Annotated in this window: 50 protein-coding genes and 2 pseudogenes (2 of these 52 cut by a window edge); 22 read left to right on the top strand and 30 right to left on the bottom strand. The window is 61.0% G+C overall.

Annotated features, from left to right (window positions below; genetic code table 11):
* Positions 1 to 564 carry the 3' portion of a Gfo/Idh/MocA family oxidoreductase gene (locus FHT29_RS15220; RefSeq protein ID WP_168599817.1) on the top strand. Its footprint begins 483 nt before the window's first position, so the window shows 564 of its 1047 coding nt (coding positions 484-1047); its start codon lies off the left edge, out of view; its stop codon occupies positions 562 to 564.
* A gap of 87 nt (positions 565 to 651) precedes the next feature.
* On the opposite strand, the gene FHT29_RS15215 is transcribed toward FHT29_RS15220, so the two are convergent.
* Positions 652 to 1794 (bottom strand): ROK family transcriptional regulator, encoded by a 1143-nt coding sequence (locus FHT29_RS15215; RefSeq protein WP_047553762.1) that lies wholly within the window; start codon positions 1792 to 1794, stop codon positions 652 to 654.
* Positions 1795 to 1992: 198 nt separating this feature from the next.
* A pseudogene (locus FHT29_RS15210) lies at positions 1993 to 2145 on the bottom strand (cupin domain-containing protein); the annotation flags it as partial.
* Between the two features lie 165 nt (positions 2146 to 2310).
* Between FHT29_RS15210 and FHT29_RS15205 the strand changes: the two are divergent.
* Positions 2311 to 3204: a LysR family transcriptional regulator gene (locus tag FHT29_RS15205; RefSeq protein ID WP_047553765.1), complete on the top strand. Its 894-nt coding sequence runs from the start codon at positions 2311 to 2313 to the stop codon at positions 3202 to 3204.
* A 72-nt stretch (positions 3205 to 3276) separates the two neighbouring features.
* Here FHT29_RS15205 and FHT29_RS15200 read toward each other — a convergent pair whose 3' ends face one another.
* The 3 genes from FHT29_RS15200 to FHT29_RS15190 all read right to left on the bottom strand — a co-directional run bounded on the left by FHT29_RS15200 (position 3277) and on the right by FHT29_RS15190 (position 5623).
* Positions 3277 to 4062, bottom strand: coding sequence for a carboxymuconolactone decarboxylase family protein (locus FHT29_RS15200; protein WP_047554378.1), 786 nt, complete (start codon positions 4060 to 4062; stop codon positions 3277 to 3279).
* A 191-nt stretch (positions 4063 to 4253) separates the two neighbouring features.
* Positions 4254 to 5237, bottom strand: coding sequence for an aldo/keto reductase (locus tag FHT29_RS15195; RefSeq protein WP_168599815.1), 984 nt, complete (start codon positions 5235 to 5237; stop codon positions 4254 to 4256).
* Between the two features lie 14 nt (positions 5238 to 5251).
* The gene (locus tag FHT29_RS15190) at positions 5252 to 5623 is read right to left on the bottom strand and encodes a DUF2255 family protein (RefSeq protein WP_168599814.1); all 372 of its coding nucleotides are present in this window, start codon (positions 5621 to 5623) and stop codon (positions 5252 to 5254) included.
* 464 nt (positions 5624 to 6087) lie between these two features.
* Between FHT29_RS15190 and FHT29_RS15185 the strand changes: the two genes are divergently transcribed.
* Positions 6088 to 6729 (top strand): DUF1007 family protein, encoded by a 642-nt coding sequence (locus FHT29_RS15185; RefSeq protein WP_037196108.1) that lies wholly within the window; start codon positions 6088 to 6090, stop codon positions 6727 to 6729.
* A gap of 39 nt (positions 6730 to 6768) precedes the next feature.
* On the opposite strand, the gene FHT29_RS15180 is transcribed toward FHT29_RS15185, so the two are convergent.
* Positions 6769 to 7515 (bottom strand): phosphatase PAP2 family protein, encoded by a 747-nt coding sequence (locus FHT29_RS15180; protein ID WP_168599813.1) that lies wholly within the window; start codon positions 7513 to 7515, stop codon positions 6769 to 6771.
* A 684-nt stretch (positions 7516 to 8199) separates the two neighbouring features.
* Here FHT29_RS15180 and FHT29_RS15175 point away from each other — a divergent pair.
* Entirely contained in the window at positions 8200 to 8949 is a 750-nt protein-coding gene (locus FHT29_RS15175) for a MipA/OmpV family protein (protein WP_168599857.1), read from the top strand.
* Here FHT29_RS15175 and FHT29_RS15170 read toward each other — a convergent pair.
* The 12 genes from FHT29_RS15170 to FHT29_RS15115 all read right to left on the bottom strand — a co-directional run bounded on the left by FHT29_RS15170 (position 8890) and on the right by FHT29_RS15115 (position 20055).
* On the bottom strand, positions 8890 to 10230 hold the full coding sequence (locus FHT29_RS15170; RefSeq protein ID WP_051963419.1) for a cyclopropane-fatty-acyl-phospholipid synthase family protein: 1341 nt from the start codon (positions 10228 to 10230) through the stop codon (positions 8890 to 8892). The two genes, FHT29_RS15175 and FHT29_RS15170, sit on opposite strands and share 60 nt — an antisense overlap.
* Positions 10230 to 10655, bottom strand: a complete 426-nt coding sequence (locus FHT29_RS15165; protein ID WP_210166055.1) for an EamA family transporter — start codon at positions 10653 to 10655, stop codon at positions 10230 to 10232. Before FHT29_RS15165 ends, FHT29_RS15170 begins: the two co-directional genes overlap by 1 nt.
* Positions 10655 to 11803: a GNAT family N-acetyltransferase gene (locus FHT29_RS15160; RefSeq protein ID WP_168599812.1), complete on the bottom strand. Its 1149-nt coding sequence runs from the start codon at positions 11801 to 11803 to the stop codon at positions 10655 to 10657. The genes FHT29_RS15165 and FHT29_RS15160 overlap by 1 nt, the downstream gene beginning before the upstream one ends.
* On the bottom strand, positions 11784 to 12599 hold the full coding sequence (locus FHT29_RS15155; RefSeq protein ID WP_037196105.1) for an alpha/beta fold hydrolase: 816 nt from the start codon (positions 12597 to 12599) through the stop codon (positions 11784 to 11786). Before FHT29_RS15155 ends, FHT29_RS15160 begins: the two co-directional genes overlap by 20 nt.
* Positions 12589 to 13461 (bottom strand): fatty acid desaturase, encoded by an 873-nt coding sequence (locus FHT29_RS15150; protein WP_168599811.1) that lies wholly within the window; start codon positions 13459 to 13461, stop codon positions 12589 to 12591. The genes FHT29_RS15155 and FHT29_RS15150 overlap by 11 nt, the downstream gene beginning before the upstream one ends.
* Positions 13458 to 13811, bottom strand: a complete 354-nt coding sequence (locus tag FHT29_RS15145) for a permease (protein ID WP_168599810.1) — start codon at positions 13809 to 13811, stop codon at positions 13458 to 13460. Before FHT29_RS15145 ends, FHT29_RS15150 begins: the two co-directional genes overlap by 4 nt.
* Positions 13808 to 14761 (bottom strand): arginase family protein, encoded by a 954-nt coding sequence (locus tag FHT29_RS15140; RefSeq protein WP_168599809.1) that lies wholly within the window; start codon positions 14759 to 14761, stop codon positions 13808 to 13810. The genes FHT29_RS15145 and FHT29_RS15140 overlap by 4 nt, the downstream gene beginning before the upstream one ends.
* A 4-nt stretch (positions 14762 to 14765) precedes the next feature.
* Positions 14766 to 16187 (bottom strand): aminotransferase class III-fold pyridoxal phosphate-dependent enzyme, encoded by a 1422-nt coding sequence (locus tag FHT29_RS15135; protein WP_037196099.1) that lies wholly within the window; start codon positions 16185 to 16187, stop codon positions 14766 to 14768.
* A gap of 20 nt (positions 16188 to 16207) precedes the next feature.
* A complete protein-coding gene (locus tag FHT29_RS15130) occupies positions 16208 to 16891 on the bottom strand; it encodes an MtnX-like HAD-IB family phosphatase (RefSeq protein ID WP_037196096.1) in 684 nt (227 codons plus the stop codon).
* Between the two features lie 103 nt (positions 16892 to 16994).
* Positions 16995 to 18371 (bottom strand): HAMP domain-containing sensor histidine kinase, encoded by a 1377-nt coding sequence (locus tag FHT29_RS15125; protein ID WP_168599808.1) that lies wholly within the window; start codon positions 18369 to 18371, stop codon positions 16995 to 16997.
* On the bottom strand, positions 18368 to 19024 hold the full coding sequence (locus FHT29_RS15120) for a response regulator transcription factor (protein WP_037196206.1): 657 nt from the start codon (positions 19022 to 19024) through the stop codon (positions 18368 to 18370). Before FHT29_RS15120 ends, FHT29_RS15125 begins: the two co-directional genes overlap by 4 nt.
* A gap of 164 nt (positions 19025 to 19188) precedes the next feature.
* A complete protein-coding gene (locus FHT29_RS15115) occupies positions 19189 to 20055 on the bottom strand; it encodes a LysR family transcriptional regulator (protein ID WP_047553789.1) in 867 nt (288 codons plus the stop codon).
* A 105-nt stretch (positions 20056 to 20160) separates the two neighbouring features.
* Between FHT29_RS15115 and FHT29_RS15110 the strand changes: the two genes are divergently transcribed.
* The gene (locus tag FHT29_RS15110; RefSeq protein ID WP_037196204.1) at positions 20161 to 20589 is read left to right on the top strand and encodes a VOC family protein; all 429 of its coding nucleotides are present in this window, start codon (positions 20161 to 20163) and stop codon (positions 20587 to 20589) included.
* A gap of 62 nt (positions 20590 to 20651) precedes the next feature.
* On the opposite strand, the gene FHT29_RS15105 is transcribed toward FHT29_RS15110, so the two are convergent.
* The gene (locus FHT29_RS15105; RefSeq protein WP_052211863.1) at positions 20652 to 22106 is read right to left on the bottom strand and encodes a PLP-dependent aminotransferase family protein; all 1455 of its coding nucleotides are present in this window, start codon (positions 22104 to 22106) and stop codon (positions 20652 to 20654) included.
* A 108-nt stretch (positions 22107 to 22214) separates the two neighbouring features.
* Between FHT29_RS15105 and FHT29_RS15100 the strand changes: the two genes are divergently transcribed.
* The 4 genes from FHT29_RS15100 (at position 22215) to FHT29_RS15085 (ending at position 25774) form a co-directional block, all read left to right on the top strand.
* Positions 22215 to 23078, top strand: coding sequence for a DMT family transporter (locus FHT29_RS15100; RefSeq protein WP_047553791.1), 864 nt, complete (start codon positions 22215 to 22217; stop codon positions 23076 to 23078).
* 87 nt (positions 23079 to 23165) lie between these two features.
* Positions 23166 to 23630 carry a nuclear transport factor 2 family protein gene (locus FHT29_RS15095; protein WP_037196087.1) on the top strand — a complete coding sequence of 155 codons (465 nt, stop codon included), beginning with the start codon at positions 23166 to 23168 and terminating at the stop codon, positions 23628 to 23630.
* Position 23631: 1 nt separating this feature from the next.
* Positions 23632 to 24195: a TetR/AcrR family transcriptional regulator gene (locus tag FHT29_RS15090; RefSeq protein WP_168599807.1), complete on the top strand. Its 564-nt coding sequence runs from the start codon at positions 23632 to 23634 to the stop codon at positions 24193 to 24195.
* A 253-nt stretch (positions 24196 to 24448) separates the two neighbouring features.
* On the top strand, positions 24449 to 25774 hold the full coding sequence (locus FHT29_RS15085) for a glucoamylase family protein (RefSeq protein ID WP_037196084.1): 1326 nt from the start codon (positions 24449 to 24451) through the stop codon (positions 25772 to 25774).
* 158 nt (positions 25775 to 25932) lie between these two features.
* On the opposite strand, the gene FHT29_RS15080 is transcribed toward FHT29_RS15085, so the two are convergent.
* The 3 genes from FHT29_RS15080 to FHT29_RS15070 all read right to left on the bottom strand — a co-directional run bounded on the left by FHT29_RS15080 (position 25933) and on the right by FHT29_RS15070 (position 29927).
* Positions 25933 to 26922 (bottom strand): Ldh family oxidoreductase, encoded by a 990-nt coding sequence (locus tag FHT29_RS15080; RefSeq protein ID WP_168599806.1) that lies wholly within the window; start codon positions 26920 to 26922, stop codon positions 25933 to 25935.
* A gap of 83 nt (positions 26923 to 27005) precedes the next feature.
* Positions 27006 to 28541 (bottom strand): aldehyde dehydrogenase family protein, encoded by a 1536-nt coding sequence (locus FHT29_RS15075; RefSeq protein ID WP_168599805.1) that lies wholly within the window; start codon positions 28539 to 28541, stop codon positions 27006 to 27008.
* Between the two features lie 102 nt (positions 28542 to 28643).
* Complete coding sequence (locus tag FHT29_RS15070) at positions 28644 to 29927, bottom strand: FAD-binding oxidoreductase (RefSeq protein ID WP_168599804.1); 1284 nt, start codon at positions 29925 to 29927, stop codon at positions 28644 to 28646.
* 207 nt (positions 29928 to 30134) lie between these two features.
* Between FHT29_RS15070 and FHT29_RS15065 the strand changes: the two genes are divergently transcribed.
* Both FHT29_RS15065 and FHT29_RS15060 read left to right on the top strand, forming a co-directional pair.
* Complete coding sequence (locus tag FHT29_RS15065) at positions 30135 to 30371, top strand: Lrp/AsnC ligand binding domain-containing protein (protein ID WP_034509182.1); 237 nt, start codon at positions 30135 to 30137, stop codon at positions 30369 to 30371.
* A gap of 411 nt (positions 30372 to 30782) precedes the next feature.
* Positions 30783 to 31985, top strand: coding sequence for a glycosyltransferase family 4 protein (locus tag FHT29_RS15060; protein WP_037196073.1), 1203 nt, complete (start codon positions 30783 to 30785; stop codon positions 31983 to 31985).
* Here the strand turns inward: FHT29_RS15060 and FHT29_RS15055 are convergent.
* Positions 31952 to 32806, bottom strand: a complete 855-nt coding sequence (locus FHT29_RS15055; RefSeq protein WP_047553807.1) for a glycosyltransferase family A protein — start codon at positions 32804 to 32806, stop codon at positions 31952 to 31954. The two genes, FHT29_RS15060 and FHT29_RS15055, sit on opposite strands and share 34 nt — an antisense overlap.
* Positions 32807 to 32991: 185 nt before the next feature.
* On the opposite strand from FHT29_RS15055, the gene FHT29_RS15050 reads away from it, so the two are divergent.
* The 4 genes from FHT29_RS15050 (at position 32992) to FHT29_RS15035 (ending at position 38444) form a co-directional block, all read left to right on the top strand.
* Entirely contained in the window at positions 32992 to 34506 is a 1515-nt protein-coding gene (locus FHT29_RS15050; protein ID WP_047553808.1) for a polysaccharide biosynthesis C-terminal domain-containing protein, read from the top strand.
* 10 nt (positions 34507 to 34516) lie between these two features.
* Positions 34517 to 36307 carry an alpha/beta fold hydrolase gene (locus tag FHT29_RS15045; RefSeq protein WP_047554387.1) on the top strand — a complete coding sequence of 597 codons (1791 nt, stop codon included), beginning with the start codon at positions 34517 to 34519 and terminating at the stop codon, positions 36305 to 36307.
* Between the two features lie 63 nt (positions 36308 to 36370).
* Positions 36371 to 37039 (top strand): response regulator, encoded by a 669-nt coding sequence (locus FHT29_RS15040; protein WP_047553810.1) that lies wholly within the window; start codon positions 36371 to 36373, stop codon positions 37037 to 37039.
* Positions 37029 to 38444: a sensor histidine kinase gene (locus tag FHT29_RS15035; RefSeq protein ID WP_047553812.1), complete on the top strand. Its 1416-nt coding sequence runs from the start codon at positions 37029 to 37031 to the stop codon at positions 38442 to 38444. Before FHT29_RS15040 ends, FHT29_RS15035 begins: the two co-directional genes overlap by 11 nt.
* Positions 38445 to 38619: 175 nt before the next feature.
* Here FHT29_RS15035 and FHT29_RS15030 read toward each other — a convergent pair whose 3' ends face one another.
* The 3 genes from FHT29_RS15030 to FHT29_RS15020 all read right to left on the bottom strand — a co-directional run bounded on the left by FHT29_RS15030 (position 38620) and on the right by FHT29_RS15020 (position 41439).
* On the bottom strand, positions 38620 to 39501 hold the full coding sequence (locus FHT29_RS15030; RefSeq protein WP_037196058.1) for an ABC transporter permease: 882 nt from the start codon (positions 39499 to 39501) through the stop codon (positions 38620 to 38622).
* Positions 39502 to 39515: 14 nt separating this feature from the next.
* Complete coding sequence (locus FHT29_RS15025; RefSeq protein ID WP_047554389.1) at positions 39516 to 40334, bottom strand: ABC transporter ATP-binding protein; 819 nt, start codon at positions 40332 to 40334, stop codon at positions 39516 to 39518.
* 91 nt (positions 40335 to 40425) lie between these two features.
* Complete coding sequence (locus FHT29_RS15020; protein WP_047553815.1) at positions 40426 to 41439, bottom strand: ABC transporter substrate-binding protein; 1014 nt, start codon at positions 41437 to 41439, stop codon at positions 40426 to 40428.
* 826 nt (positions 41440 to 42265) lie between these two features.
* On the opposite strand from FHT29_RS15020, the gene FHT29_RS15010 reads away from it, so the two are divergent.
* From FHT29_RS15010 to FHT29_RS15000, 3 genes are all read left to right on the top strand, one after another.
* Positions 42266 to 42724 (top strand): helix-turn-helix transcriptional regulator, encoded by a 459-nt coding sequence (locus FHT29_RS15010; RefSeq protein ID WP_037196050.1) that lies wholly within the window; start codon positions 42266 to 42268, stop codon positions 42722 to 42724.
* 185 nt (positions 42725 to 42909) lie between these two features.
* A complete protein-coding gene (locus FHT29_RS15005) occupies positions 42910 to 44163 on the top strand; it encodes a YcaO-like family protein (RefSeq protein WP_168599803.1) in 1254 nt (417 codons plus the stop codon).
* A gap of 230 nt (positions 44164 to 44393) precedes the next feature.
* Positions 44394 to 44636: a hypothetical protein gene (locus FHT29_RS15000; RefSeq protein WP_047553818.1), complete on the top strand. Its 243-nt coding sequence runs from the start codon at positions 44394 to 44396 to the stop codon at positions 44634 to 44636.
* A gap of 169 nt (positions 44637 to 44805) precedes the next feature.
* On the opposite strand, the gene FHT29_RS14995 is transcribed toward FHT29_RS15000, so the two are convergent.
* The gene (locus FHT29_RS14995; protein WP_047553822.1) at positions 44806 to 45489 is read right to left on the bottom strand and encodes a TetR/AcrR family transcriptional regulator; all 684 of its coding nucleotides are present in this window, start codon (positions 45487 to 45489) and stop codon (positions 44806 to 44808) included.
* Positions 45490 to 45663: 174 nt separating this feature from the next.
* On the opposite strand from FHT29_RS14995, the gene FHT29_RS14990 reads away from it, so the two are divergent.
* The 4 genes and pseudogenes from FHT29_RS14990 to FHT29_RS14975 all read left to right on the top strand — a co-directional run bounded on the left by FHT29_RS14990 (position 45664) and on the right by FHT29_RS14975 (position 50725).
* The gene (locus tag FHT29_RS14990; protein ID WP_037196195.1) at positions 45664 to 46890 is read left to right on the top strand and encodes an efflux RND transporter periplasmic adaptor subunit; all 1227 of its coding nucleotides are present in this window, start codon (positions 45664 to 45666) and stop codon (positions 46888 to 46890) included.
* A gap of 9 nt (positions 46891 to 46899) precedes the next feature.
* Positions 46900 to 50043 (top strand): efflux RND transporter permease subunit, encoded by a 3144-nt coding sequence (locus FHT29_RS14985; protein WP_047553827.1) that lies wholly within the window; start codon positions 46900 to 46902, stop codon positions 50041 to 50043.
* 129 nt (positions 50044 to 50172) lie between these two features.
* Positions 50173 to 50418, top strand: a complete 246-nt coding sequence (locus FHT29_RS14980) for a plasmid stabilization protein (RefSeq protein WP_047553829.1) — start codon at positions 50173 to 50175, stop codon at positions 50416 to 50418.
* Positions 50415 to 50725: pseudogene (locus tag FHT29_RS14975) on the top strand (VapC toxin family PIN domain ribonuclease). The gene FHT29_RS14980 and the pseudogene FHT29_RS14975 overlap by 4 nt, the downstream one beginning before the upstream one ends.
* Before the next feature lie 21 nt (positions 50726 to 50746).
* On the opposite strand, the gene FHT29_RS14970 reads toward FHT29_RS14975, so the two are convergent.
* The 3 genes in view from FHT29_RS14970 to FHT29_RS14960 are tightly spaced (each overlapping or abutting the next) and all read right to left on the bottom strand, a layout consistent with a single transcriptional unit that may run on beyond the window.
* Positions 50747 to 53854, bottom strand: coding sequence for an efflux RND transporter permease subunit (locus FHT29_RS14970; RefSeq protein WP_047553831.1), 3108 nt, complete (start codon positions 53852 to 53854; stop codon positions 50747 to 50749).
* A complete protein-coding gene (locus FHT29_RS14965; RefSeq protein WP_112442021.1) occupies positions 53851 to 56970 on the bottom strand; it encodes an efflux RND transporter permease subunit in 3120 nt (1039 codons plus the stop codon). The genes FHT29_RS14970 and FHT29_RS14965 overlap by 4 nt, the downstream gene beginning before the upstream one ends.
* Positions 56967 to 56982 carry the final stretch of an efflux RND transporter periplasmic adaptor subunit gene (locus tag FHT29_RS14960; RefSeq protein WP_047554393.1) on the bottom strand. The gene runs 1454 nt beyond the window's last position, so only the last 16 of its 1470 coding nucleotides appear in the window; the start codon falls outside the window, past its right edge; its stop codon occupies positions 56967 to 56969. The genes FHT29_RS14965 and FHT29_RS14960 overlap by 4 nt, the downstream gene beginning before the upstream one ends.

Below are 56982 nucleotides of genomic sequence, written 5' to 3'. Positions count from 1 at the left end.
GACTGGAAGACGGAAAGCAAATGGCTGTGGCGATTGAGCAAGAAGCATGGCTCGAACGGTGCGCTCGGCGACATCGGCATCCACATCGTCGATTTCACGTCCTACGGCTCCGGGCTCGACGTGGCGCATGTCTTCGCCCGGCTGAAGACATTCAACAAGGCCCCGGGTAACAAGATCGGTGAATATGATCTCGACGCGAACGACAGCTTCACCATGAACGTCGATTTCAGCAGCGGCGCAATCGGCACGATCCAGGCGACACGGACGGCGGCCGGCCAGATGGACCAGCTACGGCTGCGCGTCTATGGCGAGACCGGCTCGATCGAGATCATATACGATACCGGCAAGTCGACGTTGCGCGCCTGCCTTGGAGACGATGTTCACACGGCGACATGGCGCGATGTCGCGTTCGACCCGGTCGAGACCAACTATCAGCGTTTCGTCCAGGCCGTGCGCGCGGGCAAGACCCAGGAGCCGTCCTTCCGGCGCGCAGGCAATATCCAGAAGGTTCTCGACCAAGCGATCGCCTCCGATCTCAGCCATGCGGACAAGGCGCTTGCCTGACATCGCCGACCAAGCTTGTAACCACCGGAGCGTGATGGTCTTTTGTTCGAATGGTCGCCACGCTCCGGTTCTTCAATTTCGCATGCCCTAGCCTGCCGCCGGCGGCGGCAGCAATGTGTCGAGGAAGGGCAAAAGGGCGGCGCCCAGTGCAATACCGCCGCCACTGAAACTTGCGGGTTTCATCGGCGAAATCCAGGGGGTCAGAAATGGGCGGACGGTGGTATCCCGGCGTTCGATCGACAGTTGATGAATGAGGGATTCGATGAGGCCGCGCGGCAAATCCCCTCCGATCATGATCGTGCTGGGCGCAATGAAGCCGGCAATGGCGAGGATCGGGTCAAGGAGATGGCCGGCCGCGCTGCGAACCCATTTGTCGAGCGCCGGCGATCTCGGCAGTTCGCGTCCCTCGCGCATGCGTTCGAAGTCCTCTTGGCTCAACACCGCCCTCAAGGCGCCGAAACCGACAGCGCCATTGAGGGGAACGTTGTCGGCGCCGGTGTGCATTTCGCCGATGCTGCCGGCTCTGCCATGAACGCCTGAAAAGGGTATTCCGCGGATGAGGTAGCCAGCCTGGACATCTTCATCGATGATGATCATCGCCAGCGCGTCCAGCGGCACGGCATTGCCCATCGTGCGCTCCGCAAGCAGGGCGGCCGTGCATTCGTTCTCGACGAATATGCGCGGCAGCGTCACCATGGCGGCAAGCCGGTCGGTCTGCTCGTCGGTCCAGCCATTCGCGGCAATGCCGAGCCCGACGATCCGCAAGGATTTGGCTTCGCCTTGCATGAGATCGTCAACGGCGGTCTTTGCGGTATCGACGGCCGCATCCGTCACGCTGAATGTCCGGCGCTCGTGCACCTGGCCGCTAAGATCGATCAGGACGATTTCGCCGTGCGACGGGCGCAGGCGGATGCCTATCGAAAAAGCCCCTTCCGGCCGCAAGGCAAACTCGGAGGACGACGCGCCTCCAACATGATGATTGCGCCTGTTGGAGCTGATCAGGCCATCATCAGCGAGTCGGCGCAATATGTTGGTGATTCCCGGACCGCTCAGTCCGCAATGCTGCCCAAGCTCGAGCCGCGTCAGAGGACCATGACGCCTTATCGCTTCCAGGATGACGCGGATGTTTCGGTCGGCAATTTCGCCGGAACGCAGACCGACCGTCTTACCGCGTTTGATGTCCGTGAGGGGAACCTGTGCCCGCCGCGGCCCTGTCCTCAGATACCGCATAACCGCCTTCCGATAATCCTTTAACGCTTGTGGACCAAGCGGAAATCACTGGCAACTCATTTGTGTCGGAACGGCCTGTCCTATCCAGAGTTTGCATGGGCCAGACCTCAGTAAGACACGGCCCGCAATGCGCGTCACGGCCCGTATCTCACCCATTCGTCCGTCCTATTTGGCGATACGAGTCTAGCCGCGCCGTCAGGCTGTCCTGGCTCCGGGTTCGAATGTCACGGTGCCCGCCGAACCGCGCCGTGCCTCGTTGGCGGCAAACAAGAGATCGACGCGCACGGTGCCGGTGAACCAGCTCGCGGGACACTTGCCGGAGGGGCTGCTACCGTTTCTGGTGATTTCCATGGTTCATTCCTTTCGGCTTCCTATCCTGCGAGAACATAGGTGTGCCCATTCAGCAGGATTAGAGCCAAAATCCCGCAAAGACTTATGGGCTGCAGACATGAATTGCATGCCTCCGCAGCCATAATCTGTGCTAGAATACCCTCGCACTTATGCGAGAGGTCCATAATGCTTCGCGAAAACGTTAACGATCTGCTCGCCTTCCTCGTCGTCGCGCGTGAGCGAAGCTTTACGAAAGCGGCAGCAAAGCTCGGCATATCGCAGTCTGGCCTAAGCCACACCATTCGCGGCCTCGAAGAGCGCCTCGGACTTCGGCTGCTGACACGCACGACACGCAGCGTTGCGCCGACGCCCGAAGGCGAGCGTCTGCTGACGACGATCGGTCCGCGTTTCGAAGAGATCGAAGGTGAACTGATCGCGCTGACCGATCTCAGGGAGAAGCCGGCCGGCACCATTCGCATCACTGCCGAAGATTTCGCGATCGACCATGTCCTGTGGCCGAAGCTTCGCAAGGTCCTGCACAATTATCCGGATATCAAGGTCGAGTTCGTCATCGACTATGGCCTGACCGACATCGTCGCGGAACGTTTCGACGCAGGTGTACGCCTTGGCGAGATCGTGTCGCAGGGCATGATCGCCGTCCGTATCAGCCCGGAACAGCGCATGATCGTCATCGGCTCCCCGGACTACCTCGAGCGAAATCCGGCCCCAGTGACGCCACAGGAGCTGCCTAGGCATAATTGCATCAATCTCAGGCTGCCGACTCGTGGCGGTCTCTACGCCTGGGAGTTCGAGAAGGACGGCGAGGAGCTGCGGGTGCGGGTCGACGGCCAGCTGACCTGCAACGGCATCACGCAGATCCTGACGATGGCGGTTGACGGCTATGGGCTGGGATTCGTTCCGGAGGGTCTGGCAAAGCCGGAAATCGACGCCGGACGCGTGGTTCAGGTTCTGGGCGATTGGTGCCCGTACTATCCGGGATATCACCTCTATTACCCCAGCCGACGGCAGTCGTCAGCGGCATTTAATGTCGTCGTGGATGCGCTGCGGGACCGGGGGTAGCAACCCGGCTTCCTGTCTCGATCGCGCCCGCCCCAACTTGATGGAAACAGGCGCCGCGAGCCTATTGTGCCCTCAGCTTTCCCGCTTTTCGAACACGTCCCTGGCGATAGGAACGGCCGAAAAGACGTTCGGCCAACCGGCGTAGAAGGCCAGATGCGTCAGCAGCTCGGACGCCTGTTCCCTTGTCAGCCCGGCATCCATGGCCCGGTTGAGATGGTAGGTAATCTGCGCCACCTGGCCGCAGGAGATCAGCGACGTGACGGTGATGAGGCTGCGGTCGCGGGGAGCGAGGCCAGGCCGCAGCCAGACATCCTTGAACAACAGAGTGTTTGTATATTGAACGACGCCTTGCGAGACCGGCCCGACGTTCTGCTCCACGCTCGCAGCGCGTTGAGCATCCGCCACCTCGTTCAGCGGCAGAGGGGTTGGCGACACTTCGGGTAGCTGCTCCGCGCCGATGCCGCGGGCGGCAAAGACGTCCTTGGCGACGGCGACAGCCGTGATGGCATTGGCCCAGCCGGAATAGAAGGCGAGGTGCGTGATGATCTCCGAGAGTTCCGCGGGCGTCACGCCATTGTCGAGCGCCAGATTGAAGTGGTAGGGCATCTCGATCGGCTGATTTCGGGCAATCAGCGCCGCCACCGTCACGACGCTGCGATCACGAGGCGAGAGACCCGGACGCTTCCAGAGGTCGCCGAGCAGTGCGTCTTGCGTGTATTTTGCAAGCGCAGGCGAGACGGCCTGGACATCACCCATCGTGATGGGTGCGGAGGCGAGCCCTTTCCTGTCGTCCTCGGCCAAGGCTGGCGTTGATGCGGCCAGCGTCATTGACAGGGCAGTCGCGGTAAGCTTGTTCATATCCTTATCCTTTTCGACAGCGAGACTGGGCCGAAACGTTTCGGCACCCATGCTGACAGATGGGTGCCGACATCTCAGGGATTAGATGTCCGTTGCTGATAGGGCTTATGGGCCTGGCACATGAGCGGCCCCGGCATCGCAGAGGACACGATGCTCTCGCAACCGACGACGTTGATCATGAGGGCAGCGCGTCAAATCCCGACACGCTTCATATGTTCCTCCGGATACCGCGCACCTTGGATCTCGATGTTCGCGGCTTCGATCTCGTTCAAGTCTTCCATCGTCAGATGCACGTCGATTGCGCCGACGTTTTCCTCGAATCTCTCGAGCTTTCTCGTCCCGAAGAGCGGCACGATCCAGGGCTTCCGCGCAAGCAGCCAGGCAAGCGCCACCTGGGCCGGCGTGGCGCCATGGCGACCACCGATGCGCCCGATAAGATCGATAAGCTTCCGATTCGCCTCCCTTGCTTCGGGGGCGAAGCGAGGAATGCTGTTACGCATGTCCGACTTGTCGAAGGAGGTATCGACATCGATCTTGCCGGTGAGGAATCCCTTACCCAACGGGCTGAAGGGGACGAGGCCGATGCCCAACTCTTCAAGCGCTGGAAGTATCTCGGCCTCCGGCTCGCGGGTCCAAAGCGAATATTCGCTCTGCAGGGCCGCGACGGGCTGGACGGCGTGGGCACGGCGTATGGAATTCGCCCCAGCCTCGGATAGACCGAACCAACGGACCTTACCCTGCGCGATGAGATCCTTCACGACACCAGCCACATCCTCCATCGGTACGTCGGGGTCGACCCGATGCTGATAGAGAAGGTCGATATGGTCCGTTCGCAGCCGCCGGAGGCTGCCTTCGATCGCCCTTCGTATGTGATCCGGCCTGCTGTTGACATTGCCGCTATTGACGCCCGTATCCGGATCGACGTCCCAACCGAACTTCGTGGCGATCTTGACCTGATCGCGAAGAGGCTCGAGAGCCTCGCCGACCATCTCCTCATTCGTAAACGGACCGTAGACTTCGGCGGTGTCGAAGAAGTCCATGCCCCTTTCGACGGCCGTCCGCAGGAGCTTGATCATGTCGTCCCGGTCAGGCAGTTCTCGAGCCGCTCCATATCCCATGGCGCCCAGGGAAAGTGCCGAGACTTCGAGGCCCTGGCCCAGCGTGCGTTTTTGCATGTCGGTATTCTCCTTTAATCGCGCGGCGTGATCTTGATGGTCGCTGCACGCGCATGCTCCCCGATCATGGGAGCCAGATAAGTGCTCTTCGAATATTTGGTGCGATAGGCATCGTCGATCTTGTCGTTGATCTCGCCCTTTGCGGCCTCGAACAGAACCTCGATCACCATGCCGGCCGCAGTGATCCGGCCTGCCTTCTGGTGGATTGCTGCCTGATACCACCGAGATCTCGCGCCGCTATATCCGCGAACATAGAGGCCGCCCTCAACAGCGACCGACCAGATCCATGTTGGCGTGCCATAGGTCGCGCCGTCATCTCTGAACGGCGATATATGCAGATCGTCCGTTTCGGCGATTTGCTTGAGCCTTTCCTTCTCCCATGCCATACGGCATTTCTCCTGGCCTGCCGGCCTGCAATTTTGTCCGGTGACAGACATCATCTAGAGAATTGCCGTCTGCCGACTATTGGCCTATTTCTACTAGGACTTATGTGCCCGATTCATCAATGTGCTGAAGGTGAGAGAGGCATCATGCATTTCTTCACGTGCCGTCGCCGTAAAGGGATTGGAATCCCTGGCTCACTTCGATTTCGGAAGATCCCAAGCCCAGCCCGACCATCGTCCACAGCGGCGGTACCATGTCTGCGCCCGGTCCATCGCCTTTCGCCAACGGGGAACCATCGGCCGGGGATAGGAGCCAACGGCTATCTCGCCTGGTGCTGTAACCGCAGACATGCTTCGCCCCTTGCCGATCGTCCCTTGAGCCACTAGGGGATGCGGGTCTCAAATCAGTCTCAATTGACGTTCAGGTCTGCACCTCGAATTGACGGACAGAACGCGGTATTGCTCGCATGAAAAGAAAGACGCCCCTGCTGATCGCGATGCTGTCGCTTCTGCCTGTGCCCGCCCTTGCCCATCCGCATATCTTCATCGATGCCAAGTTCGAGGTCGTGGCGGCGCCCGACGGCTCCATCAGCGAGCTGCGCAACGTCTGGAGCTTCGACGAGGTGTTTTCCTCCTCGGTCCTCATGGATTACGACAAGGCTGGCAACCAGACGCTCAGCGCGAGCGAACTCAAGGCCGTCGGCAAGACGGTCCGGGATTCGCTTGCGCAGTACGGATATTATACGAACGTCACCAGCAACGGCAAAGCGGTGCCGATGGCCAAGCCCGACGCGATCCAGGCAGACTACAAGGACGGCTCGCTGACCCTTACCTTTTCATTGAAGCCCGAGCAGAAGACCTTTCTCAAGGGTACCACGATCTTCGGGATTTATGACAAGACGCTCTACACGGCGGTCGATTTCGCCACCGACAACGATATAGCGACGTCCGGAGCAGCCTTCGGCCGCTGCAAAAGCAAGGTTGTGAGGCCCAACCCCAAGGAAGTCATGGCGGAGAACCAGGCAGCCCTCACCAGCATGTTCTTCAGTGATCCGAAGGGCACGGACTACTCGCTGCTCGTGGCAACGAGGCTGGAAGTTCAGTGCTGATGCTGCGCGGGGGACTGCCCCCAGCCTGACGCCATCACCTTAATCAGGCGAGCCGGCATCGATTCGCGCCGAACCTTCGGTGCCTCGGGATAGCGAGATATAGCGGCGGGCGATGATCCAGCAGCCGAGCGCCCAGGTCGCCCCGGCACACCAGCCGCCGAGAACATCAGTCGGATAGTGCACGCCGAGATAGACCCGGCTCGCGCCGATCATCAATGTCAGCAGGATGCCGACCGCGATGGTGAAGATGCGCGTCGAGCGATAGCGTCGCGTACCGGAAATGAGCACTGCAAGCGTCAGATAGGTAACCGCCGATACCATCGCATGGCCGCTCGGGAAGCTTAGATCATGAACCTCGACCAGATGCGGCACGATATCCGGCCGCGACCGCGCAACGCCGAGCTTCAACGTCGTGCTCAGCGCCCATCCGCCAAGCACCGAGGCTAATACGAGGATGGCAACGGCGCGCTGCCGGTCGAGCAACAGATAGACCGTCACCAGGACCGTCATCATCATGAGGACAGTGATGCCGCCGAGACTTGTGATGTCCTTAACCGCATGGGTCAGCCAGCTCGGTCCTATGGGAATAGACAGGTCACCAGGCTGGCGAAGCGCCAGCAAGATCGCCTCGTCAAACCCCCTTGTACTTCCCTCGAGAACCTCGCCCGTCAGAGAGACGAACAGAAGAACTCCGCCCGAAAGGGCGGCGAACATCACGAGCAGCAGGGGCTCAAAGCGGCTCAACCATCCCATTATGCCTGGTTTGCGAGACCGTTGATCGTTCATGCCGTATCGCCTGCCTGTCGCATTTTCACGTTGCCTCTTCCATATCTGGAAAGAAATCTATCTTCGGCCCAAGCTCCGCACCAATCGAAAAGCCTCGGCTTGCACAATCGTGACGCACCGAAAGCCGGTCGTCCTGAAAACGTCCGGACCGGAGTTCTTTCCGTAACGGGACGATGGCTATCTAGGGATAAAATCGGCAGGTTCCAACCGCGGGGAAAAAACAATCACGCCACGTTTGGCGCCAGGGCGTTTCAGGTTCATGACATGTTGCGCCTCTATTCTCGTCCGCGCGCTCTACAATCGCCGACGGTAACAGGGGATTTATTCGTTCATGACGAGGTGCATCTCGATTGCCCGCAAGAGAACACGACAACAGCGCCAAGACCGGTTCGCGGCCAAGGATCGAGATTCCCGGTGGCAAGCAATGAAACCTCATGAGCGCCGCGACCCATCTTCCACAAACGATGCAAAACGTTTCGGCCGTCATCCAGGCACAATGATTGCCGCAAAAATTTTTGCTATTTTCGGAACGTTGAGCTGTGATAATAGTCCCGCAAGGGCGATCAGGGATCGGGTGTAGTCAGAGTGTTAAGTGTTGGGACATCTTTCTCCGCCCGGTTGCTGGCGATGGCCGGTTTGGGGGTGCTGATGACATCAGCCATCGGCGCGTTTCCCGCATCATCCATGGCCGAGGATGCCGCAAAGCCTTCATCAAGCACTTGGGTCGTGACGCTCGGCGCTACCGTGGAGTATGGTCCGAGCTACGAAGGATCGAAGCATTACACCTTCGGCGCCTTGCCCTCTTTCGATTTCCATCGCCTCGGCGAGGCCACGGAATACAGCGCTCCGGACGATAATTTCGACTATACTCTCTTCGACTTGCACGGCCTCGAAATCGGGCCTGTGGTCGGCTTGAGGGATGACCGTTTTGATCTCAACAATTTGCAGCTGCGGAGCCAGCGCAGGGTGCGCTGGAATTTCGATGCCGGCGGCTTCGCACAATATTGGCTGATGCAAAATCAGCTTCGGTTTCGGACGGAAGTGCGCCAGTCCCTTTGGGGCGGCGATGGCCTGGTCGGTGATCTCGCGCTCGATTGGTTTCAGCCCGTCGGCGACAAATGGCTCCTGTCCGCTGGGCCTCGCCTATCGCTGGCAAACTCCGTCTACATGCGCAGCAACTTTGGCATCTCGGCGGGTCAAGCCGCGAGGAACGGTCATGTCAGCGCCTTCGACGCCGGTGCCGGCGTGAAATCTGTCGGTTTCACGGTGGCTGCGACCTATACGATCTCGCCCGAGTGGAGCGTGCAGGTCTACGAGAAATATAACCGTCTGGTGGGCGATGCTGCCGACAGCCCGATCACCTCGAAGTTCGGCTCACCCGATCAGAATATTATCGGCTTTACCCTCAACAGAACCTTCAACGTCAATTTTTGAGGCGCTGCGCGCTTCATGATCGGCGATGTAGTTTCGCGTAAGCGGAATGACGTCGTTGCGCTTGGCTATCTGGATCTGGAAGACCACAAGATCCTCATAGCGGAAGGCAGCCTCCGCCGTCGAAAGATAATATTCCCACATGCGGCAGAAGCGCTCGTCATAGAGCTGCGCGGCCTCGGGCCAGCGCGCCATGAAACGAGCCCGCCAGCTTTCGAGCGTCTTCGCATAATGCAGCCGCAACACCTCGACATCGGTGATCGCAAGCCCCGCCGCCTCGATTTCCGGCACGATCTCAGAAAGTGCCGGAATATAGCCGCCGGGGAAGATGTATTTGTCGAGCCATGGCGTGGTGAAGCCGGGCGTCGCCGAGCAGCCGATGGTGTGAAGCACCATGATGCCATCATCCTCGAGCAGTTCGGCGCATTTGCGGAAGAACGTGCGATAGGAGGCGAGACCGACATGCTCGAACATGCCGACCGAGACGATCCTGTCGAAACGGCCGGTCAGGCTGCGATAGTCTCTGAGCGCGAATTGAACTTCCGCCGGCGTTCCGCCGGCCTTGTCGGCCACGCGCTTGGAGGCGTAGGCGTGCTGCTCTTCTGACAGCGTGACACCAAGAACGTAACCTCCAGGCGCATGTTCGGCCAGGTGCAGCGCGAGGCCGCCCCAGCCGCAGCCGATATCGAGAATGCTGTTATCGGGCTCGATCACGAGCTTGGCGGCCAGATGCCTTTTCTTGGCGATCTGCGCCTCTTCCAGAGACTGGTCGGCATGTTCGAAATAGGCGCAGGAATACTGCCGGTCGGGGTCGAGGAAGAGCTCATAAAGCCGGCCGTCGAGATCGTAATGATGCGCAACGTTGGCCCTTGAACGACCCGGAAGATTGCGATGACGGAAAATCCGCAGTTTGGTTCGGGCATGATCGATGACGCGCGCGATCAGCGGGTGAGTGCTGTTCTGCGCCTCCCGCAGCATCATGGCGACGAAGTCGTAGAGGGAGCCCTGCTCGACGATGAAGCGGCCGTCCATGTAGAGTTCGCCAAGCCTCTTATCGGCATCGATCAGGAGAGCCCATTGCGCCCGGTCATCGGTGAAACGGACACGCACCGGCTCGCCGGTGCCATCGCCGAATGTGAAGACACGACCGCTTGCGGTCGTCACGGTCAGCGCGCCGCGCGTGACGATGGACGAAAGAGCGCGTTTCAGGCACCAGTCCACAAGGCTGGAGAAAACGGCATAACCCTTGCCCCTGGGGCGATTTTCAGCTTGCGGGTTGGACATCATCTATCCTTGCCGGCAACGGTGCGCGGTGCGTCGTGCTTCGCGTTCCAGTCGCCGTGATCCTCGGCTTCCACGTTGGCGCTCGCGATCAGCCAGACGCCCGTCAGGATCAAGCCGCTGCCGATCACCTGCAGGGCAACGATCCGTTCGCCGAAGACGAACCAGCCGGTCGCGATGATCAGCACGTAGCTGATACCAGAAAGCGGAAAGGCCCGGCTGAGATCGAGCTCGGAAAGAACATTCATCCAGATGAAGAAGCAGGCTATCTCGACGGCGATCGCCGCCAATATCCAGTAGGAGGAAAGCGCCTGCCACAACCATGCCTCCGCGCCGCCATCGCCCAAGTGTTCCGCCCCATGCTTGATGAAGAACTGGAACAGCGTGTTGAGCACCGGCACGGCAAGCCAGGAAAAACGCATCGGCATCACGCACCCGCCTCATCTGTCGAGAACAGCGGCGACACCAGCCGCAGCAGTCTCTGAAGGACGGGATTGCGATGGCGAAAGAACATGGCGTTGGACGTCAGCTTGCTGCCGAGCCTGATCTTGTTTTCATAGTAGGCCTGGCCGCTTTGATAGCGGCTTATGCCATGATCCAGGCAATAGCGCAGGTTGGTGAACCAGCTCAGGAAATAGAGATTGTACGGCCGCCCTTTTTCGCCATCCATACAGAAGAACTTGTCGATGGCGACATGCTCGTCATGCACGATCAGATTGGCGGCAAGCAGCCGGTCCTCGACGAAGTAGAAGGCGCAGTAGGAACGGCCGCCCATGCGGGTGAGAATTCCCTCGAAATATTCGGGGGTGAGCTCTTCGAACTGCCAGTCGCTGCGGTTTCGCGTGTCGTGATAGAGCGTCATCACCTCGGGCAGGAACGCACCGAAATCCGTCCTGATCTCGACCCTGACCTGTTCGAAGGACTTCAGCTTGCGCCGCATGTCCTTGCGGGTGCCGGAGGAAAGCTTGGCGAGATAGTCGTCGATCGTCTTGAAATCGATGTCGAGCCACGCCGTCGGCAAAGCGCCGATCGAGGCATAGCCATGTGCGGAAAGCGGATCGCCAAGCTCGGCGGAAACCTGTTCCGGAATATCCTTTAGACCGACGAGCGCGCAATCTTCCGTGACGGCAAACTGCTCGAAGAAAGACAGCATCTCCGCAAACAGCACGGCACGGCGCTCGTCCGGCACGTCGGGGTGAAAGCCGATCGCGCCCGTCTCGGTGCAGGGTGACCCCAGGCAGGCGAGGCGCAGCTTCAGAAAATTCGGGAAATGGCGCTGCACGCGCCGCACGGACCTGCGCAGAAATCCCTCTTCCAGCGTCGTGTCCAAGGCATAGAGGCAAAGAAAAGCCGGCATGGCGGCGCTCACCCGCCCGTCCTCGACGACGGTGATATAGCGCCATTCGAAGCCCTCGATGCCGGCTTCCTCGATGGCAAGCAGGCAATCGTAATCCTCGACCTGACCCTGAAAACAGGCGTTCCAGGCATCGCGGCCGATCGCACGGATGCTGAAGTGAACCTGGGCCACCGGATTGCCCGTCGGTTTGGGCACGGTTTTAAGCAGCGGCTGCGACATGGCGCGCCTCGAAGAAATCCGCAGTGAAATCGGCCACCTGGCGATGCTGTCGGTCCACATGGATCATGTGATAGCTGTCCTTGATCCATTTCAGCTCATGCGGGCCGCCGATGTGATCGGAGATGTAGCGTGCGTGTTTCGGACTGCTGAGGTCGTCGTCCTCGGCGTGCAGGATTAGCGTCGGCGTCTGGATATTCGGCAGCATGCCGCGGAGGGTCTTGCCCAGCCGATGCATCTCGACCAGCCCCTTGCCGGGGAATTTCTCGAGAATGCCCTCGCCTGCCATGCCCTCGATCAGCCGGCGCATCCGCTGGTCCTTGATCCCGAGGGAGGCCGTCTCCTTGAAGCTCAGGCGATCGAGGAAAGGAATACGGGACAGCCAGCCGATCTGCGACGACAATAACGGATAGTAGAAGGGAACATCCCAGCCGTCATAGTGAAAGCAGGGCGAGTAGATAGCCACCGCGTCGATCGCCTTCGGCTGCTGTTCGGCGGCCAGCAGCGCCAGCTTTCCGCCGACGCAGATGCCGGCGGCAAAAACCTCCTGCGTTCGCGTGGCGAGCAACGCCGAGGCTTCGACGACGCTATCGAGCCAATCTTCCCAGCGGGTGCGCCGCAGCGTGCCGGCATCGACGCCATGGCCGGCCAGCAACGGTGCATAGATGCTGTAACCCTTGCGATTGAGTTGGCGGGCGATCAGCTTCATTTCCGCCGGTGCGCCCGTCAGTCCGTGTACAAGAAGCACGCCTTTTCCATTTGAGCCCTCCATGAAGAAGCTCAACTCATCAGCTTTCATGAGAGAGCTCCGACTGCCGGTTCTCCTTGGCCATGAAGCCGAGGGCGTGGCAGGTGCTGATGACATGCGTACCGGCTTTTTCCTGCTCTTCCTTGATCTGCTCGTGCAGTGTCGGCAGTTTCGTCCAGTGGGTGCGCGGCCGGTAATGATGTTCGGCATGATAGCCGTTGCCGAACCACAGCCAGTTGTAGAATGACTTGTGGCTGGAAACGCCCCAGGCGATCGGCTCGTCCGGATCGCCGTTCAGATGTTCGTAGTAGCCGTTCAGGGACGACAGGCAATTGCCGAGATAATAGAACGGCACGAAGAACAGCACCGCTTTCCAGTCATAGAGGAGCGCGATGGCTGCAAGGCCGAGGAAGAAAAAGAGCTCGAACCGACCCCAGGCAGCATCGAACGGACGGTTGCGGGAGATAGCCTTATGAATATCGCCGAGACTGTCGCGGAAGAAGCTCATAAATGTGTAGGACCACACATTCTCGGGCTGTCCGTTACGACCGTGGCGATAGATCGACAAGAGATCGATGGTATCGCCCTTTTCGTCCGGCCTGTCGCTGTTGCCGGAATGATGGCGCATATGCACCCAGTGATAATAGGTCTGCGAAAAGCCGATCGCGACCGACTCCAACAGGCTGAAGGCGTAGTTCATCCAGCGCGGCTTGAAATAGGGCGTGTGGATGAAATTGTGGGATATGCTGTTGATGTTCCAGGAGATCGATACGGCATACAGGCAGCCGAGGACCGCCGAGAGCCACAGGGGACGGCTTTCGAAGCCGACGATCAGATAGACATCGAAAGCAAGATGCGCGACGGCGGCCAGAACCGGCGCCACATCCCATCTGGTGTGCGCGAAAATTTTCATAGTCCGGTAACTCCCACACAGGCCACGCCGGCGGTCACGAAGAACACGCCCGTTGCATGGCGTAGGTTGATGTTTTCTTTGAAGATCACGGCACCGGCGAACACGATGACGACATAGCTCAACGCCATAAGGGGAAAGGCGATGGTGAGCGGAACCTGCTCCAGAACGGCCGTCCATGCAAAAAGCTCCACGGCCCAGAACACGATACCGAGCCAGGTAATCGGCTTCGCCATTGCCGAAATCAGCGTATGCTCGCTGGCCGATTGCTTGAAGCAAACCTCGCGGGCCGTCTCCGCCAGCACGCAGAAGAGTATGAGCCCAAGCATGGGAAGGGTCAGGATGCCACTCATTGCATGTACTCCGCCAGCACTTCCAGCAGCGCGTGATTGGCCGCGCTGTTGATGTTTCTGGTCGTTTCAGCTCCCTGCCGGACGCGCGGCTGATCGATGAAGATCTCGGCTCGCTTCATCAGCTGGGTCCTGAGGCTGCCGGCATAGCTCGGAGCGGAATAGTCACCGATGACATCCGCGCCTATGATGCGATGACGGCTGCCGATTTCGCTGATCAGTGCCAGCAGATAGGGCAGCCGCATGCGGCCCTGATCCCAGTTCGTGACGGCATCGTCGGCGGCAAGGACATCCTTGTCGATGGTAACATAGACAGCCTCGGTGCGAATACGGCTGAGCATGCGGTCGATGAAATTTTCCTCGCCGATCTCCGAGATCGATTTCCAGTGCAGCGCACCCTTTTCCTGCCGATAGCTGGCGCCGCTGCCATAATCGGCAAGCACGCGGCTCGGCGGATGTTCGTAGGGATAGAGCTCGAGCTTGCCTTCGCCGAGCCAGTGCAGGTTCGCCCCTTTGCGTTCCGGGCTGCGAAGATCGTGGCTGCAGACGCCTATCGTGATGACCTTCTGGATACTGGGATTGGCAAGGGCGGTATTGACCCAGGAGCCGCAATGCATGCCGCCGTCGAAGGTAACCCAATCCGGATGATTGTCGAAATGGATCAACGTCGCCGCGCCGGATTTCCGCTCCAACGCGCCGGCTAGCAGCATCGCCGTGATGTGATGGAAATCGCCGGATCCCATGAAACAGAGCTGCGGATCCTTGGCCGGCGCCGGCGTATTCTTGACGATTTTGCGGCCGAGCTCCGCAAGAGCATTCTGCTTGCCCCATAGCCGAATCTCTCGGCCCGTATCCTTGTCGAAATATTGGTACGCGCCCGCAAACTTGCAGGCGCGCACGAAATCCGGCTGCAACTCCAACGCATCATCGAGATGAAGAAGCAGGAGTTGCACCGTCTTATCTCCGGGCGGCGCGCGTTAGAAGCTGATCGAGCAGGGCAAGAGCCAGATCGATCTCTTCGCGGGTGATCAGCAGATTGGGCGCGAAGGTGATGACGTTCTTGTGATAGCCGCCGACGTCAAGCACCAGGCCGTACATCTTCGCGCCGACCTGCAGGTCGCCCTTCATGCCTTCATCGCAGAGCCAGTCCATCGTGGCCTTGTCGGGCGTGTAGCTGTCGTCCTTGCAGATTTCCATCCGCAGGGCCAGGCCCAGCCCGTCGACTTCGCCGACGATGGCATGGCGCTTCTGCAATTGTTTCAGCCCGTCGAGGAAATAGGCGCCCTTCGCCATGATGGCCGCGCCGAAATCCTCTTCCTCCAACATCTTCATCGTTTCGAGTGCCACGGCGGTCCCCATCGGGTTGCTGGCGAATGTCGAATGCGTCGAGCCGGGCGGGAAGATGGTCGGATTGATCATTTCCTCCCTTGCCCATACGCCGGAAAGCGGATTGAGCCCGTTGGTGATGGCCTTGCCGAAAACTAGGATATCGGGCGAGACACCGAAATGCTCGATCGACCAGAGCTTGCCGGTGCGGTAGACGCCCATCTGGATTTCGTCGACGACGAGCAGGATGCCGTGTTCGTCCAGCACCTTCTTCAGCTCGACGAAGAAGTTCATCGGCGGAATGACGTAGCCGCCCGTACCCTGGATCGGCTCGATATAGAACGCGGCATATTCCGATTTGCCCGCCTTCGGATCCCAGACACCGTTATATTCGCTCTCGAACAGACGGGCGAACTTCTGGACGCAGTAGTGCCCGTATTCTTCCTTCGACATGCCCTTCGGGCCGCGGAAGTGATAGGGAAACTCGACGAACTGCGCCCGATCTCCGAAATGACCGTAGCGGCGGCGATAGCGATAGCTCGAGGTGATCGCCGAAGCGCCGAGAGTGCGGCCGTGATAGCCGCCCTCGAAGGCGAACATCAGGCTCTTGCCGCCGGTGTAATTGCGCACCAGCTTCAGCGAATCCTCGACGGCCTGCGAACCGCCGACGTTGAAGTGAACGCGCCCCTTGTGCCCGAACTTGAGTTCGGCATCCTGGGCGATCATCGCCGCAAGCTCCACCTTTTCACGATGCAGATATTGCGATGCGACCTGCGGCAGCCGATCGAGCTGACGATGCGCAGCGTTGTTCAGGCGCTCGTTGCGATAGCCGAAATTGACAGCGGAATACCACATCTGCAGATCCAGAAACGGTGTTCCTGTGCGGTCGTAGACAAAGGAGCCTTCGCATTCTTCAAAGAATTTGGGCTTGTCCGTGTAGTGGACCGTGTCGCCGTGCGAGCAGTAGGTCTCTTCGAGGACACGCAACTCCTCCTCGGAACGGACGGGCGCTTGCGTGTCGCCACTGAAGGCTTCGGCTACATTCGTTTTCATTCAATGCCTCTCAGTCAGATTCATGCTGTCTTGGAATGCGGCAGCACACGGGGGCGCCGTACGACGCTTGGAAGAACGGCTTCCATTTTCGGAAGCAGATCGGAAAAGTCCTCGAAAGCGACATAGGGAATGCCGTTTTCGTCACAGTAGTCGGCAAGCTTGGCCTTCGCGAAAACGAGGTCCACCTTGTCGGAAACGCAAAAATCGCTTCGCCCATCGCCGATGTAGACCTGCAGATCGGCGCTATCGACAACGCGGCATTTGCAGACGCCCGACCCGGACACGCAGCCCGTTGCCGTAAACGGCGGGAACAGCGAATAGGACTCAGCGCCTTGGCCGAAGCTGCAGGTGAGCACGTTGGCAACGATCGGCAGACCTTCGATGCCATGACGCGCCAGAATGCGGCGGATGAAATAGTCGACGCCATCGCTGACGACGGTCACGGGCAATTCATCGCGGCGGCAATAGGACAGGAAGCTTTCGAAACCCGGATCGATCGACACCGTGTCGAGAAACTGATCGAGCTCCGCCCTGCTTGCCTGAATGAGAGCGATCTGCCGGCGCATGCACTCGCCGGAACCGATCTGCCCCTGCTTCCAGAGCCGCTCTATGTCTTCCCACTCGGAACCGGCGAAACGGGACAACACCATATCCGTCGCGTCTTCGATGGATATGGTTCCATCAAAATCGCAAAACACCTGCATGAAATACCCTTTCACCATATCCCTAGTTGCGTCTAACAACCGCGGATGAGCCAGGCATGAGCTGAAAATGATGCGAAAATGAAAACAGACAGGAAGTTGATTTTTAACTTGCGAGCAATCTCAGGTCGACTTGGAGACCCTTGCTCCAACGCGGCGTTGAAAGCTCGACCGTCGCCGAGAGCCGGTCTGCCGTATCCGCGACGATGGCGAGACCGAGGCCTGCGCCTTCCGTGTGAAGCGTATTGAGCCGATAGAAGCGCTGGAACACCGCCTCCCTTTCCTGGGGCGGAATACCCGGCCCGCTGTCACTGATCGAAATCCGGCCGAAACCGTCTTCCAACGTGATCGAAACCTTGATCTCCCCTCCGACGGGCGTGTATTTGATGGCATTGTCCAGGAGGTTGCTGACCATCATGCGGATCAGCGATTCGTCGGTCTGGACCTGCAGTGCTTCGTCTCCCTGCAGCACCACGTCGAGCTCGCGGCTGGTGATGATATTGCCGAATTCGGCAAGCACCGACGCCACCAGATGATAGAGCGTCACCGACGTCGGATTGAGGGGATGGTGACTGACCCTTGCCAGCCGCAGCAGCTGCTCAATCAGATGAATGGCGCGGTTGTTGCTGGCAACGAGGTCGGCGACGATCGCCTGCCGTTCATGCTCGCTGTCGCTGTTTCCAAGCATCTGCAGCAACAGTTTCACGCTGGCCTGGGGCGTGCGCAGCTGATGCGCGGCAAGATCGGAAAAGCGCCGCTCGAGCGTCAGCGACTGGCCGAGCTTCTCCAGCAGCTGGTTGATCGAGCGGCCGAGCGGCAGGAGATCTCGCGGCAAGCTTTCGACAGGAATGGCTGAGAGATCCTCGGGCGATCGGGTGCGGATTTGCCGCACCAGCCCGTGAATCGTTCGCAGGCCGCTGTTGATGCCGAGCCAGATAAGGAAGCCGATGACCGGCACGAGCATCAGCAGCGGGAAGAAGAGATTAAGGAGTATGTTGGAGACGAGCGTTTCGCGAAGCGCGATCTTCTCGCCAAGCTCGATCACGATGCTCGTGTTCGGGATTGGCAGCGAATAGACGCGCCAGTCCTCACCGCCATATGTCAGGGTCGTAAACCCAACTTTCTGTTGCGGTACGTCGGAAGGGAAGGCCGTGCTGCTGTAGAAGCGAATATTGCCGTCGACCCAGGCGCGAAACATATGCGCCTCGGCATAATCGTCGGCGTCCTCGTTGAAGGCCAGCTGATTGTCCATGTTGAAATCAATGTCGTCGATCTGCTTTGCCGCGCGGTCCGGCGCCTTTTCCAGGGGTCGGCGCAGCAGGCTCCAGATCACGTTCGCGTCATCGATAAGCTGGGCATCATAGATATTGTTGATCTCCCGGGTCGCGCTGTTGAACGCAAAAGCGGCAATCACCACGATCGTCACCACGACGACCGGGGCGATCCGGAGAAACAGCTTGCGGGTAAGCGTTGAGTTGTTCATCGCTCGATCATGTAGCCGACACCGCGGATCGACTTGATGAAGTCGGTGCCGAGCTTCTTGCGCAGATTGTAGATGGTGACTTCGATCGTATTGCTCTCGACGGTGTTTTCGGCGTCATAAAGCGCGTACTCGATATCGTTCTTCGTCACATAGCGGCCGCTACGCTCCATGAGCAGCTTCAGCAGATGGAACTCCTTGGCCGTGGTATGCACCTGCGCGCTTCCCTTTCGAGCGACCATGGCGGAAGGATCGACCTCCACATCGCCGCATCGAATGACGCTCTCGGTGCGGCCGTCGCGCCGGCGGATGAGCGCGCGCAGGCGGGCGAGCAACTCGTCGAGATCGAACGGCTTGACCAGATAGTCGTCGGCGCCCTCATCGAGCCCCTCGACCTTCTGACGCACGGAATCGAGCGCCGTCAACAGCAGCACGGGCACCGCGTTGCCACGCTGCCGGATCCGCCGCAGAACTTCCATACCGCTCAGCTGCGGCAAATTGATATCGAGAACGATCGCCGCAAAATGGGAATGCTCGGCTGCCTCGAGGCCGGATTCGCCGTCCCGCATCCAGTCGACGCCGTAGGCATGTTTTTCCAGGGCCTTCTTCAGCGATGAGCCGAGGATATTGTCGTCTTCAACAAGCAGAACGCGCACGATCGACCCCATGTAGCCGAGAAAATTTCATAGCCGATGTGAGCCGCAATTGGAGCGACCTTGTGGCAAAGCTATGACGGATCATTTCCGCTTGGCAAGAGCCGAGGGAGTGCATCACCCTCCCGAAGGTTGCGCCGCCGGTTCGGAAGGATGAAATCGCCCCGTCAGGCAACCTCAGAGCCGCACCCTATCAGGCAATCGGCAAGGTACGCGCTCGCGGGGTTGCCGTCGCGCGACCGCAATATCCCGATCTCGCGATAGAATGTCGACGCAGCGAGCGACACCGCACGCACGGACGGCATAAGGGGCGGGCCGCCATCGACGATCGGTAGAAGCGCCACCCCGAGCCCTTGCCCGACCAGAGCCAGCAACGCGGCTATGTCATCGATCTCTACGGATTCGTTGGGCGCTATCGCATGGGACCGCAGGAACCGATCAACCTGCCGGCCGCCAAACGAGCTGCGATCATAGCGGATGAATGGCTGCTCCCGCAGCAATGTCTGCCAATCATCGCCCTCCACCCGCTCGGGAACCGCCAGCACATAGGGCTCCCGCAGCAGGGGCTGCCACACAAGATCCTTGGGTATGCCGAAGGGAGGCTCGATGAGTACCGCCAGATCAAGCTCGCCGGCATCGAGCAGATCGAGCAAATGAAGGGAGACACCCGGAACGATATGAACATGATGGTTCGCAAACCGCTGCCGGAACGGCACGAGCGCACGCGCGAGCACCGTCGATTGAACAGAGGCAATGGCGCCGATGCGCAGTTGGCCGCCCGAAACCTCATCGGCCGGATCGGCGATGCGCTCGAACATCGCTATGATGCCCTTGGCACGTTCCAGCGTTCGCAAGCCCGCGGCATTCAATGTGGCGGAACGGCCGGTTCGCTCGAATAATTGGACGCCGAGCCTTTCCTCGAGACGCTTCATTTGACCGCTGACGGCCGCTTGCGTCAGTCCGATCCGATCACCAGCGGCCGCAAATGTCCCGAAGCGGGCGACAGCAACAAGCGTTTTCAGTTCGGGTATCATGATGCATAATTTTTCCTATGACTCAGCCTTATAATATACAATTTTTCATAGGAAATAATGTACCTTATTGATCGCTGCATCGAGTTCGCACATCTGGAGACGATCATGAGTGCAGCACCTCTTCACCCTTTCCATCTCGCATTTCCCGTCAACGATCTTGCGGCGGCCCGCACGTTCTATGGCGGCCTTCTTGGCTGCCCTGAAGGCCGGAGCTCCCCCGACTGGATCGATTTCAATTTCTATGGCCATCAGGTCGTCGCCCATCTGGCTCCGGGAGAAACCGGAGAAGTGGCGGCGAATGCGGTCGATGGTCACGGCGTTCCCGTGCGCCATTTCGGCGTCGTTCTGTCGATGGAGGAATGGGAGGCGGCGGCCGAGAAGCTGACCAAGGCCAACATAGACTTCGTCATCAAGCCCTATATCCGCTTCCGGGGCGAGCCTGGAGAACAGGCGACCATGTTCTTCAAGGATCCAAGCGGAAACGCCATCGAGATGAAGGCCTTCGCCGACATCAACAGCCTGTTTGCCAAGTAAGGCATTAAGCCCCGCGATGTGAGCGCCCAGGAATGGCTGAACGCTCATATCGCAGGGTTTTCCTACGTCCTCGAAGAACCGCGAGCTCCGCCGACAGTCGGACGATCCGTGCTCAGCCTCCGCATGGATGCTTCTAGCACGTCGAAGATCCGGCCATCGGTCGATTGCGCGACATTGAACCGCATGAAGCTGCCGGCATTATCGGCCACGCTGAAGGCATTGCCGGGAGCAAGGATGACGCCTTCGGCCAGGCAGGCGCGGGCGACATCGGCCGCATCCTGGCCCTCCGGCAGCCGGCACCAGAGGAGCATGCCCGCCTGCGGCTTGAGCCAGGGCGTGATGCCGATAGCCTCCAGCCGCGCCGTCACCTCGCTCATGGCCTTGGCAAGCCGGATGCGCAGCGCCTCGACATGCTTGCGATAGCTGCCGTCCTTCAGCGCCAGATAGACGAGCTCCGCTGACAATTGTCCGCAACTGAAGCTGCTGGCAACCTTGAGATCGACGAGTCCGTCGATCCAGTCCGGCCGCGCGGCGATGAAGCCGCACCGCACCGAGGCCGAGAGCGTCTTCGAAAAGCTGCCGATATGGATTACCCGCTCGAGCCCGTCGTAAGCGGCAAGCCGCGGTGCCGGGACATTCTCGAAATCGGAAAAGATATCGTCCTCGATGATAACCAGGCCGGACGCATCCGCCAGCTTCAGCAGGCGATGCGCCGTCACGGGCGACAGCACGGCACCCGTCGGATTATGGATGGCGGAGTTGGTGATGTAGAGCCGGGGCTTGTGCCGTTCGAGCGCCTGGCCGAACAGCTCGACATCCGGTCCCGTCGGCGTGAAGGGCACGGCGACGACATTGGCCCGGTGCGCACGCAGCAGCGCATGGAAATTGAAATAACAGGGATCGTCCACCAGCACGGTGTCGCCGGGCTCCAGCAGGAAACGGCAGAGAAGATCGATCGCCTGCGTGCCGGATTCGGTCAGCATGATCTGGTCCGGAGGCACGGTGATGCCGTGCTCGCCCAGCCGCCTGGCGAGCAGCTGCCGCAACGGCGGCAAGCCGAGCGGCGTGGCGTAATTGGCGAGCGTTTCGAGGTCTCCGCGCGCCAGCGTCCTCATCGCACGGCGTAGCGCCGCCTGCGGCAACCAGGATGCGGGAAGCCAGCCGCAGCCGGGCTTCAAGACATCGTCGCCCATCTCAAGCGATTGCCGCGAAATCCACAACGGATCGACATTGCGGTCCGATCTTGCGCCGGCCTCAGACAATGAAAGCGGCGGCAGGGGGCCGCATACATAGAACCCTGAGCCCGGCCGCGAACGGATCATCCCCTCGGCGGCAAGACGCTCATAGGCCTCGACCACGGTGGAGACCGATACCTGCATGGTCTTGGCGAGGCTGCGAACGGAGGGAAGCCGTGCGCCGGGCACCAGGCTACGGGTGGCTATTCGATCGGAAATCGCAGCCATCACGGCTTCGATACGCGTGCCGCCGACCGCGCTCACAGCCAATGCATCGTCCATCCGTACTGTACCTCATACCATAACAGTTCCCGTAAATTGTACTGCACTGTCTCTGGAATAGCCAGTCGGCTTCGCCGATACCGCTGGCATCAAGAAGGAGCATGCGCAATGGACAAGGCAACGATAGGATGGATCTACGGGCTGATAGGGGTGGTGATCTTCAGCGGATCGCTGCCGGCGACGCGGGTGGCCGTCATGGACTTCGATCCGCTGTTCCTGACCGTCGCCCGCGCCGTCATCGCCGGCCTTTTGAGCCTATGCCTGCTGCTTGCCTTTCGCGAAAAACGCCCCGCCCGCAGTGATATCGTGTCCCTGGCGATCGTCGCGCTCGGCTGCGTCGTCGGTTTTCCCCTGCTGACGGCGCTGGCGCTCAAGCATGTCACATCAGCCCATTCGATCGTCTTCATCGGGTTGCTGCCGCTTGCGACCGCCATCTTCGGCGTGCTGCGCGGCGGCGAACGACCACGGCCGGCTTTTTGGATATTCTCCGCTATCGGCAGCGCCCTCGTCAGCGGCTATGCCCTTACGCAGGGCGTATCGGCCTCGCCGGTCGGCGATCTGCTGATGCTCGCAGCCATTCTCGTCTGCGGACTCGGTTACGCCGAAGGTGCCGTGCTGTCGCGCCGGCTCGGCGGCTGGCAGGTCATCTGCTGGGCTCTGGTTCTGTCCCTGCCGGTCACCGTCGCGCTCTGCATCGCCACCATGCCGCATACTATCGACGGCATCGGCGGCCCGGCCTGGATCGGCCTCGCCTATGTTTCGTTGTTCAGCATGCTGATCGGCTTCGTCTTCTGGTATCGCGGACTGGCGCAAGGCGGCATCGCAGCCGTCGGCCAGTTGCAGTTCCTGCAGCCATTCTTCGGCTTCGCGCTTGCGGCGGCATTGCTCAAGGAAAGCGTCAGCTGGTCCATGCTCGTTGTAACGATTGCTGTCGTCGCCTGCGTCGCCGGCGCCCGGAAATTCGCGCGCTGAGGCACTCGTATCAGACGGCCGTGTGCCGACTTGATCTTCTAAACCGATCGGTCTATAAAATACCAATCGGTTTAGAAGGAGCACATCATGCCGACCCCGCTTGTCCCACCCTTCACCCGCGAGACCGCGATCGCCAAAGTCCGCATGGCAGAAGACGGCTGGAACAGCCGCGATCCCGAGCGCGTCTCCAAGGTCTATACGGAAGACAGCCAATGGCGGAACCGCGCCGAATTCCCGCGCGGCCGCAAGGAGATTGTCGAGTTCCTCACGCGCAAATGGGCAAGGGAGCTGGACTACCGACTGATCAAGGAACTCTGGACTTTCGAGGGCAACCGCATCGCCGTCCGCTTCGCCTATGAATGGCACGACGACAGCGGCCACTGGTTCCGCTCCTACGGCAACGAGAATTGGGAATTCGATGCCGACGGGCTGATGCAGCGCCGTTTTGCCTCCATCAACGACATGCCGATCAAGGAAAACGAGCGGAAGTTCCACTGGCCGCTCGGCCGGCGCCCCGACGATCACCCCGGCCTGTCGGATCTCGGCCTTTGAAATGACGCGCACCGTCTTCGAAAAGCCCGATGCCGTTGCCCTTGTGGCCGAGGTCTTTCGCGAGCTCGGCTACGAGGGCGCGTCGATGAGCAGCATCACGGCGCGCACCAAACTCTCGAAGGGCAGCCTCTATCATTTCTTTCCCGGGGGTAAGGAACAGATGGCGGCCGAGATCATGGCCCATATCGATGCCTGGTTCGTCACGGAAGTGTTCAGGCCGCTCGAAGAGGATGACCCTCGCGCCGCCATCCTCACTATGTGGGAGACGACGGACACCTATTTCCGCTCCGGCCGCCGTGTCTGCCTCATCGGAGCCTTCGCGCTGGACGAAACGCGCGATCGCTTCCCGAGCGCCATTCAGAACTATTTCCTGCGCTGGATCGAAGCACTCGCCGGCGCCTTGACGAGAGCCGGCCTGGCTGCTGCGGAAGCAAGAGTGCTTGCCGAGGAAGCAGTGGTCGGCATCCAGGGTGCGTTGACGCTGGCAAGGGCGCTTGGGGATGATGCGATTTTCGGCCGCACCTTGGCGCGGCTGAAGGAGCGGCTGGGAGCGGCAGTCGAATAAAAAGCCCCGCGGCGCGAATCACTTGATAGGCGACAGCGCCTTGACCCTGACGCAGGGGGGTCACATCTTATTGCGCGATGTCCGAGAAACGGTGCCTTCCGCCATCAATACTAACGATGAGTTGCGCGCCAAAGCGCTGATCTTAAATAATCCTCCATAAAAGCGTGGCAGCGTTAATCATGTTTGATTTGCAACTATCCGAGCTCCTGTGCTCATCAGCAGGGAATGGGAGCATCCAGGAGATGGGTAGAAGATGCTGCAGCAGGTAAACGACACCGACAACGCGCTGATCGATCGATTGCAACGTTCCGCGTTCGATTATTTCATGCTTCACACCAATCCGGAAAATGGGCTGGTGGCCGATACGTCAATCAAGACAAGCCACTGCAGCATTGCCGCCGTCGGTTTTGCGCTGTCGAGCTATCCGGTCGCCGTCGAGCGCGGCTGGATCGACCGCGCCGAGGCAGCGACACGGGTGCTGACCACGCTCGATTTCTTCGCCGACAGCCAGCAGGGCACCGAACGCGGCGCCACTGGCCATCGCGGCTTCTACTACCACTTCCTCTACATGGAGACCGGCAAGCGCGCCTGGAACAGCGAGCTTTCGACGATCGACACCGGCTTGATGCTGCTCGGCGTATTGACGGCTGCCGCCTACTTCGATGGCCCCAGCCAGACCGAACAGGACATCCGCAAACAGGCGACATTTCTCTACGAGCGCTGCGATTGGCGTTGGGCCCTCAACAAGGGACCGACGATCAGCATGGGCTGGAAACCGGCAAGCGGTTTCCTGCGCTGGCGCTACCAGGGCTATGACGAGGCGATCTTCCTCTATGTCATGGCGCTCGCCTCGCCCACGCATCCGATCCCGTCCTCGAGCTACGACGCCTTCGCCTCGACCTACACCTGGATGATGTTCAAGGATACGCCTTTCCTTTATGCAGGGCCGCTGTTCATCCATTTGTTCTCCCATGCCTGGATCGATTTTCGCGACATCCGCGACAAGCACGTGGCCGACAAGGACATCGACTATTTTCGCAACACGCAGACGGCAATCGCCGTTCAGCGCGACTATACGGACCGCAATCCCGGCCATTTCCTCGGCTATGCGAAGGATATCTGGGGGCTTTCGGCCTGCGATGGCCCCAACCCGACCGGAACGAAACATAGCCGGCGACACGGCCAGAGAGTTTTCGGCTATGCCGCGCGCGGTGCGCCACTCGGCCCCGACGACGGCACGATCGCCCCTTGGGGGCCGCTGTCCTGCCTGCCTTTCGACCGTCAGGCTGCGCTCGACGGCACGAAGGCGCTGCTTTCGACCTATCCCAGCCTGCTGCTCGACGGCCGCTTTCCCGGCGGCTTCAATCCGAGCGTCAAAGGCCCAGGCCCGGAGGGCTGGGTGGACGACCGCTCGGTCGCCATCGACCAGGGCCTGCTGGTTATGATGATCGAAAATGCCCGCACCGGCTTGATCTGGAACCTCATGCGGCAATCGCCGATCCTTCGCCACGGCCTGGAACGAGCGGGCTTCACCGGCGGCTGGCTCGACGAGAAACAGGCGACGCCCGCGATCGCCTGATTTTGATCGCCGGTAGCCATCAGGTATCCTCGTCGACATGGCAACGTTGCTGCGCAACCCTTCTCCCCTCGGGGAGAAGGAGCTGCCTCCTTGCACCAATTCATCTTAGCGTAAGAGCGCGGCCGAAACGCATTCACCTGACCATCATCTTCAGCGCTTCAAAGCCCCTTGATCGCCTCGATTACCTCGTCCTCAACCAAAATCCCATTGGCGATTGCTTCACGTCGCGAGGTCTGCCCGCGCCGTCCGGGCAGACGGACGTTGGGATCTTGGGTGATCTCGCTTGCCAGCAGTGCAAGCCGCTGTGCCGTGTCGGCAACGCTCATCGCCGCCGGATTGATGGCGATGATCGTGTGGCCGAGCCCCGGCGGCGCACCCTTGTCGTCGAAGAGCGACGAAGCCTCGAAAGCATAGCTGGCGCCGGTGAGACCGGCGGCGAGAATTTCCACCATCAACGCCAGCGCCGCCCCTTTCGAATCGCCGGCAGGGATCATCGTGCCGGCAAGCGCCTCCTCGGCATTGGTAGTCGGCCTGCCCTCGCGGTCGAAAGCCCAATCGGCGGGAATGGATGCACCCGTCTGCCGCGCGGCCATCACCTTGCCGCGCGCCACTTTCGATAGCGCCAGATCGATCACGATCGGGTCGTCGTCCGGCAGCGGCGCGGCAAATGCAATGGGATTGGTGCCGAAGACCGGCGTCTTGCCGCCCCAGGGCGCCATGGACGCCGGGGCATTGGCCACCATCAAAGCCACCAGGCCCTGATCGGCGAAGCGCTCGACCGTCAGGCCCATCACGCCGGCATGATGAGAGCGGCTGATGGCGGCAAGCGCGATCCCCTGCTCGCGGGCGATGATCGGAAGCTCGCCGACGGCAAGATCGAGGGCAGGATAAGCGTAGCCATAGCCGGCATCGATGCGCAGAACGGCGGGAAAGGGCCGGCTCATCTGCGGCACGGCGAAACCATCGGTTTTGCCCGCCTTCGCATGCCCCGCATAGGCAAGGACGCGCCGCAGGCCGTGACCGCTCTGCCCCGCAGCCTCCGCCGCAACGAGCGCCACGGCCACGGAGCGGGCGTTGTCAGCGCTCACCGTGCTTCGCTGCAGTGCCTCCACGACAAGCGTTTCAGCTTCGGCAAGCGACAGATGCATGAGACGAGACCTTGAGAACAAATGAGGAGGATGAAGACTTTCTACGCCTTCGCCCTCCTCATCGCAATGCAACAAAACTCTGGCTATTCCACATCGAATTTGACGCCCTGCGCCAGCGGCAGGGTGCGGCCGTAATTGATGGTATTGGTCGCCCGGCGCATATAGGCCTTCCAGGCATCCGACCCGGATTCGCGGCCGCCGCCCGTTTCCTTCTCGCCGCCGAAAGCGCCGCCGATCTCGGCACCGGAGGGGCCGAGATTGACATTGGCGATGCCGCAATCCGAACCGCGCGCCGAAACGAAGGTCTCGGCCTCGCGCATGTCATTGGTGAAGATCGAGGACGACAGGCCCTGCGGCACGGCATTATGCAGCGCCACGGCGCTGTCGAAATCGCTGTATTTCATCACGTAGAGGATCGGCGCGAAGGTCTCCTGCTCGACCGGGCCGGTCTGCTCGGGCATCTCGACCAGCGCCGGACGGACGTAGAAGGCTTCGGCCGATCCGCTCTCGACACGTTCGCCACCGGTAATCTTGCCGCCGGCCGCTTTGGCTTCAGTGAGTGCCGCCTGCATCCTGTCGAAGGCATGTCTGTCGATCAGCGGACCCACAAGCGTTCCCGCCTCCAGCGGATTGCCGATCGTCACCGAACCATAGGCTTTCTGCAGGCGCGGCACGAGTTGATCGTAGACGCTCTCATGGACGAAGAGCCGACGCAACGACGTGCAGCGCTGGCCGGCGGTGCCCATGGCCGAGAAAGCAACCCCGCGCAACGTCAAATCGAGATCAGCCGTCGGGCAGACGATCGCGGCATTGTTGCCGCCGAGCTCGAGGATGGCGCGTGCGAACCGGCCGGCGAGGCGCGGACCGACGGCGCGGCCCATGGCCGTCGATCCGGTCGCCGAGACCAGAGGAACCTTCGGATGATCGACCAGCAGTTCGCCGAGGTCGCGACCGCCGATGATCAGTGTCGAGAGATTGGCCGGCGCCTCCCCGCCTTCGGCGACATAACGCTTCAGCGCCTTTTCGAATAGAGCCTGCACTGCAAGAGCCGTCAGCGGCGTCTTTTCCGAGGGTTTCCAGATCGTCGAATTGCCGCAGACCACGGCAAGCGCCGCATTCCACGACCAGACGGCCACCGGGAAATTGAAGGCGGAGATGATGCCGATCGGCCCAAGCGGATGCCAACTTTCCATCATCCTGTGTTCTGAGCGCTCGGTGGCGATGGTCAGGCCGTAGAGCTGGCGCGAGAGACCGACGGCGAAGTCGCAGATATCGATCATTTCCTGGACTTCGCCGAGGCCCTCGGAGGTGATCTTGCCGACCTCGACGGAAACCAGCCGGCCAAGCGCCGCCTTGCCGGCGCGCAGCTCCTCGCCGAGCAGGCGGATCAGCTCGCCGCGCTTCGGGGCCGGCACGTCGCGCCATGCGAGAAACGCCTCATGCGCCTTGTCGATCGCAGCCTTCGCCTCTTCGGACGAATGCTCCTTGAGCCGGCCGATTTCGGCGCCGGTCACCGGAGAGGTGATGGCGAGCGTTCCGCCCGTATAGCGATCGGCTGCAACACCGAGTTCCGTCAATATCGCCTTGGTCTCGGCGGCAAGATCGAGTGTCGCGGTCATCTCGTTTCCTCTTCCTGTAATGATGATTCGGTTGCCGTTCTATCTCTTTGCTTTTCCGCAATTCCGGACGGAAAGCCGCTGCGCATTTTTCCTGGAATTGCCTTAAACTCTTGCGCCGACAAAATGCGCGGCCTGGGCGCCGGCCTCGTACCACATTTCCTTGACGGCCCTGAAGCCGGGCTCCACGATATCCGTCACCGGCAGCGGCAGCTCGGCCTCGGAGATCTGGCCGAGGATATGGCTTGCAAGCACTTTTCCGAACACCGTGCCCGGCGCGATGCCGCGACCATTATAGCCGGAAAAGCCGACGACATTCTGCGCAAGCCTATGGAAGCGCGGCAGCGCGTTGTCGGTCATGCCGATCTTGCCGTACCATTCGCATTCGAAAGGAATGTCCCCGAGCTGCGGGAAGAGCTTTCTCAGTGACCGGCGCGCCCAGTTCTTGTGCACGGCAAGGCCGGTATTGCGCAACGCCCCGACACTGCCGACAACGAGTCGACCGGCTTGATCCATGCGGAAGGACGAGAGGACCTCCTTGGTGTCCCATGCCCCCTCCCGGCCGGGCAGGACGGATTTGCGCAAGTTGTCGCCGAGCGGCACGGTGGCAAAATTGAAATAGGGAAGATGCACCTGCTCGTTTCGCACCGTCTCCCAGGGGCCGGTGCTGTAGGCGTCCGTCGCAACGACGATCCAGTCGGCGCTGACCTTGCCGCCATCGGTCGAAACCACCCATTTCGCGCCGCTCCTTTCCGTAGATGTCACGCGGCTGCCGGTGTGAACCGCAACACCCGCCTTGACCACGGCATGCGCCAAGCCGCGCGCATAGGCGAGCGGCTGCAGGGTGCCGGCGCGCATGTCAAGCAAGGCCCCGGCATAGGCCGAGCTGCCGACGCGCCGCTCTGTCTCGTTCGCGTCGAGAACCGTTACCGGCGCACCGCGCTTGCTCCATTGCCGCGCCCGCTCCTCGATCTCCTTCAAGCCCTCGGGGCCGACAGCGCAATGCAGCGTGCCATTGCGCTCCAGCTCGCAGGCGATGCCGTGCTTGTCGATCAGCTCCATGACAAGCTTCGGCGCATTGCCGAGTAGATCGAGGAGCCGCTCGCCATGAACGGGGCCGAGCTCGCCCGGCAGGTCTTCCGGCATCACCCACATGCCGGCATTGATCAGGCCGACATTGCGCCCGGCACCGCCGAAGCCGATTTCATTGGCCTCCAGCAGCACGACACGGCTACCTGCCTCGGCGAGATGCAGCGCCGCCGACAATCCGGTATAACCACCGCCGACCACCACGACATCGGTGGAAACCTCGCCGGCAAGCGGCTTCGTCACCGGCGGTGGCGGGGCGGTCTTTTCCCAAAGACCGTGGGAACGTGGGTCATTCAGCATGAGATCGGTCCAATCGATGAAGGCAATCCCGCTAATCTAGCGCCACGTTCGAACTTGCGGAAGCGGCAAGAGCGACATCCGGTGGACAGAGAAAAACTTGCATGGCCATGGTGCTTTCGGCCATTATAGAGAAAATGCCGACCGCCATCGCGGTTGCAGGTAAAAGCACGCCGCCATCGCGGTCGCGGACAGAAGCAGGACAGTCTCATGAAGCCCATTTTCGTTCAGCTCCAATGCGCTCCCGGCAAGACCTACGAGGTCGCCGACGCAATCTACCAGACGGAGCTGGTCTCGGAGTTGTATTCCACCAGCGGCGACTACGACCTGCTGCTGAAGGTCTACATCAAGGAAGAGCAGGATATCGGCAAGTTCATCAACGATAACATCGCCCATATCCCCGGCATTGTCCGCTCGTTGACGACGCTGACGTTCCGAGCGTTTTGAGAGATCCAGATTTCGGATCAGCATGCGCCACGGTTAAAGCTGCATTCGCAGGATTGCCCTCACCCAACCCTCCCCCCGTTCTGACGGAGAGAGAGTTCACTGCGTTTTGTGGCCCGGGCACGATCGCACGGCAAACACTGGAACAGTTCCCTCTCCCCGCATTGCGGGGATAGGGTTAGGGTGAGGCGCCACGCACTGTAATCCGGCATCAACACACTCGCCTGACAAGCACAATCCCCTTGCGCAACGCTCCGATATTAACCCTCTTGCCTAAAGCCGCTTGGCTTTCGACCCGCGATTAAGCCTTTTTTAACCGACCGGATGATCTGCTTCGCCGACTGATCAACGGGCGGCGCGCCGTAGCGCCGGATTGCTGTCGCTTGGCGCAGCATAGGGGTTTAAGGTGGATCGATGACATCGGCTATTGCTGACAATCAGGCAAACAAGCAGGCCGGACCGCTGATCGTGCATGTCGTGCGCCAGTTCCTGCCGAACAAGGGCGGCCTGGAAGACGTCGTCGCCAATCTCTGCCGGCAGTTGATCTCCCGCGGCTATCACGTGCGCGTCGTCACCTGCGACAGCCTGTTTTCAGACCCGGGCCGCCAGCTGCCGCCGACCGAAACGATCGATGGCATCGAGGTCGTGCGTATCCCCTGGTCCGGCTCCAGCCGTTATCCGCTGGCGCCGCAGGTGTTCCGCCATGTTGCCGATGCGGATCTCGTGCATGTCCACGCCGTCGATTTCTTCTTCGATGCGCTTGCCTGGGGCAAGCTGATGCACGGGCGCCCCATGGTTGCCACCACGCATGGCGGCTTCTTCCACACGCCGAAATATGCCGCCATCAAAAAAGTCTGGTTCAATACCGCTACACGACTATCGGCGCTAGGCTACAACTATCTCATCTGCTGCAGCCAGTCCGACGCGCGGCTGTTTTCCAATATCGCTAGAAATCGCGTCCGCCTGATCGAAAACGGCGCCGATGTCAGCAAGTTCGCCAATTGCGCCGCATTGGAAGCCCGTCGCCGCATCGTCACCATCGGCCGCTTCTCGGTCAACAAGCGGCTCGACCGCATGCTCGACGTGATGAAGGCGCTCGCGGCGCGCCATGCCGACTGGCATCTCGATATCATCGGCGCCGTGTCGGATCTCGATCAGCCGACATTGGAGAAGGAAATTGCCGCACGCGGCCTCGAACGAAACGTCTCCCTGCATGTGGCGATCGATGACGGCTCGATCCGCAACATCATCGCCCGCGCTTCGCTCTTCGCTTCGGCCTCCGAATACGAAGGTTTCGGCCTGGTGGCGATCGAGGCCATGAGCGCCGGCCTGCTGCCGGTGCTGAATGCCAACGACGCCTACAAGGCCCTGGCCGAGACCCACCCGGCGCTGATGCTTTCAGATTTCTCCGATCCGGAAACGGCTGCCGATACCCTCACCGCGGCGTTCGAGCGCCTTGAGGCAGATGACCTGAGCTTGAGGCAGGAGCTGCTCAGCGACGCTCGCGCCTATGCATGGGATGAGGTCGCTCAGCGCTACATGGATGTCTATGCCGAAACCATCACGCCCAAGGGCAAATCGCCTCAGCTCCTGCGCCAGCGCGGCCAGGTCGCATAACCCTCCAGAATGCCCAGAAGCCAGGCGCGCTTGTAGCGCGCCGCATCGGGATTGAATCTGGCGAGCGCCGCCAGCCAGCCGGCAACGGGCCGGAACAGCCGATAACAGACATAGGGTAGCGGGAAAGCCTGCTTGCGCATCAGGGCGCCAAAGCCGCGGCCATATTTGCGCGCCCGCTCCACCTGCCGCGGACCATATTCGCTCGTGACCTGATCGTGATGGACGATCAGCTCCGGGAAGAACATCGCCCGTTTGCCGACGGCAAGCGCGCGCAGCAGGAAATCCGCCTCCTCGCCGCTCTGGAAGGGTGATTCCGAGCCTACGCCGAGGTTTTCATCGAAGCCGCCGATATCGGCAAGCGCCGCGCGGCGCACGAAGATGCCGTTTGAGTTGCCGCATTTCAGATAGTTCCAGCGCGTGAGGGCACGCCGCGTCTCGCCGGTCGGGCTGACGGAGGCCAGCCCCTCGGCGTCGAGGGTACGGCCGGTGACGATCGCAAGTTCGGGGTGCGCGGCAAACAGCGTCCCGGCAGCGGCAAGCGTATCGGCTTCGTACCAGCAATCATCGTCGGGAAAGCAGACATAGTCGCCCGTGGCTGCCGCCAGACCATTGTTGCGCGCCCGCGAAAGCCCGTTGGGCGAGCGGATATGCCGGATCGCGAAGAGAGACGAAAAACGGCCGATGAGCCCGGATAGTCGATCATCCGCGTTCTGATCGACAAGAACGACCTCGAAATCCTTGTAGCGCTGTTCGGCCAGCGACCGGAACAACCGCTCCAGCTGGTCAAAACGATCGATCGTGCAGACGATGAGGCTGAACAACGAAACCCTCCGGACAAGCCCCAGACGGCCAACATCAGAAGGAATGAATATTAGCCGAAGTAAAAAATCAACTTACAGCAGCATTAAACGCTAAATATTAAGGCATATGAAATAGAGCAGACGTTATCCCCACGAAGAGCCGATATGTGCGTTGGTTTCGGCGAATTGAGGAACGGTCTGTCTTCATGACGAAGAGCATCATGGCAAATTCGGTTTTGAACGCGGCGGCGGGATTGACCCTGCTCGCGACCGGCTTTGCCTGTTCTATCATTGCAGCACGCCTGCTAGGCCCGGAAGCCAACGGCATCATCGCCTTCTCGCTGTGGCTGACGACGACGGGAGCGCTTATCGCCGAACTCGGCGCCGGCGTCACGCTGCTGCGCATCCTGCCGCAATTGAAGGGACGGGGCTATTCGGCCGAGGAACGACTGGGCTTTGCCGCCTATCTCCTGCAGCCGACCATCCTCGCAACCTTGATCCTGCTCGCCGGCTATGTTGCCTACTACTGGGATACGGGGCGGTTGCATTGGGCCGGCGACGCGTCCGCCGTCATCGCCATCACCGGCGTGTTTTTCGTTCTCCAGTCATTCGGCGCCTATAGCAAGAACTACCTGATCGGCGAGCAACAGCTCGGCACGTTCCTGCGCATCACCGTGACAAGTTCGGTGCTGCAGCTCGCCGCCGTGCTCGCCGGCGCCATCTTCTTCGGCGTCAGCGGCGCGCTTGCCGGCTATGCCATCGGCCAGTTGCCGATGTTCATCGCAACCCTCAGGATCGCCATCGCGCGGAAAAACAACTGCGGCGTCGGCCTTGCCTCTCTCATCAGTTCATCCCTTGTCCTCTCGATCGAACTCATCAACAGCTCGATCTTCCTCAACCGCATCGAGCTGCTTTTCCTGCAGCATTATTGGGGCATCGAAGCGGTCGGCTTTTATGCCGTCGGCCTGTCGCTCGCTAATCTGGCGCTGCAGCTGCCGGTGCAACTGAGCGGCAGCCTGCTGCCCTATTATTCAGAACAGATGCATGCGCGGGCATCCGACAAGCTGCCGGTTCACGTCTTCGCGGGCGTGGCGCGCAGCATAGCCTATATCACCCTGCCGATGAGCTTCGGCCTTGCGGCCATCGCGCCTGAGCTGGTGGTGACGATCTTCGGCACGCCGTTCGCTCCGAGCGGCGGCATGGTGGCGCTGCTGTCGCTGACCGCGGTGCCCTATGTCGTCATGCAGATCTGCACGCAATATCTCTATTCCCTCGATCGCGCGCGCGAACGCACTATCATCGGTGGGATCGCCAGCGTCGTCATGGTGGTCGGCTGCCTGATCGCGGTGCCGTTCTACGGCGGCGAAGGCGCCGCGCTGGTTCGCCTGCTGGTCTTCACTGTCATGTGCCTCCTGATGGTCCGTCGCATGGAATTCGAGGGATCGACGCGGGGCATGCTCGTCAACCTCGCCAAGGTGACGGCTGCGGCCATTCTTTGTGCCGCCGCCGCCTATGGCTTCGTTCAAGCCCTATCCGGCGTCGCAGGCCTGGCGGGCGCCGTCATCGCCGGCGCTCTGGCCTATGGCATCGCGCTCAGGCTGCTGAAAGCCGTGCCCACGGAGGACGTCGACGTCCTGCAGAAAATCGCGGCGCGATTGCCCGCCCGCATCAATCCGATTGCCGTTCAAGCTCTGGCGTTACTGGCGCCCCGCCGAATATAAGGAGACCGTCATGGCTGGTTGGGGAGCCGCCGAACAACACGATAAATCGAAGCGCATGAAGGCGGCAGCCGTGCCGGTGACCTTCGCGGGTACCGTTGGCCTATTCACGCCGGCTGCTGTATCTCCAAGCGCAACTGCCGTGCTATTCCTCAGCCCTTGGGGCTTCGAGGAAATGTGCGTCCGCAAGTTCTGGCGCATCCTGGCGGAGGATCTTGCCGATATCGGCGTATCCAGTCTGCGTTTCGACTATGCCGGCACCGGTGATGCGCTTGACGTCGCCGATGACGGCCGGGGCCTGGTGTTGTGGGAAGAAACCGCGCTCGCCGCCGTCTCCACGTTGAAGTCGCTCGCCGGCTTCGAGAGGCTGATTCTCATCAGCCAGGGCCTCGGCGGCAGCATAGCCGCCACGCTCGCCGAGCGCCTGTCCGATGTAGATGGGATCGCCTTCCTCGCGCCGGTCGTTTCCGGCCGTGCCTATCTGCGTGAATTGACCGTCTGGTCGAAGATGATCGACGAGGGCATGGGACTTGCGGAGGCGCAGCGTCAGACCGAAGGTGTCACCGTTGCCAGCCTGCGCATGCCGGACAGCATCGCTGATGCCGTCAAGAAGCTCAATCTGATGACGCTCTCGGGGCTCGGCGCGCCGAACGGCCTCGTGCTGACCCGGCCCGGCCGGCCGGGAGACGCGGACTTTTACCGCCACCTGGAGACGCTCGCCCCGCATGTCGAGCAGGCTCCCTACGAGGGTTACGACGACCTGGTGTCGAACCCCACCGTCGCCGTCATGCCGACCGTTGCGGGCCACAGGATCCTCGAGTGGGTGAAGTCGATTGTCGTAAAGCCCACAGCGGCGGTTTCTATCAATCTTATGAGGCCCGATGCCAAACCGCTCGTCGGTGACGGCTTTCGCGAGACGCCGGTGCGTTTCGGCGCCGGCGAACGCATTTACGGTGTGCTCTGCGAACCCATGGGCGTTCGCACCGGCGCGACGGCACTGCTCCTGACCACCGCCTACGACCGCCATGCCGGCTGGGGCCGGATGTCGGTTGCCATGGCACGCGCGCTTGCCCACGACGGCATCGCTTCCCTGCGCTTCGACACGGCCAATGTCGGCGACAGCCCACCGCTTCCCGATGCTCCGGAGCAGGTGCTGTATTCGCGCGACCAGCAACGGGATGTCGCCGACGCGCTCGACCTGCTGGAAGCGCGAAACCTGCTGCCGGCGTTTGTCGTCGGCCGTTGCAGCGGCGGCTACCTCGCCTTCCAAGCCGCCTTGCGCGACATCAGGTGCAACGGCCTGATCACCGCCAACCCTTACAATTTCTTCTGGGACGAGACCCGATCGGTCGACGAAGCCCTACGATTCGCGCCACGGTCGCTCGAAACCTACGGGCGGAAATTCCTGCAGCTGGAAACGCTGAAGCGGCTCTATGGCGGCCAGATCGATGCGGGAAGCGCGATACGCAACATGGCGATCGTGCTCGCCAGACGCGCGGTGCGATTGTGTCGTCCGTTGTTCAGTCTCTTTCCCTTCTTAGCCGGTGCGCGCGAACCCGTCATCAGCGGTTTCCACGCGCTCGCCAAGCGCCGGGTCGACATCTCCCTGATCTACAGCGCCCATGATATCGGCCTCGATCACCTCCACGAGCAGTTCGGCGAAAACGCCGCCGGCCTGAAGCATTTTCCGGACATCCGCCTCACCATCATCCCCGAGGCAGACCACAATCTCACCCCGCCCTATGCGCGCAAGGTGTATCTGCGAGAGGTCAGGGAGATGGGATTGAGGCTCGGCAGGCGATGAAATCTGACCGTAACGTCAGCCGGAAATACTCGCCATATCCGGCACTTGTTGTATAGTTGCAGCATGAGGCTGCTGATCGTCGAAGACAACCGCGAACTGGCGTCCTGGCTCGGCAAGGCGCTGCGTCAGGCGCAATATGCCGTTGACATCGCCTACGACGGCGAGGACGCCGAGCACATGCTGAGGGTCGCAGCCTATGCCGCTGTCATCCTGGATCTGTCGCTGCCGAAAATGGACGGGTTGACCCTGTTGAAGCACGTGCGCCAGAGCGGCAACAAGGTGCCGGTCATCATCCTCACGGCCAATGCCAGCCTCGACGGCCGGATTGCCGGCCTCGATAGCGGTGCCGACGATTATCTCGCCAAGCCTTTCGAGATTGCCGAACTGGAAGCCCGCATCCGCGCCGCCGTCCGCCGTGGCCACGATCACGCCGCGCCGGAGATCGCCGTCGGCGACCTTTTGTTCGATGGCGGAACGCGGCAGTTTTATCTCGCCGGCGAGGCCCTGGCGCTGACGCCGCGCGAACATGCCGTGCTCGAACACCTGGTCATGAAGGCTGGCACGACCGTGACCAAGACCACGCTGTCGGAAAGCGTCTTCGGCTTCGACGATCTCGCCGATACCAGCGCCATCGAAATCTATGTGCATCGCGTCCGCAAGAAACTCGAGGGCAGCACCGTTCAGATCGCGACGCTGCGCGGCCTGGGCTATCTCCTCCGCCATGCACAATAAGGACGCTCCCCCGCCGAAAGGACGCCTGGGCCGCACCGTAAGCGCGCTGACGAACAGCCTGCGGGCGCAATTGTTTGCCTGGGTGGTCCTGACGCTGATCGGGGCGATCTGCATCAACCTCTATCTCAGCTTCCGCTCGGCCGACGCCACGGCCGATCTCGTCACCGATCGCACGCTGCTCGCCTCGGCCCGCGTCATCGCCGAAGCCGTGCATGTCGATGGCAGCGGCACCGTGCAGATCGATATCCCGCCGGCGGCGCTTGAAATGTTCGATACCGGCTATGGCGACCGTGTCTTCTACCAGGTGGTGACCGCGTGGGGAAACCTCATCGCCGGCTATCCCGACCTGCCCCACCCGAAACGGGAGCAGGTCGGCGAGGACACGACCTTTCGGGCCGACGGGATGCGGGCCCTGATGCTGAGCCATCCCGTCGTCGGCCTCAACCAGGACGGCCCGGTTTCCGTCACCGTCGCCGTCACCCACAACAGCCAATATGCCATGCGCCGCAGGCTGTGGCTGTCGGACTTCACCAAGCAGCTCGTTCTCGTCCTGGTCGCCGGCCTGGTGACCATCATCGGCCTGCAGCGCGGCCTCACGCCGGTGCTGAGACTTCGCGACGCCGTGCGCGAGCGCGGGCGTCAGCGCCTGGATCCTTTGGAGCCCGATATGGTGCAGAACGAGCTGCGGCCGCTCGTTCACGCCCTCAACGATCACATGGAGCGCGTGCAGAACCAGATGGCGGCGCAGCGCCGCTTCGTCTCGAATGCCGCCCATCAGTTGCGCACGCCGCTCGCTCTGATTTCGACGCAGGCAAGCGTTGCCGCGCGCGAGACGGATAGCGCCAGGCGCGACGAGGCTTTGCAGGCGCTGCGTTCGAGCACGCGGCAGGTCACCCGGCTTGCAAGCCAGCTTCTCACCCTCGCGCGTGCGGAACCCGGCAGCCGCCGGCCACGGGACGACACGATCGACCTTGCGGATACCGCCCGGCGGGTGCTGGAAAATCTTGCCGAAGAGGCCTTGCGGCACAATATCGACCTCGGGCTGGAAGCCGGCGAAATGCCGGTGCGCATCGAGGGAGACGGCACCATGCTGCGCGAGATGCTGGTCAACCTCGTCGACAATGCCTTGCGGTACACGCAGCCAGGCGGGCGCGTGACGGTGGGCATCGGACGGGAAGGCGATACGGCCCTCCTATGGGTCGAGGATAACGGTCCGGGCATTCCGGAAGCCGAGCGTGCCCAGGTGTTCGAGCGCTTCTATCGCATCATGGGCACCGAACCCGAAGGCAGCGGCCTTGGACTAGCCATCGTCCGCGAGGTCGTCGACGGCGCCGACGGCTCGGTCGCGCTTGGCGAAGCGGCCGGCGGCGGGCTGTTGGTCAGCGTGCGGCTGCCGGCGGTTTGAACTGCGAAGTTAAGTCGGGAATTTACGTCGCGATCCTTGGTTCTGGGATGCGATAGTTGCGGGATAGTCCCCTCTCCCCGCCCGCGGGGAGAGGGGGTCTCTCACGCCAGCGCAACAAAAAGGGCCGGGCAAGATGCCCGGCCTCGGCCTTGGGAGGCGCCAAAAAAGTCGCGGCTTATTGCGCGTCCATATGCTGTTGCGGACGCCAGCGGGTGATGCGGTTTTCCACCAGGGTCATCACATATTCGGCGCCGAGCGTCACCAGCATCACCAGGATGATCGCGGCATAGAGGCCGGCAGCGTCATAGGTGCCCTTGGCGATCGAGATCAGGTAGCCGACGCCGGCCAGAGAGCCGACGAATTCGCCGACGATCGCGCCGATGATGGCAAACGAGAAGGAGACGTGCAGACTTGCGAAGATCCAGCTCATCGCCGACGGCAGGATGACGTTGCGGGTGACCTGCCAGTTCGAGGCGCCGAGGATGCGGGCATTGGCGATCATGTTGCGGTCGGCCTCGCGCACGCCCTGAAAGGCATTGGCGAATACGACGAAGAACACCATGATGAAGGCGAGCGCCACCTTGGAAGGCAGGCCGAGACCCATGATCATCACGAAGATCGGCGCCAGCACGACGCGCGGGATCGAATTGATCGCCTTGATGTAGATCGACAGGATATCGGAGGCCAGCCTGTTGCGGCCAAGAGCGACACCGACGAGAACGCCGGTGATCGAACCGATGACGAAGCCGATCAACGCTTCTTCCATGGTGACGCCGAGATGATACCAGAGCGAACCGTTTTCGGTGCCTTCCGTGACCCAATCATAGAGCCTGTAGCCGATGGCGGTCGGGCTGGAATAGAAGAACGGATCGATCCAGTGCAAATCCGAAGCAAGCTGCCAGACGCCAAGGATCGCCACGAGGATCGCGACCTGCCAGAACAGCACGACATATTTGCGGCGTGACATTGCCTTCATCGCTGCTGCTTCGATTTCCGCATCCGAGGTACCGGCGCGGAAGATCGGCGCATTGCCTGTCTCAAGGGCTGTGTTTGCCATGATCAATCCTCCCCTTATGCCGCTTGGGCGGCACGGCGATAGCTGGTTTCGACCTCTTCGCGAAGGTCATCCCAGATCGTCTTGCAATAATCGATGAAGTTCTGCTCGTAGCGGATCTCCGAGACGACGCGCGGACGCGGCAGGTCGATCTTGTAGACCGACTTCACCGTCGCAGGTCCCGCTGTCAGCACATAGACCTTGTCAGCCAGTGCAACAGCCTCTTCGAGATCGTGCGTCACGAACACCACGGAAGCCTGCCGTTCAGCCCAGAGCTTCAGCAGTTCTTCATGCATGACCGTGCGGGTCTGCACGTCGAGAGCCGAGAACGGCTCGTCCATCAGCAGGATTTCCGGCTCGTTGATGAAGGTCTGCGCCAGCGAGACGCGCTTGCGCATGCCGCCCGAGAGCTGATGGGGATAGTGATGCAGGAATTTCGTGAGGCCGACGCGGGCAAGCCAGTCCTTGGCGCTCTTCTCGGCCTCCGCTTTGGACTTGCCTCGGAACATCGGGCCGGACATGACATTGTCGATAACGTTCTTCCAGGGGAACAGCGCATCCGTCTGGAAGACGAAGCCGACACGCGGGTCGATGCCGTTGACCGGGCCGCCCATCAGGCGGACTTCGCCGGCACTGGGCCTGGCAAGGCCGGTGACGAGGTTGAGCGTCGTCGACTTGCCGCAGCCCGTCGGGCCGACGACGGCGACGAATTCGCCGCGTTCGACGGTCATGTTGAAATCACGAAGTGCCGTCAGCGATTTGCCGGTCGGTGAAACGAAACGGCGGCTGACATTGATGAGCTCGATCGCCGATGTCCGGCGTCCATCCTGTTGCATGGTGCTGATCCTCACGCGTGCCTTGGGGCGTGCACGCAAAGCCCGGTGAACTGCCGCTTCCAACGCCTGCCGGAAGCGGCATTGTGACTGCTTACTTGACGTTCTTGACGAATTCCGTCGTGTATGTCTTCGACAGGTCGATCGTCTTGCCCTTGACGTTCTTGGAGAACGCCGAGAGCACGGCGAGAACGGTCTTCGGGCCATCTTCCGGCATCACGCCATCCGGCGTGAACATTTCCTTGCCGGCGTCCAGGGCCTTGATGTAGCCATCCTTGTCGCCGACGTAGAAATCCTTCGGCATCTTGTCGGCAATCTCGGCGGCGGAATGGGTGTGGATGAAGCGCAGCGTCTTGACGAAGGCGTTGGCGAGCTTCTGCACTTCTTCCTTATGGGCATCGACCCATGCGGCATCCATGTAGAGGGATGCGGCCGGATAGGTGCCGCCGAGCGCTTCCTCGGTGCCCTTGAGCGTACGCAGATCGACGAGAACCTTGGCCTCGCCCGTCTTCAGCAGACGCGAGATCGTCGGCTCGGTGGTCATGCCGGCCTGGATGGCGTCCTGCTGCATGGCGGCGATGAAGGTCTGGCCGGCACCCACCGGAACCGGGGTCACGTCGGCAGGCGAAAGGCCGGCCTTGGATGCCATGTAGAGCGTCAGGAAATTGGTGGAAGAACCGAGGCCGGTAACGCCGACGCTCTTGCCCTTCATATCCGCGAAGGACTTGATTTCCGGATGCTTGGCCGAGACCAGCTCGACTTCGCCGGGCGCCTGGCTGAACTGCACAACCGACTTGATGAACTTGCCCTTGGCCTGCAGGTCGACACAATGATCGTAGAAGCCGACGACACCCTGGACAGCACCGGCCAGCAGCTGGTTTTCGGCATCGACGCCGGCCGATTCGTTGAGAAGCTCGACCTCGAGGCCTTCATCCTTAAAATAGCCGAGCCCTTCGGCAAGCTTGGCCGGCAGATAGATCTGCTTCTCGTAGCCGCCCACCATGATGGAAATCTTGTCGGCGGCCTGTGCCGCCGTGGCTGCAAGTGAAGCAGCAGTCATGCCGAGGGAAAGGGCTACGGTATGAAAAAAGGCGCGCGATGAACGCATCAAATGTCTCCTCCTGTTTTGGTGCTTGCGTCGCCCGACGCCGCAGAACATCTGCTTCCTCCACGAAGCTCGACGAACCTAGCGCGTGCAACCTTTCAGTCAGCTTTCAGTGCGCAAGCTCAAAAGGCGACATTACAAATTTTTTTTTCAATGAGCTGAAAGGGCTTTTGGCGCACGCTTGAAAAAACGGCACAGGGACAATGGCGGTTGCCGCCATCGTCAAGATACCGTTGTGATCGCCCCTTGCAACGGGGAAGCATCTTCCGATCCTGGCATTTCTACTATAGCGACATATCTAGAACATCGTATGTTCATTGGGGGATGACGGATGAGAAGCGTAGCCGCAGCGCTGATTCTAACGACGATCGCAACCGCTGGGCCGGCCTGGGCCATCTCTCGCTACGAGTCGCTGAGCCGAAGCTGCGCATCCGTGCAGCAGCTCATTGCCGGCGAACGCGCCGTCATATTGCGTTATCCCTCGAGTAACGGCCGCATTATATTGTATGACCGGTATGTCTCCGATGACGCGCAATGCGGCATAAGTGGTTATGCGGCCCGCACCTTCATCCCGACCAGGGACAACCCGCAATGCCCAGTCCATAATTGCAGATCTTCTTCCGTCTTCAATCCGCATTGACGCGCCGCGTCTTTCTGCGTTTATTTGGCCTTCACTGCCACAAAAACTTTACAAAAAAGACTTTTGGTTGAATTTTACCCATATTTAACACACATTGTACGGGCAGATTGGACGAAGGTTCCCTGCCCCTATAGTGTCACAGCTAAGGTGGCATCCGCCTGGTCCCCTGTTTGAAAAGGAGATTGCGCAGTGAGTGCAAAAGTACCGAATCCGATCGACGCCTATGTCGGCTCCCGTGTTCGCACACGTCGACTGATGCTCGGCATGAGCCAGGAGCGGCTTGCTGAACAGATCGGCGTCACCTTTCAACAGGTGCAGAAATATGAAAAGGGCACCAACCGCATCGGCGCCAGCCGGCTGCAGGCGATAGCCAACGTTCTGGCCGTACCGGTCGCCTTCTTCTTCCAGCAAGACAATACGCAGCCGCTCAACACGGATGGTCTGGGCGCGATCAACGGCCTGGAGGATCTGTCGGAGTTTCTGACCTCCAAGGAAGGTCTGAGCCTTAACAAGGCGTTCATGAAGATCAACGATCCCGGCATACGTCAGTCCGTGCTGACACTGATCAAGTCATTGTCAAACGCCTCCGAACCGCTCGCGGGCCATGTGCCGCAAGCGGCCGACGCATCGATAGGCCTTCGCAACTGACCTTTAGCCTTGCCGCATCGAACATGGTCGAGGCGCGAACCCAACAGAAGCGCTGGTGGTCGCCTCGACAGTCGCAGCTGCGCTGTGTGCTGACGCTGTTTCCCCTCGAAAGCCGGCGCGTGGCATGGGCAATTGGGAGGCTGTGATACCCGGCCGGTCAATAATCTAACCCTTCGGCGGCAATGATGACCGTGGATCCTTCCCCAGCCGAATTTCTTGCCGGACATTCGGGCAGGCAGGCATCCGCACTCGCCGCATCTCCTTATTCGGATCGCGCCTGCTCAGCCGAGGAAACCTTTCGGCGGATCGAGCCGTGTCTCCTGGCCCACGGCGTCACCCGTCTCGCGCGCCTGACGGGGCTCGACAGGCTCGGCATTCCCGTTTGGCAGGCAATCAGCCCGAACGCCCGCTCGATCGTCGTCCACAACGGCAAGGGCATCACCGATCTCGATGCCAAAGTCTCGGCCGCGATGGAGGCACTGGAACGGGCCACGGCCAGTACGCCCGCCCTGGAAACCGTAAACACCAGTCGCGAGCGGCTGATGGCCGACGGACGCCACACCGATACTCTGCCGCAGCTCATTGCCGGCGGCCAGACCGATATCGCCGATGACGAGGACATCGCCTGGGCCGAGGGTCGCGATCTCATCAGTGGAGAGGCCGTCTGGATTCCCGTCGAAGCCGTAGCACTCGATCGCACCATCCGAGTTGCACGCTTCTGGCAATCATCCGACGGGCTGGCTTCCGGCAACACCTTCGCCGAGGCCATCCTGCACGGCGTGCTGGAGCGCATCGAGCGCGACGCCGTGGTACTCTGGGACATCTCCACATTGAAGCAGCGCATGGACGCCTGCATCGACCCTGCCTCCTTCCACGATCCGGTGCTGAACGAGTTGACGGCCAGGATCGACTCCGCCGGGCTGACATTGCGCCTCTTTGACATCACCAGCGATATCAGCATCCCGGCCGTCACCGCTCTGCTCGGTCCCAGCGACATCGCCGCGGCGAGACGCGTGCGCTATCTCGATGTCACGGTCGGCGGCGGCGCACATCCATCGCCGCTCCGGGCAGTGATCCGCGCGGTGACGGAAGCCGCGCAGTCGCGGCTCACCTTCATCAGCGGCGGCCGCGACGATATAGAGCCGGAAACTTTTACCCGGGAACTGCCTGATAGCATCCGAAGCTGCTTCGACGCTGCCCCAAAACCCGCATCAAGGCTCGATGCCCCCTTGCCGAAAGGCGCCGAAGCCTTGTTGGAGCTGACGATCGATCACATGCGCCACGCAGGCATCGCCTCTGCAATAGCGCTTCCTCTGGCGCACACCTCCTTGCCCTTCTCGGTTGCAAAGATCGTGATACCAGAGCTCGAAAACCCACCGGGCAACCGCAAGCGCCGATACGGCCACAGGGCGCTTTCGAAATCCCTGCATCTGCTGTGACGATGCATATGCCCGGAAATCGAGCTTGGAGACCTAATATTTCCGGCCGCTGACCGGCGCATTTCTTCATTCTAACGTCCTGAAATTGCATAGGTAGGATTATTGCACAATCACGCCTCGTGTCACGCTGCATGTCACGCGCCAACCCCAGGAACATAAGTTAAGGTCTGCTCATGTTCTCGGCAGGATGCAATTCACCACCGCGAACAGGGGGCAATAGAGGGTGTGAAATGACTGCAGTACTTTCGATCGAAATGACAAACCAGGATCCGGATTCACTTAAGGAACTGGCGTCGATCGCACGACTCATCACTTATGCGCGGCAAAGTGCCAAAAATCTCAACGCGGAATTCCCGGTCTGGTGCCTGGATCTGGCGCTCGGAGCCGTGTTGCAGGAAATGTATGCAAACGGATTGCAGATGCCTTTGTTCGAAGAGGGCACGGACAGGGCAAACATGGCCGTTGCGCATTGAGCGCACCGGTGCGGGTTTCGGCGGGGGACCCGAGAAAATGTCGGTATGGTTAGCAAGCCATGCCGGCATTTTTGTTGAGGAGCAGAGAGCAAGACCAACCTAGAGCGTTTTGTTTCTTTACGCATTCCAGACGGAAAACCGCTTCGCACTTTTCCTGGAAATGCTCCAGCTAAACACCGCTCGTGCGCGGCTGCACACCTGCCACGAAGATCGCGATACATTGACGCAGGTGTCGCAAGCGCGTTTCCCGATCGGGCCAGTCATTCGGATGGCCCGGCTTTGAGATCATGGCGCCGAAGATCATGCTCATCAGCATGCGCGCGCCGCTTGCAACATCGGCAATCTCGATAAGACCGCGCTGCTGCTGCTGGCTAAGCCAATCGGCAAGCATCTGCTGCGATTGCTTTGCGCCGTATGTGTGCATCAGTGTTGCAACCTCCGGAAATTGCTGCGATTCACTGATGGCGAGATGAATGAAGGCCTCGCGTTCGCGCTCCTTGGTCTCGTCGATATTGATCATGAAGATCTGTTCAAGCGTCTCGCCGAGCGGCAGATTCTCATCCGCGTCACGCGGCAAGGCCAGCATCGAGGCACGATGGTCGGCGATGATCGCCATGAAGAGATCGGTCTTGCGCGGAAACAATCGATAAAGGGTCTGCTTGGAGATCCTGCATCGGGCGGCAACCAGATCCATCGTCGTTCCGCCATATCCCAGCTCGTAGAATGTCGAGCGAGCCTCGCTGACGATCTCCGCGCGCCGCGTATCGTCGTTCACGGTTTTCGGACGACCGCGCGGGCGGCGTATCGCAGCCTGTTCCGCGTTGCCTCCCCGTTCCTTCGTCCGCACTTCCATCTTGACCTCAACAGCCGAATGAGATTGACATTTGGAGCAATACAAATATTTTCCGTACGACATCGTACTGTAAATAAGGCAACAGGAAATAGCAACGTGCGAAAGCTTGCCTCTTTCACCTCCGAATCCACATATCCTGCGATATCCAGCCGCCTTCTGGCCACCCGAAGCGCGATGATCGTTGCGGGGGTCGCTGCCACGATGCTGCTTGTCGGCTGCAATGAGCAGAAGAGTGCTCAAAGCGGTATGCCGGCCGTCAAGATCGAAGTCAGCGCCATGGCGCTGCATCCGCAATCGGTGGCAATCACCGCCGAGCTGCCCGGCCGCACCAGCGCCTATCTCGTCGCCGAAGTGCGACCGCAGGTCGGCGGCATCATTCGCAGCCGTAACTTCAAGGAAGGCAGCGAGGTGAAGGCGGGCGACGTGCTCTACGAGATCGACCCGGCCTCCTACCAGGCATCCTATGACAGCGCGGTCGCTTCCTTACAGAAGGCGGAAGGGGCCTTGCCGAGCGCTCAGTCGAAGGTGGATCGTTATAAGAGCCTCACGGCACAGGACGCGGTCAGCAAGCAAAATCTGGACGATGCTGTGTCCACTTTGGCTCAGGCGAATGCCGACGTGGCATCCGCCAAAGCAGCCCTGGAAACAGCGCGCATCAATCTCGACTACACCAAGATGCGCGCGCCGATCGGCGGCCGTGTCGATGCTTCCGCAGTCACCGTTGGCGCTCTCGTCACCGCGGACCAGACGACCGCACTGACCACCATCCGCCAACTCGATCCGATCAATGTCGACGTCACGCAGTCGAGCACGAACCTGCTTGAATTCCGTCGCGCCGTCGCGGAAGGCAGATTGAAGACCAGCGGCGACAACGTCTCGGTGCATCTGACGCTCGAAGACGGCAGCCAATATAAGGAAGCCGGCAAGCTCGAGTTTGCTGAAGCCTCGGTGGCCGAAACCGTCGGCACGATTACCGTACGCGCCGTCTTCCCCAATCCGGACCGCATTCTGCTGCCCGGCATGTATGTGCGCGCCACCATTCAGGAGGGCATTGCCGAAAACAGCTTCCTCGTGCCCCAGCGCGCTGTTTTCCGCAACACCAAGGGCGAGCCTACGGCCATGTTCGTGACCGCCGACGGCAAGGTGCAGCAGCGCGTATTGAAGGTACAGCGCAGCATCGGCAACAGCTGGCTTGTCAATGAGGGCATGAAGGACGGCGACCGCGTGATCGTCGAAGGCAGCCAGCGTGTCCGCGACGGCCAGGAAGTCAACGTCTCTCCCGTGACCATCGATGATGCGACCGGCGAGGTGAAGCAGGCAGCAGCCGACGCCAAGCCGGCACAGCAGCAGGCCGAATTGGAAAAAACCGATATCAAGGCCGCCTCCGGCGCTCAGAAGTGAGATTAGACGATGTCTCGTTTTTTCATTGACCGGCCGATCTTCGCCTGGGTTATCGCCATTGTCATCATGCTTGCGGGCGCGTTGTCGATCCTCACACTGTCGATCTCGCAATATCCGCAAATCGCGCCCACCACGGTGAGCATCAGCGCCACCTATCCCGGCGCCGATGCCGCAACCGTCGAAAACTCGGTGACCAAGGTCATCGAGCAGGGCATGACAGGTATCGACAATCTCGATTACATGACGTCGACCTCGACCTCGACGGGCCAGGCCTCGATCTCGGTGACCTTCACCAACAAGGCCAATCCGGACGTCGCGCAGATGCAGGTGCAGAACAAGCTGCAGCTCGTTACCGCACAGCTGCCGCAGACCGTGCAATCGACCGGCATAACCGTTTCAAAATCGACGTCGAACTTCCTCATGGTCGTCGGCTTCGTCTCGTCAGACAACAAGCTGAACTCCAACGACCTGGCGGACTATGTTTCCAGCACGCTCAACGATACGCTGAAGCGCATCGACGGCGTCGGCAACACCCAGATCTTCGGTGCCGGCTACGCCATGCGCATCTGGGTCAATCCGGACAAGCTCGCCAAATATCAGCTGATGGTCAGCGATGTCACCAGCGCGATCGAGGCTCAGAACTCGCAGGTTTCCGCCGGCCAGCTCGGTGCGCTGCCGCAACGCAAGGGTCAGCAGCTCAACGCGACTGTTACGGCCAAGAGCCGCTTGCAGACGCCTGAGCAGTTCGAAAATATCATCCTGAAGAGCCAGTCCAATGGTTCGCTGGTGCGTTTGAACGATGTCGCCACCGTCGAGCTCGGCGCGTCGTCCTATACCACGTCGAGCACCTATAACGGCCATCCCGCGGCAGGTCTTGCCGTGATGCTCGCTTCCGGCGCCAACGCCATCAGCACGGCGGAGGCGGTCAGATCGACTATTAACAATCTGAGCCAGACCCTGCCGCCGAATGTCGAGATCGTCTACCCCTATGACACGACGCCGTTCGTCAAGCTGTCGATCGAAGACGTGGTCAAGACGCTGTTCGAAGCCATCGTGCTCGTCTTCATCGTCATGTTCGTCTTCCTGCAGAACATCCGCGCTACATTGATCCCGACGCTCGCCGTCCCGGTCGTCCTGCTCGGCACCTTCGGCGTGCTGTCGCTGTTCGGATATTCGATCAATACGCTCACTATGTTCGGCATGGTGCTCGCCATCGGTCTGTTGGTGGACGACGCCATCGTCGTCGTCGAGAACGTCGAGCGCGTGATGGAGGAAGAGGGACTGTCGCCGCGTGAGGCGACGATCAAGTCGATGCAGGAAATCACCGGCGCGCTGATCGGCATCGCCACAGTCCTATCGGCCGTGTTCATCCCGATGGCCTTTTTCTCCGGCTCGGTCGGCATCATCTACCGCCAGTTCTCGGTGACGATCGTCTCGGCGATGGTGCTCTCGGTCATCGTCGCGCTGATCCTGACGCCGGCCCTTTGCGCCACCATTCTGAAGAAGCCCGCACACGGCTCGAAGGAGCGCGGTGTTTTCGGCTGGTTCAACCGCAACTTCGAGCGGGGAACACGAGGTTATCAGCGCAGCATCAACGGCATGATCCGCTACTCCATCGTCTTCCTGCTGGTGTTCGCGTTGATCGGCGGCGCCGTCGCCTATCTGTTCAATCGTCTTCCCAGCTCATTCCTGCCGGAGGAGGATCAAGGGATTCTGCTGACCGCCATTCAGCTTCCCCCCGGCGCCACGGATTCCCGCACCTGGGCTGTGCTCAATCAGGTGAGGGACTATTATCTCAACACCGAGAAGGACTATGTCGACGGCGCATTCGCCGTGGCGGGCTTCGGTTTCAGCGGTCAGGGACAGAACGTCGGTATCGTCTTCGTGAGATTGAAGGACTTCGACAAGCGCTCGACGCCGCAATCGAAGGCGCAGGCGATCGCCGGTCGCGCCATGGGTGCTTTCTCGAAGATCAAGGACGGCAGCGTCTTTGCGCTCGCACCGCCCGCGATTCCGGGCTTCGGCAGTTCGAGCGGCTTCGACTTCTTCATCAAGGACGTCAACGGCGCCGGCCATGCCGCGCTCATCCAGGCCCGCAACCAGTTGCTGGGCGCAGCCGGCAAAAGTGCGAAGCTCTTCGGCACTCGCCCGAACGGCCAGGAAGATACGCCGCAATATTCCGTGAACATCGATCAGGAAAAGGCGAGCGCGCTCAATATCACCCTGTCCGATATCGACTCGACGCTGTCGACGGCCTGGGGCGGCACCTATGTCAACGACTTCATCGATCGCGGCCGCGTCAAGCCCGTCTACGTACAGGCCGACAAGAATTTCCGCATGCAGCCCGAGGATTTCGGCCGCTGGTACGTGCGCAACTCCGGCGGCGATATGGTGCCATTCTCGGCCTTCGCCAGCGGCGACTGGACCTATGGTTCGCCGCGGCTGGAGCGCTATAACGGCTCGTCGGCCGTTGAAATCCAGGGCGCGGCAGCACCGGGCGTCTCGTCGGGCGATGCCATGAACGAGATCGACAAGATCATGGCGACCCTGCCCCCCGGCTTCAGTCATGAGTGGACCAGCCTGTCGGCCCAGGAAAAGCTCTCCGGCAACCAGGCGACCCAGCTCTATGCAATCTCCATCCTGGTCGTCTTCCTGGCGCTGGCGGCCCTCTACGAAAGCTGGTCGATCCCGCTCGCCGTCATGCTGTCGGTTCCGATCGGCATCTTCGGCGCGCTGCTGGCCGCCACCATCTTCGGCCAGTCGAACGACGTCTACTTCAAGGTCGGCCTGTTGACGACGATAGGTCTGGCCGCCAAGAACGCCATTCTGATCGTCGAATTCGCCATTGAGCAGCAAAACCACGGCAAGGGGCTGATCGAGGCGACGCTGGAGGCCGCTCGCCAGCGCCTGCGGCCGATTCTGATGACCTCGCTCGCCTTCATTCTCGGCGTCATGCCGCTGGCGATTGCCAATGGCGCGGGATCGGGCAGCCAGAACTCGATCGGCATCGGCGTCATGGGCGGCATGATCTCGGCGACCGTGCTCGGCGTCTTCTTCATCCCGTTGCTGTTCGTTTCGGTCCGCCGCATCTTCAAGGGCAATGTTCGATCGACGGCAGCGCCGGAGGCCGCCAACCCTGACGTGGCGCATTAAGGCCTCTCACTCGCTCTCGAAAAAAGGAGCGGGCGGTCGAGACCTCGATCACGGATCGGCTGCTTCGGCTTGATTTGCCCAATCTGTCATCAATGATTAATATGCAATCATTGATGACAGAATATTTGTATTGCCAGTATGACGATCCGCAATATCGATGATCATCTAAAGACCCGGCTGCGCATTCGCGCCGCCGCACACGGGCGATCGATGGAGGATGAGGCGCGAGACATTCTGCGGGCGGCCTTATCGACCGAAGAAAAGCGTAAGCCCAATTTGGCCGAGACAATTCGTCGTCGCATGGCTGCAAGCGGTGGGGTTGTGCTGGATATTGCCCCACGTGAACCAATCCGCCCGGTCGATCTCGATCCATGATCATTCTCGACACGAATGTCATTTCGGAACTACGGGCGCGATCACCATCGCCAATGGTTGAAGCATGGCTCGCCGCCCAACCTCCTCTTACGGCCTCCGGCTCTTGCCCGAGGGCCGGCGCCGAAGCGAATTGGAAGCTGCCATTCTTGCAACATCGCCGCTGCGGGCGGGCAGGCCAATCAACCAGTTCGATGCTCAGATCGCCGCAGTTGCGGCGTCGCGAGGAGCGACGCTTGCAACACGCAACGTGCCGGATTTCCTGGACACCGGAATAGCGATCGTCAATCCGTGGAACTATCGGGACTGATCCGATCCATATGCCGCCAACTCAAGTTGATAGCGAAGACATCGGCGGTGCCGGCTCTTGCTTCGGCGACCATCGTGCATGCAGCTTGGCAAGCATCAGGTAGATGATCGGCGTGGTGTAGAGCGTCAGCACCTGCGACACGACCAGTCCGCCGACGATGGTGATACCGAGCGGACGGCGAAGCTCCGAACCTGGGCCGGTCGCGATGATCAGCGGAATGGCGCCCATCAATGCGGCCAGCGTCGTCATCAGGATCGGACGGAAGCGTTTGAGGCAGGCTTGATAGATCGCCTCCTCCGGGGACAGGCCGAGCACACGCTCACCCTGCAGGGCGAAGTCCACCATCATGATCCCGTTTTTCTTGACGATGCCGATCAAGAGGATGATGCCGATGAAGGCGATGATCGTCAATTCGGTGCCACTGATGACCAGCGCCAGCAAGGCGCCCAGGCCGGCTGATGGTAGCGTCGAGATGATCGTCAGCGGATGCGCCAGGCTTTCATAGAGAATGCCGAGGACGATGTAGACCGTCAGAAGCGCTGCCAGAAGCAGGAGCGGCTGGCTGCTGGACGACTGCGTGACGCTTGCCGCGTCGCCGGCGAAATCCGCGTGCAGCGTGTCGGGCAGGTGCATGTCGAGCACCGCCTTCTGGATGGCGTCGTTCGCCACCTGCAGCGGCGTGTTGAGCGCCAGATTGTAGGAAATGGTGACGGACGGATATTGGCCCTGATGATTGACCACCAGCGGCGCAAGCGTCCGGTCGACCGATGCGACGGCGCTGAGGGGGACCTGCGTGCCACCGGAGGCCGGCACATAGAGCTTGGAGATATCGTGCGGATCGAGGGCGTAGTTCGGATTGGCCTCCAGCACCACACGATACTGGTTGCGCTGCGTATAGATCGTCGAGATCTGCCGCTGAGCGAAGGCATTGTTCAGCGCGGCATCGATGGACTGGATGTTGACCCCGAGTTGTGAAGCGAGGCTCCGGTCGATATTGACGGTCGCCTGCAGGCCGTTGGGCTGCCTGTCGGTCGCGACATCGGTCAGCCCCGGAAGAGCTTGCATGCGTTCCAGCACCTTCGGCGCCCAATACACCAGCTCGTCATAATTCGCGCCCCAGAGCGTGAACTGATACTGCGACTGCGACTGGCGAGCCCCGGCGCGGATGTCACCAGGCGAAAACAGGAAGGTGCTGAGCCCTGGAACGGCCGTGAGTTGCTTGCGAAGCCGGTCGATGACGTCGGCCGTCGGTGCCCGCTCCGATTCCGGCTTGAGTGAAATGAGGAGCTGCCCGCGATTGATGGAGCTGGAAAAGCCGCCGCCGCCCAGGGAAGAACCAAGACCCGAGACCGCAGGGTCCTGGGCGACGATATCAGCCGCCTGCCGCTGCAATTTGACCATGGCCGGATAGGAGATATCGGTCGCAGCCTCCGTCCCACCCTGGATGAAGCCCGTATCGTCCTGCGGAATGAAACCCTTCGGAACCTTGACGTAGAGATAGCCCGACATGACGACGCAGGCGATGATAACAAGCACGGACAGCACGCGGTGGTGCAGCACCGCTTTCAAAGTACGGCCATAAAATCCGATGATCGCGCCCAGCGTGCCTTCGATAACGCGGCCGAACGGACCTGGCCGCGCATCGATGTCGTGCTGACGAAGGCGATGGCCGCAGATCATCGGCGTCAGCGTCAGCGACACCAGCGTTGAGACAACGATGGTGAATCCGAGCGTCAGCGAAAAGGTCTGGAAGAAGCGGCCGACGATGCCGCCCATGAAGAACAGCGGTATGAAGGCGGCGAGCAGTGACAGGCTGATGGAAACCACCGTGAAGCCGATCTGCCTCGCCCCCTCGAGCGCCGCCCGCATCGGCTTCATGCCGCTTTCCAGATTGGCATAGATGTTCTCGATCATGACGATGGCATCGTCGACGACGAAGCCGACCGAGACGGCGAGCGCCATGAGAGAAAGATTGTCTATGGACAGTCCGAATAGCCACATCGCGGCAAAGGTTCCGGCCAATGAGAGCGGCACGGTGACGCCGGCTGCAAGGGTCGGCGTCGCGCGCCGCAGGAAGACGAAGACCACGGCCATGACCAGGCAGATGGTGGCGAGCAGGGTCCACTGCATATCGTTGACGCTGGCATGGATCGTTGTGGTGCGGTCGGAAAGGACTGCTATCTTGACGCCGGCGGGGATGAGCCTCTGCAGCTCGGGGATCAGCTCCTTGACGCCATCGACGGTGGCAATGACGTTCGCATCCGCCTGCTTGGTGATGTTGAGCAGCACGGCCGGCTTGCCGTCGTACCAAGCATCGGAGCGGCTGTTGCGCACGCCCGGCTCGACGGTGGCGATATCCGAGAGGCGGACGGCCGTGCCGTCGCCGCTCCGCACGACAAGCCTTCCATAGGCTTCCGGCGTCCGCAGCTGACTGTTCACGGCAAGAGAGAAGGCGCCGCTGGCGCCGTCGATGGAGCCGAAGGGACCGAGCACGTTGGCGTTGACGATCGCCGTACGGACGGCATCGAGCGATAGGCCCATGGCCGAGAGACGGTCGGGATCCAGCCTGATGCGCACCGCCGGCTGATCGGCGCCGCTGACCGTCACGCCGCCGACGCCATCCACCTGCGAGATACGCTGCACGACCACCGTATCGGCCGCATCATATATGGCGCTCGGCGCGACATTGTCTGATGTCAGCGCCAGGATGAGGACAGGAGCCGCGGCCGGGTTGATCTTGCGGAAGGAAGGCAATGTCGGAAGATCGCCCGGCAGGTCGATTGCCGCCGCATTCAACGCCGCCTGCACATCCTGCGCCGCGCCATCGACACTGCGCGAGAGATCGAATTGCGCGATGATGGTGCTCGAGCCGAGCGAGCTGACCGAGGTCAGCTGCGTGACGCCGGCAATGGTGCCGAGATGGCGCTCGAGCGGCGCTGCGACGCTTGCCGCCATGCTGGCGGGATCGGCGCCCGGCCGGCCGGCGGAGACGACGATCGTCGGCAGATCGACGGTCGGCAGGCTTGCCACCGGCAGGAACCGATAGGCGACGATGCCGAGGATCATCAACCCGATCGCCAGAAGCGTCGTCCCGACAGGGCGTTTGATGAACGGCTCGGAGAGGTTCATGTCTCACCACCCGCCAGTTCGTTCATCTCTGGACTCGGCGTTCCGCTGGTGCGGCCGACGATGCGGGCGCGCAGGCTCTCGAAAGCCAGATAGATCACCGGCGTCGTATAGAGCGTCAGAAGCTGGGAAAGCACGAGGCCGCCGATGATGGTAATACCGAGCGGGATGCGCAGTTCGGCACCCGTGCCCTGCGCCAGGGCCAATGGCAGCGCACCGAAGAGTGCCGCCAGTGTCGTCATCATGATCGGGCGGAAACGCAGGATAGAGGCCTTGAGAATGGCTTCGCGCGGCGGAAGGCCTTCCTTGCGCTCCGCCTCCAGCGCGAAGTCGATCATCATGATCGCATTCTTCTTCACGATACCCATCAAGAGCACGATGCCGATCAAGGCGATGATCGACAGGTCCTGCCCGAACAGCATCAGTGCGAGCAGCGCGCCGACGCCGGCCGAAGGCAGCGTCGAAAGAATGGTAACGGGATGCACGGCGCTTTCGTAGAGCAGGCCGAGCACGATGTAGATGGTCACGACGGCCGCGAGGATCAGCCAGGGTTCGCCCGCGAGCGAGGAGGCAAATTCTTCCGCATCACCCGAATATTTGCGCTGGATGTTATCAGGCATGCCGATGTCCTGCTCGGCCGCCTTGACCTCGGCAACTGCCTCGCTCAGCGAAGCGCCCTTGGCGAGATCGAAACTGATCGTCACGGCCGGAAACTGCTCGTCATGGCTGATGACCAGGGGCGCCGTCGTGAATGTCGCTGTGGTGAACGCATTGAGGGGAACCTGCGTGTCGCTGGCGCCCGCAACGTAGAGCTTGTTGAGCGACTTCGGATCCGACTGGTATTGCGGCGCGGCCTCGAGAATGACGCGATACTGGTTCGCCTGGCCGTAGATCGTGGCGATCTGGCGCTGGCCGAACGCGTCATTCAAAGTATCGCTGACGGCCTGCATCGACACGCCGAGCCGCGAGGCGGTTTCGCGATCGACATCGACGAAGATGCGGCCGCCGCCCATTTCGACCTCGGACGTGACGTCGATGAGCTTCGGGCTCTCCTGCAGCTGCTGAGTGAGCTTTGCGGCCCAGTCGACCACCGTGGCCGTATCCGTCCCGGTCAGCGTGTATTGATAGGGTGCGCGGCTTGCCCGGGTACTGATCGAGATGTCGCGTACGCTTTGGAAGGTGACATGGATGCCGGGCAGGCCGTCGACTTCACCGCGCATCCGGTCGATGATCTGATCGGCGGAAACGTCGCGCTGGTTCCTCGGCTTCAGCACGAGGCTGAGATTGCCTGTGTTCAGCGTCAGATTGCTGGCGCTGGCACCGATGACGGAGACGATGCCCTTCACGTCCGGATCCTTGCGCAGCCGGTCGGCCACGGTCGCCTGTATCGTCGTCATGGATTCGAAGGAGGTCGTCGGCTCCGCTTCTATGACGGCCGTGATCAGCCCCGTATCCTGCGCCGGCAGGAAGCCCTTGGGAATGACGACATAAAGCGCGATGGTCGCGGCCAGCGTCACCACCGTTGCCAACAGCGTCAGGGCACTCCGGTCCACAGCCCAAACGAGACTGCGTCTGTAGCCCTCGACAAGTCGCTCCATGAAACGGTCGGTTCCGGCCAGAATGCCGCCCTTGCGCTCCCTGGGCTTTCGCAGGATTCGGGCGCACATCATCGGAGTCAGGGTCAGGGACACGACTGCCGACACCACCACGGCAATGGTGAGCGTCAGCGCAAACTCGCGGAACATGCGCCCGACGATCCCGGTCATGAACAACAGGGGAATGAAGACGGCAACCAGCGAGACGGTGAGCGAAATGATGGTGAAGCCGATCTCGCCGGCGCCCTTCAGCGCCGCCTGCATCGGGTTTTCGCCCTCCTCGATGTGGCGGGCGATATTCTCTATCATCACGATGGCGTCGTCGACGACGAAACCGGTGCCGATGGTCAGCGCCATCAGCGAGAGATTGTCGAGGCTGAAGCCGGCAAACCACATGACGCCGAAGGTCGCGATCAACGACAGCGGCAGGGCGACGCCTGCAATGAATGTCGCCGTCACCGTGCGCAGGAAAAGCAGGACGACGAGAATGACCAGACCGATGCTGATCACCAGCGTCCATTGCACGTCGTGGATCGAAGCCCTGATCGTCTCGGTGCGATCGTTGACGATGTCGAGCGAGATGCCGGCGGGCAGCGCCTGCTTCAGCTTCGGCAACTGCTGCAGGACGCTTTCGACCGTCTGGATGACGTTGGCGCCTGGCTGGCGCATGATATCGAGAATGACGGCGGGCTGTCCCTGATACCAGGCGCCGACACGATTGTTCTCCAGCCCTTCGACGACGGTTGCCACGTCCTTCAATTGCACCGGTGCGCTGTTGCGATAGGCAATGATGACGGATTTATAGACATTGGGATCGACGATCTGGTCGTTGGCCGCAAGCGTGAAGCTCTGCTGGGTGCCGTCAAGCGAACCCTTGGCGCCGGCAACGCTGGCATTGGTGATCGCCGAGCGTATGTCCTCCAGAGCCAGGCCGTAGGAGGCGAGACGCGGCAGATCGACCTGGATGCGGATGGCCGGCTTGACGCCGCCCTGGATGTTGACGTCGCCGACACCGGAAACCTCGCTCAGCCGCTGCGCCATCATCGTATCGGCGAAGTCGCTGAGTTCGCGGATCGAATAGCTGTTGGAATGCAATGCCAGCGTCACGATCGGCGTATCGGCCGGGTTCACCTTCGAATAGGTCGGTGGATAGGGCAAGGTGCGCGGCAGCGTCGAGCCGGCGGCATTGATCGCCGCCTGCACATCCTGTGCGGCGCCATCGATATTGCGGCCGAGATCGAATTGCAGGGTGATCTGGCTGATGCCGAAGGCGCTCGACGAGGTCATGGACGCCAGCGACGGGATCTGTCCGAGCGGTCGCTCGAGCGGCGCCGTCACCAGGGCGGCCATCGTATCGGGATCGGCTCCGGGAAGCTGCGTCGTCACCTGTATCGTCGGAAAATCCACCTGCGGCAGCGGCGCGACCGGCAGGAAGAGAAAACCGAGAATGCCGCCCAGGAGAACCGCGACCCCGAGAAGCGAGGTGGCGATAGGCCGGGAGATGAAGAGCGACGAAACGTTCATTGTTGCTGTGTC

This window comes from Rhizobium sp. SG741, from assembly GCF_012275435.1.
Taxonomy (GTDB): Bacteria; Pseudomonadota; Alphaproteobacteria; order Rhizobiales; family Rhizobiaceae; genus Rhizobium; species Rhizobium lusitanum.
Note: the sequence above shows the minus strand (reverse complement) of the source record. Positions and strands in the feature narration are given on the sequence as shown.

What these genes read in the sequence shown, in the direction of transcription:
- FHT29_RS15215 (WP_047553762.1), bottom strand. Translation starts at nt 1,794, where the DNA reads ATGCGGTATCTGAGGACAGGGCCGCGGCGGGCACAGGTTCCCCTCACG.
- FHT29_RS15205 (WP_047553765.1), top strand. Translation starts at nt 2,311, where the DNA reads ATGCTTCGCGAAAACGTTAACGATCTGCTCGCCTTCCTCGTCGTCGCG.
- FHT29_RS15200 (WP_047554378.1), bottom strand. Translation starts at nt 4,062, where the DNA reads ATGAACAAGCTTACCGCGACTGCCCTGTCAATGACGCTGGCCGCATCA.
- FHT29_RS15195 (WP_168599815.1), bottom strand. Translation starts at nt 5,237, where the DNA reads ATGCAAAAACGCACGCTGGGCCAGGGCCTCGAAGTCTCGGCACTTTCC.
- FHT29_RS15190 (WP_168599814.1), bottom strand. Translation starts at nt 5,623, where the DNA reads ATGGCATGGGAGAAGGAAAGGCTCAAGCAAATCGCCGAAACGGACGAT.
- FHT29_RS15185 (WP_037196108.1), top strand. Translation starts at nt 6,088, where the DNA reads ATGAAAAGAAAGACGCCCCTGCTGATCGCGATGCTGTCGCTTCTGCCT.
- FHT29_RS15180 (WP_168599813.1), bottom strand. Translation starts at nt 7,515, where the DNA reads ATGAACGATCAACGGTCTCGCAAACCAGGCATAATGGGATGGTTGAGC.
- FHT29_RS15175 (WP_168599857.1), top strand. Translation starts at nt 8,200, where the DNA reads ATGGCCGAGGATGCCGCAAAGCCTTCATCAAGCACTTGGGTCGTGACG.
- FHT29_RS15170 (WP_051963419.1), bottom strand. Translation starts at nt 10,230, where the DNA reads ATGTCCAACCCGCAAGCTGAAAATCGCCCCAGGGGCAAGGGTTATGCC.
- FHT29_RS15165 (WP_210166055.1), bottom strand. Translation starts at nt 10,655, where the DNA reads ATGCCGATGCGTTTTTCCTGGCTTGCCGTGCCGGTGCTCAACACGCTG.
- FHT29_RS15160 (WP_168599812.1), bottom strand. Translation starts at nt 11,803, where the DNA reads ATGTCGCAGCCGCTGCTTAAAACCGTGCCCAAACCGACGGGCAATCCG.
- FHT29_RS15155 (WP_037196105.1), bottom strand. Translation starts at nt 12,599, where the DNA reads ATGAAAGCTGATGAGTTGAGCTTCTTCATGGAGGGCTCAAATGGAAAA.
- FHT29_RS15150 (WP_168599811.1), bottom strand. Translation starts at nt 13,461, where the DNA reads ATGAAAATTTTCGCGCACACCAGATGGGATGTGGCGCCGGTTCTGGCC.
- FHT29_RS15145 (WP_168599810.1), bottom strand. Translation starts at nt 13,811, where the DNA reads ATGAGTGGCATCCTGACCCTTCCCATGCTTGGGCTCATACTCTTCTGC.
- FHT29_RS15135 (WP_037196099.1), bottom strand. Translation starts at nt 16,187, where the DNA reads ATGAAAACGAATGTAGCCGAAGCCTTCAGTGGCGACACGCAAGCGCCC.
- FHT29_RS15130 (WP_037196096.1), bottom strand. Translation starts at nt 16,891, where the DNA reads ATGCAGGTGTTTTGCGATTTTGATGGAACCATATCCATCGAAGACGCG.
- FHT29_RS15125 (WP_168599808.1), bottom strand. Translation starts at nt 18,371, where the DNA reads ATGAACAACTCAACGCTTACCCGCAAGCTGTTTCTCCGGATCGCCCCG.
- FHT29_RS15115 (WP_047553789.1), bottom strand. Translation starts at nt 20,055, where the DNA reads ATGATACCCGAACTGAAAACGCTTGTTGCTGTCGCCCGCTTCGGGACA.
- FHT29_RS15110 (WP_037196204.1), top strand. Translation starts at nt 20,161, where the DNA reads ATGAGTGCAGCACCTCTTCACCCTTTCCATCTCGCATTTCCCGTCAAC.
- FHT29_RS15105 (WP_052211863.1), bottom strand. Translation starts at nt 22,106, where the DNA reads ATGGACGATGCATTGGCTGTGAGCGCGGTCGGCGGCACGCGTATCGAA.
- FHT29_RS15100 (WP_047553791.1), top strand. Translation starts at nt 22,215, where the DNA reads ATGGACAAGGCAACGATAGGATGGATCTACGGGCTGATAGGGGTGGTG.
- FHT29_RS15095 (WP_037196087.1), top strand. Translation starts at nt 23,166, where the DNA reads ATGCCGACCCCGCTTGTCCCACCCTTCACCCGCGAGACCGCGATCGCC.
- FHT29_RS15090 (WP_168599807.1), top strand. Translation starts at nt 23,632, where the DNA reads ATGACGCGCACCGTCTTCGAAAAGCCCGATGCCGTTGCCCTTGTGGCC.
- FHT29_RS15085 (WP_037196084.1), top strand. Translation starts at nt 24,449, where the DNA reads ATGCTGCAGCAGGTAAACGACACCGACAACGCGCTGATCGATCGATTG.
- FHT29_RS15080 (WP_168599806.1), bottom strand. Translation starts at nt 26,922, where the DNA reads ATGCATCTGTCGCTTGCCGAAGCTGAAACGCTTGTCGTGGAGGCACTG.
- FHT29_RS15075 (WP_168599805.1), bottom strand. Translation starts at nt 28,541, where the DNA reads ATGACCGCGACACTCGATCTTGCCGCCGAGACCAAGGCGATATTGACG.
- FHT29_RS15070 (WP_168599804.1), bottom strand. Translation starts at nt 29,927, where the DNA reads ATGCTGAATGACCCACGTTCCCACGGTCTTTGGGAAAAGACCGCCCCG.
- FHT29_RS15065 (WP_034509182.1), top strand. Translation starts at nt 30,135, where the DNA reads ATGAAGCCCATTTTCGTTCAGCTCCAATGCGCTCCCGGCAAGACCTAC.
- FHT29_RS15060 (WP_037196073.1), top strand. Translation starts at nt 30,783, where the DNA reads ATGACATCGGCTATTGCTGACAATCAGGCAAACAAGCAGGCCGGACCG.
- FHT29_RS15050 (WP_047553808.1), top strand. Translation starts at nt 32,992, where the DNA reads ATGACGAAGAGCATCATGGCAAATTCGGTTTTGAACGCGGCGGCGGGA.
- FHT29_RS15045 (WP_047554387.1), top strand. Translation starts at nt 34,517, where the DNA reads ATGGCTGGTTGGGGAGCCGCCGAACAACACGATAAATCGAAGCGCATG.
- FHT29_RS15040 (WP_047553810.1), top strand. Translation starts at nt 36,371, where the DNA reads ATGAGGCTGCTGATCGTCGAAGACAACCGCGAACTGGCGTCCTGGCTC.
- FHT29_RS15035 (WP_047553812.1), top strand. Translation starts at nt 37,029, where the DNA reads ATGCACAATAAGGACGCTCCCCCGCCGAAAGGACGCCTGGGCCGCACC.
- FHT29_RS15030 (WP_037196058.1), bottom strand. Translation starts at nt 39,501, where the DNA reads ATGGCAAACACAGCCCTTGAGACAGGCAATGCGCCGATCTTCCGCGCC.
- FHT29_RS15025 (WP_047554389.1), bottom strand. Translation starts at nt 40,334, where the DNA reads ATGCAACAGGATGGACGCCGGACATCGGCGATCGAGCTCATCAATGTC.
- FHT29_RS15020 (WP_047553815.1), bottom strand. Translation starts at nt 41,439, where the DNA reads ATGCGTTCATCGCGCGCCTTTTTTCATACCGTAGCCCTTTCCCTCGGC.
- FHT29_RS15005 (WP_168599803.1), top strand. Translation starts at nt 42,910, where the DNA reads ATGACCGTGGATCCTTCCCCAGCCGAATTTCTTGCCGGACATTCGGGC.
- FHT29_RS15000 (WP_047553818.1), top strand. Translation starts at nt 44,394, where the DNA reads ATGACTGCAGTACTTTCGATCGAAATGACAAACCAGGATCCGGATTCA.
- FHT29_RS14995 (WP_047553822.1), bottom strand. Translation starts at nt 45,489, where the DNA reads ATGGAAGTGCGGACGAAGGAACGGGGAGGCAACGCGGAACAGGCTGCG.
- FHT29_RS14990 (WP_037196195.1), top strand. Translation starts at nt 45,664, where the DNA reads ATGATCGTTGCGGGGGTCGCTGCCACGATGCTGCTTGTCGGCTGCAAT.
- FHT29_RS14985 (WP_047553827.1), top strand. Translation starts at nt 46,900, where the DNA reads ATGTCTCGTTTTTTCATTGACCGGCCGATCTTCGCCTGGGTTATCGCC.
- FHT29_RS14970 (WP_047553831.1), bottom strand. Translation starts at nt 53,854, where the DNA reads ATGAACCTCTCCGAGCCGTTCATCAAACGCCCTGTCGGGACGACGCTT.
- FHT29_RS14965 (WP_112442021.1), bottom strand. Translation starts at nt 56,970, where the DNA reads ATGAACGTTTCGTCGCTCTTCATCTCCCGGCCTATCGCCACCTCGCTT.